General features: G+C 63.5%; 50 protein-coding genes and 3 pseudogenes (1 of these 53 running past the window's edge). 28 read left to right on the forward strand and 25 right to left on the reverse strand.

Going from position 1 to position 57,671, the window contains the following annotated elements; translation table 11 throughout:
* Window positions 1–218 (reverse strand): citrate/2-methylcitrate synthase (locus J8I87_RS27150; RefSeq protein WP_280923102.1); only part of this gene is annotated, 218 nt, incomplete at its 3' end.
* Between the two features lie 19 nt (window positions 219–237).
* Window positions 238–1,131: a methylisocitrate lyase gene (gene prpB, locus J8I87_RS27155; protein ID WP_209935156.1), complete on the reverse strand. Its 894-nt coding sequence runs from the start codon at window positions 1,129–1,131 to the stop codon at window positions 238–240.
* Between the two features lie 197 nt (window positions 1,132–1,328).
* On the opposite strand from prpB, the gene prpR reads away from it, so the two are divergent.
* A complete protein-coding gene (gene prpR, locus J8I87_RS27160) occupies window positions 1,329–3,278 on the forward strand; it encodes a propionate catabolism operon regulatory protein PrpR (protein ID WP_209935157.1) in 1,950 nt (649 codons plus the stop codon).
* Window positions 3,279–3,299: 21 nt separating this feature from the next.
* Here the strand turns inward: prpR and J8I87_RS27165 are convergent, their stop codons facing one another.
* The 9 genes from J8I87_RS27165 to J8I87_RS27205 form a co-directional block, all read right to left on the reverse strand.
* Window positions 3,300–3,878: a DUF4337 domain-containing protein gene (locus J8I87_RS27165; protein WP_209935158.1), complete on the reverse strand. Its 579-nt coding sequence runs from the start codon at window positions 3,876–3,878 to the stop codon at window positions 3,300–3,302.
* A 56-nt stretch (window positions 3,879–3,934) separates the two neighbouring features.
* A complete protein-coding gene (locus tag J8I87_RS27170; protein ID WP_209935159.1) occupies window positions 3,935–4,948 on the reverse strand; it encodes a helix-turn-helix domain-containing protein in 1,014 nt (337 codons plus the stop codon).
* Between the two features lie 383 nt (window positions 4,949–5,331).
* Window positions 5,332–6,447 carry a glycosyltransferase gene (locus J8I87_RS27175; protein WP_209935161.1) on the reverse strand — a complete coding sequence of 372 codons (1,116 nt, stop codon included), beginning with the start codon at window positions 6,445–6,447 and terminating at the stop codon, window positions 5,332–5,334.
* Between the two features lie 269 nt (window positions 6,448–6,716).
* Complete coding sequence (locus tag J8I87_RS27180) at window positions 6,717–9,104, reverse strand: PIG-L family deacetylase (RefSeq protein ID WP_209935163.1); 2,388 nt, start codon at window positions 9,102–9,104, stop codon at window positions 6,717–6,719.
* 270 nt (window positions 9,105–9,374) lie between these two features.
* Entirely contained in the window at window positions 9,375–10,304 is a 930-nt protein-coding gene (locus J8I87_RS27185; RefSeq protein ID WP_209935164.1) for a LysR family transcriptional regulator, read from the reverse strand.
* Window positions 10,305–10,326: 22 nt separating this feature from the next.
* A complete protein-coding gene (locus J8I87_RS27190) occupies window positions 10,327–11,013 on the reverse strand; it encodes an EthD family reductase (protein WP_209935165.1) in 687 nt (228 codons plus the stop codon).
* Between the two features lie 2 nt (window positions 11,014–11,015).
* Window positions 11,016–11,555 (reverse strand): 4-hydroxyphenylacetate 3-monooxygenase, reductase component, encoded by a 540-nt coding sequence (gene hpaC, locus J8I87_RS27195; RefSeq protein ID WP_209935166.1) that lies wholly within the window; start codon window positions 11,553–11,555, stop codon window positions 11,016–11,018.
* A gap of 35 nt (window positions 11,556–11,590) precedes the next feature.
* Complete coding sequence (locus J8I87_RS27200; protein ID WP_209935167.1) at window positions 11,591–12,793, reverse strand: acyl-CoA dehydrogenase family protein; 1,203 nt, start codon at window positions 12,791–12,793, stop codon at window positions 11,591–11,593.
* 33 nt (window positions 12,794–12,826) lie between these two features.
* Window positions 12,827–14,179, reverse strand: a complete 1,353-nt coding sequence (locus tag J8I87_RS27205) for an MFS transporter (RefSeq protein ID WP_209935168.1) — start codon at window positions 14,177–14,179, stop codon at window positions 12,827–12,829.
* 379 nt (window positions 14,180–14,558) lie between these two features.
* On the opposite strand from J8I87_RS27205, the gene J8I87_RS27210 reads away from it, so the two are divergent.
* Window positions 14,559–14,696: a hypothetical protein gene (locus tag J8I87_RS27210; RefSeq protein WP_209935170.1), complete on the forward strand. Its 138-nt coding sequence runs from the start codon at window positions 14,559–14,561 to the stop codon at window positions 14,694–14,696.
* Window positions 14,697–14,766: 70 nt separating this feature from the next.
* Here the strand turns inward: J8I87_RS27210 and J8I87_RS27215 are convergent, their stop codons facing one another.
* Window positions 14,767–15,696, reverse strand: a complete 930-nt coding sequence (locus tag J8I87_RS27215; RefSeq protein WP_209935171.1) for a LysR family transcriptional regulator — start codon at window positions 15,694–15,696, stop codon at window positions 14,767–14,769.
* 135 nt (window positions 15,697–15,831) lie between these two features.
* Between J8I87_RS27215 and J8I87_RS27220 the strand changes: the two genes are divergently transcribed.
* From J8I87_RS27220 to J8I87_RS27230, 3 genes are all read left to right on the forward strand, one after another.
* Entirely contained in the window at window positions 15,832–17,160 is a 1,329-nt protein-coding gene (locus J8I87_RS27220) for an MFS transporter (RefSeq protein ID WP_209935172.1), read from the forward strand.
* A gap of 51 nt (window positions 17,161–17,211) precedes the next feature.
* Entirely contained in the window at window positions 17,212–18,744 is a 1,533-nt protein-coding gene (locus tag J8I87_RS27225; protein WP_209935174.1) for a M81 family metallopeptidase, read from the forward strand.
* A gap of 61 nt (window positions 18,745–18,805) precedes the next feature.
* Window positions 18,806–19,864: an alpha/beta fold hydrolase gene (locus tag J8I87_RS27230; protein ID WP_209935175.1), complete on the forward strand. Its 1,059-nt coding sequence runs from the start codon at window positions 18,806–18,808 to the stop codon at window positions 19,862–19,864.
* Between the two features lie 37 nt (window positions 19,865–19,901).
* Here J8I87_RS27230 and J8I87_RS27235 read toward each other — a convergent pair whose 3' ends face one another.
* Window positions 19,902–21,644, reverse strand: coding sequence for an FAD-dependent oxidoreductase (locus J8I87_RS27235; RefSeq protein ID WP_209935176.1), 1,743 nt, complete (start codon window positions 21,642–21,644; stop codon window positions 19,902–19,904).
* 276 nt (window positions 21,645–21,920) lie between these two features.
* Between J8I87_RS27235 and J8I87_RS27240 the strand changes: the two genes are divergently transcribed.
* The 7 genes from J8I87_RS27240 (at window position 21,921) to J8I87_RS27270 (ending at window position 27,710) form a co-directional block, all read left to right on the forward strand.
* On the forward strand, window positions 21,921–22,223 hold the full coding sequence (locus J8I87_RS27240; RefSeq protein ID WP_209935177.1) for an acyltransferase family protein: 303 nt from the start codon (window positions 21,921–21,923) through the stop codon (window positions 22,221–22,223).
* A 653-nt stretch (window positions 22,224–22,876) separates the two neighbouring features.
* Window positions 22,877–23,347, forward strand: coding sequence for a hypothetical protein (locus J8I87_RS27245; protein ID WP_209935178.1), 471 nt, complete (start codon window positions 22,877–22,879; stop codon window positions 23,345–23,347).
* 221 nt (window positions 23,348–23,568) lie between these two features.
* A complete protein-coding gene (locus J8I87_RS27250) occupies window positions 23,569–24,018 on the forward strand; it encodes an Ohr family peroxiredoxin (RefSeq protein ID WP_209935179.1) in 450 nt (149 codons plus the stop codon).
* Between the two features lie 22 nt (window positions 24,019–24,040).
* Window positions 24,041–24,244 (forward strand): hypothetical protein, encoded by a 204-nt coding sequence (locus tag J8I87_RS27255; RefSeq protein WP_209935181.1) that lies wholly within the window; start codon window positions 24,041–24,043, stop codon window positions 24,242–24,244.
* A 38-nt stretch (window positions 24,245–24,282) separates the two neighbouring features.
* The gene (locus J8I87_RS27260; RefSeq protein ID WP_209935182.1) at window positions 24,283–24,993 is read left to right on the forward strand and encodes a hypothetical protein; all 711 of its coding nucleotides are present in this window, start codon (window positions 24,283–24,285) and stop codon (window positions 24,991–24,993) included.
* Window positions 24,994–25,842: 849 nt separating this feature from the next.
* A complete protein-coding gene (locus J8I87_RS27265) occupies window positions 25,843–26,496 on the forward strand; it encodes a peroxiredoxin (protein WP_209935183.1) in 654 nt (217 codons plus the stop codon).
* 143 nt (window positions 26,497–26,639) lie between these two features.
* Window positions 26,640–27,710, forward strand: coding sequence for an MBL fold metallo-hydrolase (locus J8I87_RS27270; protein WP_209935238.1), 1,071 nt, complete (start codon window positions 26,640–26,642; stop codon window positions 27,708–27,710).
* 47 nt (window positions 27,711–27,757) lie between these two features.
* Here the strand turns inward: J8I87_RS27270 and J8I87_RS27275 are convergent, their stop codons facing one another.
* Window positions 27,758–29,200, reverse strand: coding sequence for a PLP-dependent aminotransferase family protein (locus tag J8I87_RS27275; protein ID WP_209935184.1), 1,443 nt, complete (start codon window positions 29,198–29,200; stop codon window positions 27,758–27,760).
* 249 nt (window positions 29,201–29,449) lie between these two features.
* Between J8I87_RS27275 and J8I87_RS27280 the strand changes: the two genes are divergently transcribed.
* The 3 genes from J8I87_RS27280 to J8I87_RS27290 all read left to right on the forward strand — a co-directional run bounded on the left by J8I87_RS27280 (window position 29,450) and on the right by J8I87_RS27290 (window position 33,382).
* A complete protein-coding gene (locus J8I87_RS27280) occupies window positions 29,450–30,901 on the forward strand; it encodes an amino acid permease (RefSeq protein WP_209935186.1) in 1,452 nt (483 codons plus the stop codon).
* Window positions 30,901–32,133 (forward strand): NAD(P)/FAD-dependent oxidoreductase, encoded by a 1,233-nt coding sequence (locus tag J8I87_RS27285; RefSeq protein WP_209935187.1) that lies wholly within the window; start codon window positions 30,901–30,903, stop codon window positions 32,131–32,133. The genes J8I87_RS27280 and J8I87_RS27285 overlap by 1 nt, the downstream gene beginning before the upstream one ends.
* 100 nt (window positions 32,134–32,233) lie before the next feature.
* Entirely contained in the window at window positions 32,234–33,382 is a 1,149-nt protein-coding gene (locus J8I87_RS27290; RefSeq protein ID WP_209935188.1) for a branched-chain amino acid ABC transporter substrate-binding protein, read from the forward strand.
* An 87-nt stretch (window positions 33,383–33,469) separates the two neighbouring features.
* Here the strand turns inward: J8I87_RS27290 and J8I87_RS27295 are convergent, their stop codons facing one another.
* Both J8I87_RS27295 and J8I87_RS27300 read right to left on the reverse strand, forming a co-directional pair.
* The gene (locus J8I87_RS27295) at window positions 33,470–33,934 is read right to left on the reverse strand and encodes a GNAT family N-acetyltransferase (protein ID WP_209935189.1); all 465 of its coding nucleotides are present in this window, start codon (window positions 33,932–33,934) and stop codon (window positions 33,470–33,472) included.
* 71 nt (window positions 33,935–34,005) lie between these two features.
* Window positions 34,006–34,818 (reverse strand): DinB family protein, encoded by an 813-nt coding sequence (locus J8I87_RS27300; RefSeq protein WP_209935190.1) that lies wholly within the window; start codon window positions 34,816–34,818, stop codon window positions 34,006–34,008.
* A gap of 479 nt (window positions 34,819–35,297) precedes the next feature.
* Here J8I87_RS27300 and J8I87_RS27305 point away from each other — a divergent pair, with 479 nt between their 5' ends.
* A complete protein-coding gene (locus J8I87_RS27305; RefSeq protein WP_209935192.1) occupies window positions 35,298–35,987 on the forward strand; it encodes an HAD family hydrolase in 690 nt (229 codons plus the stop codon).
* 20 nt (window positions 35,988–36,007) lie between these two features.
* On the opposite strand, the gene J8I87_RS27310 is transcribed toward J8I87_RS27305, so the two are convergent.
* On the reverse strand, window positions 36,008–36,868 hold the full coding sequence (locus J8I87_RS27310; RefSeq protein ID WP_209935193.1) for a LysR family transcriptional regulator: 861 nt from the start codon (window positions 36,866–36,868) through the stop codon (window positions 36,008–36,010).
* Between the two features lie 103 nt (window positions 36,869–36,971).
* On the opposite strand from J8I87_RS27310, the gene mdtD reads away from it, so the two are divergent.
* Entirely contained in the window at window positions 36,972–38,516 is a 1,545-nt protein-coding gene (mdtD, locus tag J8I87_RS27315; protein ID WP_280923104.1) for a multidrug transporter subunit MdtD, read from the forward strand.
* Window positions 38,517–38,636: 120 nt separating this feature from the next.
* Here mdtD and J8I87_RS27320 read toward each other — a convergent pair whose 3' ends face one another.
* From J8I87_RS27320 to J8I87_RS27330, 3 genes are all read right to left on the reverse strand, one after another.
* Window positions 38,637–38,951 (reverse strand): hypothetical protein, encoded by a 315-nt coding sequence (locus tag J8I87_RS27320; protein ID WP_209935195.1) that lies wholly within the window; start codon window positions 38,949–38,951, stop codon window positions 38,637–38,639.
* A 230-nt stretch (window positions 38,952–39,181) separates the two neighbouring features.
* Window positions 39,182–41,359 (reverse strand): malate synthase G, encoded by a 2,178-nt coding sequence (locus J8I87_RS27325; RefSeq protein WP_209935196.1) that lies wholly within the window; start codon window positions 41,357–41,359, stop codon window positions 39,182–39,184.
* 46 nt (window positions 41,360–41,405) lie between these two features.
* Window positions 41,406–41,822: a heme-binding protein gene (locus J8I87_RS27330; RefSeq protein WP_209935197.1), complete on the reverse strand. Its 417-nt coding sequence runs from the start codon at window positions 41,820–41,822 to the stop codon at window positions 41,406–41,408.
* A gap of 331 nt (window positions 41,823–42,153) precedes the next feature.
* Here J8I87_RS27330 and J8I87_RS27335 point away from each other — a divergent pair.
* The 5 genes and pseudogenes from J8I87_RS27335 (at window position 42,154) to J8I87_RS27355 (ending at window position 45,791) form a co-directional block, all read left to right on the forward strand.
* Window positions 42,154–42,920: pseudogene (locus J8I87_RS27335) on the forward strand (fumarylacetoacetate hydrolase family protein).
* On the forward strand, window positions 42,917–43,675 hold the full coding sequence (locus J8I87_RS27340; RefSeq protein WP_209935200.1) for a fumarylacetoacetate hydrolase family protein: 759 nt from the start codon (window positions 42,917–42,919) through the stop codon (window positions 43,673–43,675). Before J8I87_RS27335 ends, J8I87_RS27340 begins: the two are co-directional and overlap by 4 nt.
* Window positions 43,676–43,691: 16 nt before the next feature.
* Window positions 43,692–44,156, forward strand: a pseudogene (locus J8I87_RS27345) (aldehyde dehydrogenase family protein); the annotation flags it as partial.
* A 34-nt stretch (window positions 44,157–44,190) separates the two neighbouring features.
* A pseudogene (gene hpaH / locus J8I87_RS27350) lies at window positions 44,191–44,995 on the forward strand (2-oxo-hept-4-ene-1,7-dioate hydratase).
* Window positions 44,996–45,125: 130 nt separating this feature from the next.
* On the forward strand, window positions 45,126–45,791 hold the full coding sequence (locus J8I87_RS27355; protein ID WP_209935239.1) for an HAD family hydrolase: 666 nt from the start codon (window positions 45,126–45,128) through the stop codon (window positions 45,789–45,791).
* Here J8I87_RS27355 and J8I87_RS27360 read toward each other — a convergent pair.
* Entirely contained in the window at window positions 45,784–46,335 is a 552-nt protein-coding gene (locus J8I87_RS27360) for a thioredoxin family protein (RefSeq protein ID WP_209935201.1), read from the reverse strand. The genes J8I87_RS27355 and J8I87_RS27360 overlap by 8 nt on opposite strands.
* Window positions 46,336–46,410: 75 nt before the next feature.
* The gene (locus J8I87_RS27365) at window positions 46,411–49,152 is read right to left on the reverse strand and encodes an MGH1-like glycoside hydrolase domain-containing protein (RefSeq protein ID WP_209935203.1); all 2,742 of its coding nucleotides are present in this window, start codon (window positions 49,150–49,152) and stop codon (window positions 46,411–46,413) included.
* Window positions 49,153–49,402: 250 nt separating this feature from the next.
* On the opposite strand from J8I87_RS27365, the gene J8I87_RS27370 reads away from it, so the two are divergent.
* The 3 genes from J8I87_RS27370 to J8I87_RS27380 all read left to right on the forward strand — a co-directional run bounded on the left by J8I87_RS27370 (window position 49,403) and on the right by J8I87_RS27380 (window position 53,579).
* Window positions 49,403–50,350, forward strand: a complete 948-nt coding sequence (locus tag J8I87_RS27370; protein WP_209935205.1) for a pseudouridine-5'-phosphate glycosidase — start codon at window positions 49,403–49,405, stop codon at window positions 50,348–50,350.
* 173 nt (window positions 50,351–50,523) lie between these two features.
* Window positions 50,524–52,185 (forward strand): FAD-dependent oxidoreductase, encoded by a 1,662-nt coding sequence (locus tag J8I87_RS27375; protein ID WP_209935207.1) that lies wholly within the window; start codon window positions 50,524–50,526, stop codon window positions 52,183–52,185.
* Window positions 52,182–53,579 (forward strand): ATP-binding protein, encoded by a 1,398-nt coding sequence (locus tag J8I87_RS27380; RefSeq protein WP_209935209.1) that lies wholly within the window; start codon window positions 52,182–52,184, stop codon window positions 53,577–53,579. The genes J8I87_RS27375 and J8I87_RS27380 overlap by 4 nt, the downstream gene beginning before the upstream one ends.
* 61 nt (window positions 53,580–53,640) lie before the next feature.
* On the opposite strand, the gene J8I87_RS27385 is transcribed toward J8I87_RS27380, so the two are convergent.
* Window positions 53,641–54,249, reverse strand: a complete 609-nt coding sequence (locus tag J8I87_RS27385) for a molybdopterin-dependent oxidoreductase (protein ID WP_209935210.1) — start codon at window positions 54,247–54,249, stop codon at window positions 53,641–53,643.
* A gap of 248 nt (window positions 54,250–54,497) precedes the next feature.
* Here J8I87_RS27385 and J8I87_RS27390 point away from each other — a divergent pair, with 248 nt between their 5' ends.
* Window positions 54,498–54,911: a cupin domain-containing protein gene (locus J8I87_RS27390; RefSeq protein ID WP_209935212.1), complete on the forward strand. Its 414-nt coding sequence runs from the start codon at window positions 54,498–54,500 to the stop codon at window positions 54,909–54,911.
* Between the two features lie 129 nt (window positions 54,912–55,040).
* The gene (locus J8I87_RS27395; protein ID WP_209935213.1) at window positions 55,041–55,892 is read left to right on the forward strand and encodes an alpha/beta fold hydrolase; all 852 of its coding nucleotides are present in this window, start codon (window positions 55,041–55,043) and stop codon (window positions 55,890–55,892) included.
* Window positions 55,893–55,902: 10 nt separating this feature from the next.
* Here the strand turns inward: J8I87_RS27395 and J8I87_RS27400 are convergent, their stop codons facing one another.
* Both J8I87_RS27400 and J8I87_RS27405 read right to left on the reverse strand, forming a co-directional pair.
* Window positions 55,903–56,415, reverse strand: a complete 513-nt coding sequence (locus J8I87_RS27400; protein ID WP_209935214.1) for a GNAT family N-acetyltransferase — start codon at window positions 56,413–56,415, stop codon at window positions 55,903–55,905.
* A 239-nt stretch (window positions 56,416–56,654) separates the two neighbouring features.
* Window positions 56,655–56,888: a hypothetical protein gene (locus J8I87_RS27405; RefSeq protein ID WP_245254190.1), complete on the reverse strand. Its 234-nt coding sequence runs from the start codon at window positions 56,886–56,888 to the stop codon at window positions 56,655–56,657.
* Between the two features lie 369 nt (window positions 56,889–57,257).
* Here J8I87_RS27405 and J8I87_RS27410 point away from each other — a divergent pair, with 369 nt between their 5' ends.
* On the forward strand, window positions 57,258–57,671 hold the 5' portion of the coding sequence (locus J8I87_RS27410) for a universal stress protein (RefSeq protein WP_209935215.1). Its footprint extends 72 nt past the window's final position; 414 of the gene's 486 nt are visible here — the first part of the coding sequence; it begins with the start codon at window positions 57,258–57,260; its stop codon lies off the right edge, out of view.

A 57,671-nucleotide genomic window follows, 5' to 3' on the forward strand; every position in this document is an offset into this window, starting at 1 on the left:
GCGTTCGGCAGCTTGCCGTGCACGAGCAGATACGCGACTTCCTCGAACTCGCACGCCCCCGCGATATCGAGGATGTCATAGCCGCGGTAGTGCAGGTCGTTACCCGTCTTGCCGACCGTGCACAGGGCGGTATTGCCCGCCGTCACGCCCGACAGGGCCACCGATTTTTTCGGCTTGAATGCACCCGTGGTCGGTGTGCCGTTGTCTGCTTCGCTCATGTGTCTTCCTCCAATTCGATTACTTCTTTGCGGCGAACAGCGCGTCGAGCTTGTCCTCGTACGCGTGATAGCCAAGGTATTTATACAGATCTTCGCGGGTCTGCATGGTCGGCACGGCGGCTTTTTGCGTGCCGTCGCGCAGCACCGTTTCGTAGAAATTCAGCGCAGCCGCGTTCATCGCGCGATACGCACCGCAGCAGTACAGCGCGATATCGACGTTCGAGTCGCGCAGTTCCGTCGTCGTGAAGAACGGCGTTGCGCCGAACTCGGTCAGGTTCGCGAGAATCGGCACCTTCACGGCGGCCTTGAAGCGCCGGTAATCGTCGAGCGTGCGCATTGCTTCCGGGAAGATCATGTCGGCGCCCGCTTCGACATAGGCGACGGCGCGCTCGATCGCGGCGTCGATGCTTTCGGAGGCGGCTGCGTCGGTGCGGGCCATGATGACGAACTGGTCGTCGGTGCGCGCATCGACGGCGGCCTTCACGCGGTCCACCATCTCTTCCTTCGCGACGACTTCCTTGTTCGGCCGATGCCCGCAGCGCTTCTGGCCGACCTGGTCTTCCAGATGGACGGCCGCGACGCCTGCCTTAATGAACGAGCGCACCGTGCGCGCGATATTGAATGCGCCGCCCCAGCCGGTGTCGATATCGACGAGCAGCGGCAGGTTGGTCGCATCGGTGATGCGGCGGGCGTCCGTCAGCACGTCGTCCATTGTGCTGATGCCCAGGTCGGGAATGCCGAGCGAGTTCGCGGCGACGCCGCCACCCGACAGGTACAGCGCCTTGAAGCCGACGGCTTCGGCCATCTTCGCGGCGTAGGCGGTGATCGCGCCGACCACCTGCAGCGGTTGTCCTTCTGCGACGGCCTGGCGGAACGCGGCGCCGGCGCTAGCGGGTTGTTTGGCTGTGTTCAATTTGAGGCTCCAGTGATTGCGGGCCGTTATCTGCAAGTGGCGTGCCAAGCTTGTCCGCCGCACTAAGTTGCTGATTTCGCGGCATGTGCGGCCAGACGGCAATTCGCGTGGATTTCAAAAGTGGAATTCACAGGTTTCTGCTCTGAAATTTGGCGCGCATAATAGCGCTGATCCGGCATCCGTACGTGGCAGCTTCCATGAGCACACCTTCCACCGTTTCGAACGCGCGCCCGCGCATCTGGGCGATGGGCATCAGCCGCTTGCGCGACCTGTTCGTCGATATCGCCAGCGAGTATGCGGGCCGCGCGGACTTGCGCGTGGTCGCGCGCGGGTTCGGGGACGCCGTGCAGGAGATCGAGGCGGCGGGCGGGGAGCGTCCCGATGTAATCGTCGCGGGCGGCTCGAACGGCGCGTATCTGAGGACGCGCGTGAACATGCCCGTGGTGGTGATCTCGCCGACGGGCTTCGACGTGATGCAGGCGCTCGCGCGCGCGCGGCGCGACGGCGGCACGGTGGCGCTCGTCACGCACGGCGAGACGCCCGACGAGGTCAAGCGCTTCACGGCCGCATACGGCATCGACGTGATCTACGCGTCGTACCGCTCCACCGAAGATGCGGAGAACTGCGTGCGCGAGCTGCGCGAACGCGGCGTGGATGCCGTAGTCGGGCCGGGGCACGTGACCGATCTCGCGGAGCGCGCCGGCATGGCGGCCGTGTTCCTGTATTCGCGCACGTCGGTGCGAGGCGCGTTCGATACCGCGCTCGAAGTCGCGCAGGCCACGCGCGCGGAAGGCGTGCGGCGGCAGCGTCTGGACAACCTGTTGCAGCACTTGCGCGATGGCGTCGTCGCGCTCGATGCGCAAGGGCGCGTCGAAGCGATCAACCAGCGTCTGGCGAGCGTGCTCGGCATCGACGCCGCGAACGCGGCGGGCGTGCCGCTGCAGCAACTTGCGCCCGATCTCGCCAACGCGCTGCCCGATACCGGCAGCGATACGCTCGTGTCCGTGCGCGGCGCGAGCTACGTCGTGCATCGCGGGCCGCTCGCGGGCGCCGGTCCCGCGGCGGGCACCGTGCTGACGTTCCAGGAATCGCGTGCCGTCGAACGGCTCGATCGCACGCTGCGTTCGCGGCAGCGCTCGCAGCAGTTCACCGCGCGTTACCGGCTCGATGATCTCGTAGGCGAATGTCCGTCGATCGAACGTGTGCGCACGCTCGTGCGGCGTTACGCGAAGTCCGACGCGACCGTGCTGATACTCGGCGAGAGCGGCACCGGCAAGGAGATGGTCGCGCAGAGCATGCATCATCTGAGCGCGCGGCGCGACTTCGCATTCGTCGCGATCAATTGCGGCGCGTTTCCGGAGGCGCTGCTGGAAAGCGAGCTGTTCGGCTACGACGAAGGCGCGTTCACGGGCGCGCGCAAGGGCGGCAAGGCCGGGCTGATCGAAGCGGCGCATCGCGGCACGCTGTTTCTCGATGAAATCGGCGAGATGCCGTTGCCGCTGCAAAGCCGCCTGTTGCGCGTGCTGCAGGAAAGGGAAGTGGTGCGGCTCGGCTCGACTGAGCCGACGCGCGTCGATATACGCGTCGTCGCGGCGACGCACCGGGCGCTGACGGAAGGCGTCGAAGCCGGGACGTTCCGCGCCGACCTCTACTATCGGTTGAACATCTTGAGCATTGCATTGCCGCCGCTGCGCGAGCGTACGGCGGACGTGATGCCGCTTGCGGCCGAACTGCTGCTGCAGGCTGCCGCGCGTGAGCCGCGACTCGCGGCGCGCGTGCCGGACCTGCAGGCGGCGACCCGCGTGCTCGCGCAGATCGGCGAACCGTTGCGCCGCTATGCATGGCCCGGCAACGTGCGTGAATTGCAGAATGTGATCGAACGGATCGCCGTCGAACTCGCCGACAGCGAAGGCAACGCGCACGACGAATTCACGCGCGACATGCTGGATGTCGTTGCGCCGGAACTATCCGCTTCATCGGAGCCGCGCAGGAAGGGCGCGCTGACGTTGCGCGAACGCAGCCGCCATGTCGAGGCGGATGAAATACGCGCGGTGCTGGCTGCTTGCGGCGGCGATCGCGATGCCGCGTGCAGGGCGCTCGGCATCAGCAAGACGACGTTATGGCGCAAGCTCAGCGCGGCGCAATGAGCGCCCGGCCGGTCGCCGCATTCACAATGCCATCAATGCGGAAAGGAAAAAGCCGACGGACACGACGGCCATGCCGATCGTCAGCTTCTGCAGCCAGCGTTTTTTCGTGAGCAGCGTGATCGCGGCGAGCGCGATCGAAATCTGGATCAGCGTCGTCGCCTGAGCCCAGCGGTGATGCTGGTGCTGCAAGGACTCGCTGACGCCGTTGTCCTTCGTCACCTGCTTTTCGAGTGACTCCGCCTGTTGGCGAATCGGTTCTTTCTCCGTCTTGTAGCGCTGCACGTCGGTGACGAACTTCGCGTGCGCGGCCGATGCGGGGTCCGTCAGCGCGGCGCCCAGTTCAGCGAGGTTCTGCTTTTCGCCCTTCGCCTGATAGTAGGCCCACTGGTTCGCGGCCTCCGTCTTGAGGATGGCTGCTTCGTTCTTGTAGAAGAGCGCGAGGTTTTCATTGGCGCCGCTCTGATAGGCGGCAATTGCGCCGACGCTCGCGAGAATGGCGGTCATGACCGCGATGCGCGACGCGCTGCTGTCGCTTCCGTGAGAACCTGCGTGTTCGATTGCGTGATCGTGTGGGCCGTGAACTTCGTATTCGTCGGACATCGTCGATTCGATGAATGGCAAAAGACGTCAGCATACCGCACTGCGCGGCGCGCAATTCAGCAATGCAGCCTGTGCTGTGCGCGATATTCGCTTGGCGAGGTCTTCATGTGCCGGCGGAAGCTTCGTGCGAGATGATCGCCGCTCGTCATGCCGGCGCGCTTGGCCACCTTGTCGACGGGCAGATCCGTTTCGGCCAGCAGGCTGCAGACGACCTGGAGCCGCGCATGCATCAGATAGTCGGAAGGCGTCATGCCGAGCTCGCTTCTGAAGTGGCGCAGCAGGCTGCGCTCACTCATCGCGGCGACCTGCGCGGCGTCTTCTATCGTCACCTGGCGGCGGCAGTTGTCCTGCAGCCAGTGCGCGGCCGCGCGCACTTTCTCCGCTGGCGTGCTGCCGACCACGTCCTCGAAGATCGCGTTCAGCATGTCGTGCGAGCAGATCGACAGACGGTCCGCGACACGGCGCGCGATGCTGTCGCCCATGTCGCGGCGGATCAGCTTCAGTGCGCCCGTCAGCGCGTCGTTGAGGCTTTGCATGCGCGTCTTGCAGTCGGCGCAAGGTCCGGCCGGATTGGTGTGCGCCGTGCAATCCGGGCCGTGCTCGCGGTCCTGGTCCGGACTGCGCTGCGTGCCGTAAGCGCGGCCTTCGGGCGCGCTCAGCGTCGCGCCCACCAGGCGGACATCGGCGGTCTTGGCGCGGGCACGGTTGATCCATGCGAGCAGCGGTATCGCATCGGAGTCGACGGTAGCGTCGCTGCCGACGACCGCGAAGATCGCGTCGAAATCATGCTGCATGTAGGTGTCGAATGCTTCCGCGCAGACGCGCAGTTCCGCGGAACTGACGATGTAGCCGTCGCGCGGCGCAAGCGTGGCGATCTGATATGACCACTGGATGGGACCTCGGGTTGACAGATCGCTCGCGATTTCCAGCGTGTTGGCGATCACGCTGGCGCTCAGCAGATCGAAGCCGTCGAACAGCACGAGGGCGACGTGCCGCAATCGACGGAGTATGTCGTCCATGCCCTCGGCGTCGTTCGGATCGGGTTTTTGAGGCGTTTGTGTGGACACCATTTTTTTCTTCCTAGCCTGAATGAACTGGACCGGAGCTCCGAATACCCGTCTCGATTCGAGAAGCATTTCCAGTCGATACCGTGATGCCATCGAGCCAAGGAATGCTTCGGTCCGCCCTCAATTTCTCATGCTGCCTTGGGCGACAAGTCCGAGAATGTGGGCGGGCGCACGCAGCACGCTACTTTCCAGACGAATCGCAGTGCGTGTGCATGACGCGGTTTGGAAGGCGATCGATCGGGGACCTGGCGCGCATCGTGCAGATCGCCCGTTGGCAGTGAGCGAGTGTGTCGTTCAGGCGGCGCGCATTGCCTAAACGAATCTGTCGACGCACATAGCGGTAAACGATTTACGCAGCGGTATTGTTCCCGCGCTCACATCGATGGCTAGTTGCTCTTCAAGCCCGCCATCGATGATCTTCTCGAGATGCGGCCCGAATCGAAGATGGTCTGCGCGATCTTCAGATAACTCTCCGCCGTGTCGTGCAACGTGTACCCATCCAGCGGACGATAGACGCGTGGCGCGCGCAGCGCATGAATCAGTGCGCGTGCATACACGGAAGGATTGTTCGTGTCGACGAGCGACACGCCCGGAAATTCGCGCGCAAATTCGAATGCTGCGATGCGGCTTGCGACGACGGGGATACCCGACGCGAGTGCTTCAAGAAAGCCGATGCTGTGCGCCTCCGTATGAGAAGGCATCGCGAACACGTGTGACGCCTGCAGGATCGCAGCGACATTCGTTGCCGGACCGCTCAACGCGACATGCTCAGCCAGATTCAGGCGATGCACGAGGTTCATCGCCTTGTCGTGATACACCTCGTCTTCGAGGACGCCGCATAGCAGCAATCGCGTATCAGGCTCGTGTTGCAGCACGATTTCAAACGCGCGAATGGTTTCGAGTTGCCCCTTGTCGGCGACATAGCGGCCCAACTGCACGATCTGTCGTGTCGCGCCACGTTCGGCGAAGCTCGATGGCGCCGCCGCATTCCGGAAGCGCGGCAGATCGACGCCATTGGGAATCACCGTCACGAGCGGGTGCGGGCCGACCTCGCGCAGATAGTCGTGCGTATTTTGCGGCGATACGCCGACGACCGCGCGGGCCCGATGCGACAACATGCGCTCGGCCCATCTCAGCTTCGGATTGGCGAAATCGTTGGAGCCCGAGTGCATCACATACACGACGGGCGCGGCATTCGGAAGCAGACGGACATAGAGCGCGGCAAGCGTTGCGTGCGCGATGATGATGTCCGGTCGAAATTGCCGTATGCAGCGACGCAGATGCATCAGGCGTCCCAACCTGCTCTGACGGGAGTCCGGAAAATCGCATAAGACATCCGCAGCCGCCAGTTCGCGGCGGCTGTCATCGAAGTCTGCCATTTGCGGTTGCATCGAGGCGATACAGACTTCGTGGCCTCCCTCCCTATGCTGGATCGCAAGACCCTTTGCCAGAATCTCCGCGCCAGACAGACGTGGCACATAGACGACTTGTAATATCCGCACTGGTCACCGTTTTGAATAGGTCTTGTACAAAGAGAGCCGGATCATCGATGTCTGACCGTTGTCTTCTCTCTCTTCTGCAGCGTACGGTTGCGTGGGTCGATCGTCAATTGTTGTGCTTCCCTTTCGTGCATATACCATAACCAATCGCACTTCCGACATTCGGTCAACCACTAGTCATTACTGGACACGCTTGCCCGTCGCTACATCATTTCCATTGCTTCTTCAATGCGGATGCGAGCGCTTTTCATTCAAAAAGATGCAATGCCTTTTTACTGGGTGAGACGCTCTCGCCACAATGTTTCCGAATACATCGCGGGAAGTTGTGAAAGTCCCATTGGAATAATTTGCATGTCATTTTCGTTAAAGGAGTACCGCGCCAGCGCGGCATTCCCTGCCGTAAAAAGCGTGTTGCTGAGTATCGCGTCGATTCGCTCGTAGAAGACGAGTGTCCTGCCGCTGCCGTCTTGCACGATCGACGGCGCCGCGTCCGCCCATCGGCGATCGCGCAGATAGCCGAGCAGAACGGGCGCCGATTCGGCATGCGCGAAGCGCCATCGCCATACGTCCACGCCGCCGGGTTCGGCAAAATGCGGCACCGTCATGACAAGCGCCGGGTCTTTGCCTGCATGGCTGTCGTCGATTGCAAAGCGCGTCGTGTCGAGTTCGAATTGCGACGGCAGGACAGACGTGGCTTCGATGGTCCAGTGCCCACTTGCTGCGCGCAGCGTCGTGACGGATATGTGCCGCCTGTCTTCGGCACGCTGAACGGCGACGAACGTCGAGGCATCGTCATGCGCGCTTTTCACTGCGAGCAACTTCACGTTGCCGTGCAGACGGTTGTCGTCGAGCACCCTGGTTTGTTCGACGATCCCCGTTTCGTTCGCGCCGACTGTCCATAGCTCGACGTGACCGGCTGATTGCTGCACCGTGACCAGTATGCTGGCGCGCGGCGTGTCAGCCGCCGAGGAGGACATGTATTGCTGAACGCGATCGGCGGGCATTCGCCCGTCGCTCTGAAACCACAGAACGGGCGCGGCGAATCCGCTGCCCGTGCTGCGCAACAGCCAGAAGGCGGAACCGCCGTTTCTCGGCGTGACGGCCATCAGATCCGCGCGACCGTCGCCATCGAAGTCGCCGACGACGAAGCGCGCGCTGTCGAAGCACAGCGTATCGGCGCCGCATGTCGGCGTCGTCGCGCGGCTATCGAAAGGCACCGCGTTTGCGTACCAGCTCGCGCCGCCGCCGGCTCTGTTCAACGGCTGTACGTAGACGTCGAAGCCGGGGCCGTCGGCGCGTCGTTGAACATAGACGGCCGAAGGCATGCCGCTGCCCGTCAGGTCGCCGTACATCGCGCCTGCGAGGCGCAGATCGGTGGCCGACGTCGGACGCGCCGTCGACCATCTGTATCGGGTGGTGAGCGACGCGCACCCGCGAACGTGAAGCCGGCCGCTTTCTTCTCCAAGGCAACGCCGCGACGGCGTAAAGATCAGACCAAAGTCCCACGGCGTCCACCGTTGCGACGGGTTCCATTCTTCGCATGGCGCTTGCGTCAACCTGCCGTCGTCTTCCGTGACGCATTGTCCCGTGGCGGCGGAGACGAGCGCCGCATTGTGCTGATTGCCCGCATACGTCGCTCTCGGTTCCCACTTCCATTGCTGGGCGATGGAATCGTCGCACCGCGCGAGTTCGGGCTCGCGATCGTTGCCTCGCGAGGTCAGGCATTCGCTCGACGCTATGTTGAACAGCACGGAAGGAAGGGCGACGAAATCCGGTGTCGGGCGGCTGGTGCTGTCGTTGCGCGCGTACCGGCGCAAGACCCAGTTGCCGTCCCATTGGTACTCGCCGAACACGTGGGCCGTATCGCCGCCGTCGATCGAGAAATAGCTCGCCGTGACGTCGCGCTTGCGCTGCGCTTCTTCGCCGAACAGGGCAGGCGGCCAGTTTCCCGTCGGATAGGTGATGTAGTACGCGATGGGAATGGACCGGCCCAGGGTTTGCCCGATGTGCCGGGTGATACGTGCGGCATAGATGTGATCGGGGTGCTCGATGAACGGCACGGTGTCCGGGTTGAGCGTGTCGATCTTCGTGGCGTCCTGCAGTATCGCGTGGAGGACGGCGGAGAGCGAATCGCGCGCGTAACGCGCGGGCGCGATGTCGCCGCGCCCCATCGGGTAGGTCGTCAGCGTGGCGCCCTGGTCCCAGAGCAACGCGAGCGGCACGCGGCCGCCGCGAACTGCGCCGCCAGGAAGACGAAGCTCGAGAAGCTGCACGCGAGGCTGCGCCTTCAGCGTCAGTTGAAACACTGGCTTGCCCGCGATCCGCACCGTCGACTCGTCCCAATCGTTGCGCACGCCCGCAAGCCGTGCATACGCCAGCCGCGATGCCTCTTCGCGCTTTTGCACATACGCGAAACTGGCGCCGTTGGCGCCGCCGATCAGATGAACTGTGGTCACGCACCATCCTGCCCGCAATTGCTCGCCGATCGACGGTTCGACGAACAGCAGGTCGTCGTCGAGATGCGCGACCACCGTGACGAGACGGCCCGCGCGGCAGTCGGCGGAAGCAGCATGGGCAGTCCCGGCAAGCGCGAAATAGCCGAAGAGAAGAAAAAGGAAAAAGCGCGACAGCCTGCCGGAATCGAATCGCGACATGTTCATATGTTTAACGTTTTCTCTGTCTTCCAGGTGTTCTTTCCGACAGCCGTCAACGGATGAAACAATAGCTTTTAAACGTCTATTATTCCCGGCTGCAAGCCGCTTACGAATCGAAAGCGATTCAACCTTTTAGGCCAGGGCCGGCGTGAAATGAGCAATTCCAATTTGAACACAAAGCTCAGTCGATATTCGTGAACCGTCTTTTAAGAGAGAGCAGTCGGCGGCTAAATACGCCTTTTAACCAGAAAGAAAAGCAAATCACGGCAGCGAATTTCATCTGGGCCTGCGATCCGAGGCCGAGAACATCTCGCAGATTGCTTCGCGCAACCACGCAATGCCGGGATCGGCGGAGAACTGGACGTGCGTATGGACCTGAATCTCGATGGGCGGCAACGAGAAAGGCAGAGGCAGGATGCGAAACGCCTTGCTGCGATTGAAGCGCTGCGCAATGCTCTTCGGGAAAATGACGGCGAGATCCGTATTCTGAACGATTTCAGGCGCGACCACGAAATGCGGCAAGCGCACTACGATGTCGCGGCGCAGATTCAATTCTTCCAGCCATTGCTCGACCATCCGGTGACCCGTGGCATTCGAGCTCGCGTACACATAGCGCAGGCGGGCAAGGTCTTCCCTGGTCGGATGCCGCCTGCGCAATGGATGGCCCGCCCTGACCACGCACACGTGTTCGTCGACGAATAGCGTCGTGCTCACGCACGCGGGGTCGAGTCCCGGCACATAGCCGAGCGCGAGATCGATCTCTCCGCTGCGCATTGCGGCGCTCACGGAATCGACGGAGAAGTTCGCGACCTCGATCCGGATGCCGGGCGCCGTGCGATCGATCATCGCCAGCAACGGCGGAAGGAAATAGAACTCCGACATGTCCGACATCGAGATGCGGAAGACGCGATGCGCTGTCGCGGGGTCGAACCTGGCCAACTGCTGAACCGCGACGTTGATGATGCCGATTGCCTGCGTGAGGGGACTCTGCAAACGGAGGGCGGCATCCGTGGGCACCATGCCCGTTGGCGTGCGGACGAAAAGCGGATCGTCGAATAGCGTGCGCAAGCGGCGCAGCGCATGACTGACGGCGGGCTGCGTGAGCCCGAGGCGCTCGCCCGCGGCCGTCAGGCTGCGTAAATCCGAAATGGCCAGGAACACGCGCAGAAGATTCAGATCGGTGATGCCGGGCGGCGTCTTTGTCATGTCGCGTCCTTGGTCGGCTCGGTCACTCCTGCGTCAGATTACTGTAAATGCTGCGCATCGGGTAATGCGGGGTGGCCCCGCTATACGGCGGAAACGAATCGAAGTCGTGCTTCATCTGCACGCGGATGGGAGAGGCGAGCGCGGCATTGAGCGAAGCGAGGTCATCGAACACGACCTTGTTTCGCTGCATGGCCGTCGCGCGCGCATGACGCAACTGGGAGCGGTTGTCGATCCGCGTGTAGATTTCCAGTTCGCGTATGCCGGGCAGCTGCGTCATCAGCGGCGGATGATTTGTCATGTAATGCGTGAGCCATGCATTGAAATCGACAGCATCGCCTTCGTAGCTGACGAGATAGGTGCAACGCTCGCCGAGTGCATCCGGTCGATGTCGGTGCGGCGCGATGAATCGGCGCACGGCCATCGCCTGCTGGCGCAATGTGACGTTGCTTGCGCAACGGGCGATGATATCGGCGGCGGCGTGTAGCGCGCCTTTTGTGTCGAGGGCTGCCTCCAGCAGATCGAGATCGTCGAAATACCATTGCGTGACGCAACACGGTGCTCGTGTGTCCTGCCCTGAAGGCAGATGCAGTACGAAGCGGCGCAGTCCTTCGACTTCGCGCGCGGCGGATTGCAAGCGGGAAATGCGCGTCCCGTCGAAAGCGGAATGGCCGCGCGCGGCATCGCCGGCAAGAAAGAAGCAGACCTCCACGGCTACCTCGCGAATTGCGTGGAAGAAGCGCCGGCGCTCGCAGCGGCGGACCGCGCAAGACGATGAAACTGCCGGGCGAAATAGATGAGGCCGTCGCCGTCCGCGCGAATCGAGACGTCGTCGATCCGCACGAACATGACGGAATGCGATCCGACCGTCTTCAGTTCGACGATCGACCCTTCGAGGTTCGCAATCGCGTGCGACAGCACGGGCGCGGCCGAACGTCCGGCTTTCCACGCATGGCGTGCGAAGCGCTCCGCCATCGTGCACGCCGTCATGCCAGCGAAATCGCGCGCGAGATCCTGATACTCGCCGGCAAGAACGTTGATGCACACGCTACGGTTTTCGCGCAGAACGTCGTGCACGTAGCTGGCCTGGTTGATACAGACGAGCATGGTCGGCGGCGAGTCGGTCACCGAGCAGACGGCGCTCGCGGTGAGTCCGCAACGCCCGCTCGGACCGTCGGTGGTGATGACGTTGACGGCTGCGGGCAGGCACGCCATCGCGTCGCGAAAGCGCCGCTTCGTCTCTTTGTTCGTCATGGCTGGCTCCTCGTGTTCAGAATGCACGCATTGAATTACGGATACGGCGTGACGGGCGCAATGCCGACGAACAGCGCGCCCGACGCGTCATAGGTGCCTTCACCGAGGAACGCATGCTGCGTCACGACCATCGAATCGCGCACCAGACGCTGCAGCCGGTTTTCGTGGTAAATCGCCACGATGCCGGCCATCTGGTATGCCTGCATCACGACCTCCGCGCAGACCTGCGCGGCATGCGTCGCGCTCAGCCGCATCAGATTGGCCTGGCCTGGCGTGACGGGGTCGCCCTCGATGATCGTGTCCCATGCGGCTTGCGCGGACTCGTAGAAGAACGCCCGCGCGCTGCGCCATTGCGCTTCCGCTTTCGCAAGCCCCGAACGGTAATAGCCGCGATCGGCGAGACGCGGCGCGCCTGTCATGGTTTTGGTCGCACCCGACATGTCCGTCACCAGGTCGAGCGCGGCGCGCGCAAGGCCGACGTTGACGGCCGCATGCACCTGGGCCTGGTACGCGACGGCGGGATAGCGGTACAGCGGCTCGTCGATCAGTGCGTTGTCGCCGCGCACGAAGGTCCATTGCGTATCGACGAATTTGTCGCGCAGGCGCAGATCGTGACTGCCTGTGCCCTGCATGCCGACGACGTTCCAGTTGTCGACGATCTCGACCTCGCTTGCCGGAAACACGGCCGTGAACGGCTTGCCGCCGCCCGCCCCCGCGGGCGTGCCGCCGATGCCGACGCCGATCCAGTCGGCGCCCTTGCAGCCGCTCGCGAAGCGCCACTGGCCGTTCACCCTGTAGCCGCCCGGCACTTCGATCGCGGGTTGCAGCGGATAGAGACCACCCGCGAAAACCTGGTCGGGTCCTTTCGCGTAGATCTGCTGCTGGGTTTCGACAGGGAGCGACGCGAGATAGGTATTCGCCGAGCCGAATGCGGCGACCCATGCCGTCGAGCCATCCGCGATCGCGATACGTTCGAGCATCTCCAGAAAGCGCGGCGGCGGCAGTGCATCGCCGCCGAAACGGCGCGGCGTGCTCGCGCGATAGATGCCCGCGCGCTTCATCTTCGCGATCATGTCGCGCGGCACGTGTGAGAGCCCGTCGAACTCGTCGCGTCTGCGCTCGATTTCTTCGATCAGAACATCGAGCGAAATGGGACCGGCATACTCGGGGTACGGTTCGCGCGGCTCGATGACGCGCGGCTCATGGGCGAACGTCGAAGTGCTGTGAAGGCTTTGCATGATCTATACGAATCGGTTGAAGTGGACGGACCATCAGGCGATGACGGGTTCTGCGCCTTGTCTTGCCTGGAGGCGCGCGGCTCGGGGAAACGTTTCAGGCGCGATGCAGGTCGCGATCACCGTCACCATGCCGAGCGCGACGAGGTAGATGGCGACGGGCGTGGCGCTGCGATAGTGGGCGAGCAGTGCGGTGGCGATCATCGGCGAGAGTCCGCCGCCGAGCACCGAAGAAATCTCGCGTCCGATGCCAAGGCCCGAGAAGCGCAGATGCACGGGCAGCAATTCGCTGATGAACGCGGGCTGCGCGCCTTCCAGAATGCCGAGCGTGATGCTGTTGGCGAGAATGAGCGCAGCGATGACTTTCCATAGCACGCCTGAACTGAGCAGCGCGAAGTACGGATAGGCGACCAGCACCATCGCAATGGCACCCGCGAGGTACACCGGCTTGCGGCCGATCTTGTCGGTGACACGTCCCATCAGCAGCGACACGGGGATCATCAGCAGCATCGACAGCGTGAGTCCGCTCAGAATCCACGTCGACTTGATGCCGAGAAACTGGCCATACGCGATCGAGAAAGCGAAGAAGAGATACGACGCGCCACCTTCGCCAAAGCGCAGGGCGAACACGGTGAGCACCTGGCGCGAACAACGGCGCAGCACTTCGACGACGGGCATGCGGCTTTCGCGCTGCGTCGCCCTGACTTCGACGAATTCGGCGCTTTCGTCGACGCTGCGGCGCATCCAGAGGCCGAGCGCGACGAGCACCACGCTGCACAGGAACGGCACGCGCCAGCCCCAGCCGAGAAAGTCCGCGGGCGACAACGTCTGGGCGAGCAGGAACGCGGCCGTCGACAGCACGAAGCCGAATGCCGCGCCGCAAGGGCTCCACGCTGCGAATGCGCCGCGTTTCGAGGCGGGCGCGCTTTCGTGGATCATCAGAATGCTGCCGCTCCATTCGCCGCCTGCAGCGAGACCTTGAAGAATGCGCAGCAGCACGAGACCGATGGGCGCCGCGATGCCGATCTGCTGATAGGTCGGCAGCAAGCCCATGCAAACGGTGGCAACGCCCATCGTGAGCAGCGTGAGCATCATCACCGTCTTGCGTCCGTAGCGGTCGCCGATATGACCGCACAGCACGCCGCCGAAAGGACGCGCAATGAAGCCGACCGTGAAGCCGCCGAACGCGGCAATCGTGCCCGTCAACGGATCGCTGCCGACGGGAAAAAACAGCTTGCCGAATACGAGCGCGGCGGCCGTTCCATAGAGAAAGAAGTCGTACCACTCGAGTATCTGGCCGAGCACGGCCGTCGTTATCGCACGGCGCACCGTGCTCGTCGTGCGTGCGCGGGGTGAAGGGGCAAGCGTGGCTGTCGCGTGAGGATTCATGGCATGGGCAGAGCAAGACGTTGAAGATCCCGCTTCCCGAGTGATTCACGGGCGGGGCGACGTGGCGAATCGGACAGGCATGGGCGAACGATATGGGTGCGTCAATTTGCCGTCAAATTCAGGCCAAAAATGCGCGACATAAATGGCGTTCATGATCATTTGCGCGGTGACGTAGCGAATAAAACCCGCTTATCGCGCGCGTTCTATTCGCTTGATTTGAGCGTGCGTAAAGGCGGAATCGGATTGCGTTTCACACGAGCCGTATTCGAGCGAGGTGGTGTGAAGTCTGTACGTCGCGCTATTGAATCGACGCACGCCGCGTTTGGAATTCGCACGGCTTCATTCTGCTGGTGCATCAATTCATTAAATAAAGTCGTTGATGCATTTAGATGAAACGGGCTCGGTGGGCGCGAGCCGTCTGTGCGCGATGCTGGCGAAGCGCGCGAACGGCGCTGACGCGCACGCGCCGCGAGAACAGCCGACGGCGTTGAGACTGTCGGCCGTCACGCGCAAGTGAAAGGCGCTGTGAGACGCGCTGTGAGACGCGCTGGCCCGCAGCGAGCATGTCTCGCGGCACCGAAAAGACGCTAGCGGCTGTCGGCTTCGTCACGCTGCGCAAACATCGGCATCTCGCGCAAGATCCAATCGAGCAATGCGTTGGCCGCGGCCGCGAGAGGCCGCCCCGACTTCACGAGCAGCCTCGCCTTCGCGCCCTTGAACAAAGGATGATCGATCGGCACGATCGCAAGCTCGCCCGCGACGAGTTCGCGGTAAGCAGCAAACTCGCCGATCAGCGTGACGCCGTCGCCATGCGCGACGAAGCGCTTGAGAGCAGTCAGTGAATTGCTGGTGAGCGTCGGGCGAATCTCGATGTTTTCGGCGAATTCCAGCATTTTTGCGGCATGGCCGATGCCGAACGTGGCGGGCATCAGCGCGAGCGGCCATGCGAGCAGATCGTTTACGCTGGCGACGCCGCGCAGGGCCAACGGATGATCGCGCCTCACCAGCAGCACGACGGGCTGCGCCGAGCTCGCGCGGTACTCGATGCGCGGGTGCGGCGGCGGATTGTACGCAAGCCCGATATGCGCGCGGCTTTCCGCGACCCGGCTCAGCAGGTCGTCGACGGCGAGAATTTCGAGGTCGATGTCGAGCTTCGGGTACTTCGCGCAGAACGGCGTGATCACTTCCTCGACGAGCGGATCGACATAACCTTCGCTGACGGCCAGTTGCACACTGCCTTGCTGAAGTCCCTTCAGCAGGTGCAACTGGTCTTCGAGCTTTTCCTGCTGCGACCGGTATCCGCGCCAGAACTCAAGCAGATGCGCGGCCGCCTCGGTCGGCTTGACACCGCGCGCCTCGCGCTCGAACAGCGTCGTATCGAGCTCCTCCTCCAGCAGCCTGATCTGGCGCGTGATGACGGACGGCGACGTGTTGAGGCTGTCCGCCGCGCCGCGAATGGTCCCGTGCGACAGGACCTCGTGGAAGTAGCGCAGCCGTTGCTGGTTGATTTCGCGCATGACGGGCGTCTCCGGAAAGGTGTGTTGCTCGCGAGGCAACGAAGTGTGAACTTAGTTGCTCTTGCTCGCACGGTTTTACCTCGACAACATGGAGGAACGCAAGCCCTCGTTCAAACGGGACATTTGGAGACGAACATGACAGCGATACAAACCCTGAAGGAGAGCGATGCCGTTCGCGCGCTCTATAACCGGCTCAACTGGCGCTTGCTGCCGTTCCTGCTTGCCTGCTACATGTTCGCGTACCTGGATCGAGTGAACGTCGGCTTCGCGAAGCTCCAGATGCAAAGCGACCTCGGTTTCTCCGATGCGGCGTACGGCGTCGGCGCGGGCATCTTCTTTATCGGCTACGTGCTGTTCGAATTGCCGAGCAACCTGATGCTGCCGAAAATCGGCGCGCGCAAGACGTTCAGCCGCATTCTCGTGCTGTGGGGGCTGACGTCGGCGAGCATGCTGTTCGTGCGCAACGTGCCGATGTTCTACGCGATGCGCTTCCTGCTCGGCATCTTTGAAGCGGGCTTCGCGCCGGGCATGATCTATTACCTGTCCCGCTGGTACGGGCCGACGCGCATGGCGCGTGCAATCGCGATCGTGTTTCTCGCGGGGCCGCTGGGCGGCGTCGTGGGCGGTCCGCTGTCTGCGTGGCTGATGTCGGCGCTCTCGGGTGTTTATGGTCTCGCCGGCTGGCAATGGATGTTTCTCGTCGAAGGGCTGCCGTGCATCGTGCTGGGCGTGCTCACGCTGTTCGTGCTGTCGAACCGTCCCGCCGACGCACGCTGGCTGAGCGCCGACGAGAAGCAGTTGCTGGAAACCGAAACGGGTGTGAGCGAGGCGCACAACCCTTCGTTCAAGGCGGTGGCCCGCGATCCGCGTGTGTACATGCTCGCGTTCGCGTACTTCTCGATCATCTTCCCGATCTACGCGATCAGCTTCTGGCTGCCGACGCTCATCAAGGAACAAGGCGTGAACGACACGTTGCGGCTCGGATGGTATGTCGCGATTCCCTATGTCGCCGCGGGCATCGGCATGTACGTGGCGGGGCGCAGGTCGGACCGGACGGGCGAGCGGCGTTATCACTGCGCGGTGCCTGCGCTGGTGGGCGCTGTCCTGCTCGTCGCCGCGATCTTCGCGCAGGGCAATCTGATTGCGACGCTCGCGCTGCTGACGGCCGCGACGGCCACGATGTGGATGGCCTACACGGTGTTCTGGGCGATTCCCGCCGAATACATCAAGGGCCCGGCGGCCGCGGGCGGCATTGCGCTGATCAACACCATCGGACTGTCGGGCGGCTTCTGGGGTCCCGCCGCGATCGGCTGGGCGCGCGCGGCGACGGGCAATTCGCATCTGGCGCTGCTCGTGATGGCCATCATGCCCGTGATCGCCTGCCTGCTGATTCTCGCCAACCGTCAGGCACGGAACCCGGCGCGCGATACGGCAGACCTCGCGCTGCGCGCCGAATCGAACTGACGTCGACGCCATCGAACCGCTCACTCGCACCGAACAGAGGACCAACGCATCATGAAGATCCTGATTGCCGGCTTCCAGCACGAGACGAACACTTTTGCGCCGACGAAGGCGTCGTATCAAAGCTTCATCCAAGGCGAAGGCTTTCCGGCGCTGACGCGCGGCGTCGACGTGCTGACGCTGCGCGACGTGAACGTGCCGATCGGCGGCTTCATCAAGGCGGCGCAGGCGTCGGGGCATGAACTCATCCCCGTGATCTGGGCGGGCGCGAGCGCGTCCGCGCACGTGACAGAAGATGCATACGAACGCATCGCGGGTGAAATCGTCGCTGCCGTGCGCGCGGGCGGGTTCGATGCGATTTATCTCGATCTGCACGGCGCGATGGTCGCCGAACACATCGACGACGGCGAAGGCGAACTGCTGGCGCGCGTGCGGGAGATCGTCGGCGATGCGATGCCGCTCGTCGTGTCGCTCGACCTTCATGCGAACGTGACGCAGAAGATGCTGAAGCTCGCGAGCGCGATCGTCGCATACAGAACGTATCCGCACGTCGACATGGCCGAAACGGGCGAGCGCGCAGCCGTGCTGCTCGACAGGCTGCACCATGACGAGCGCGCATTGAAGTGCGTGGCGCGGCGCGTTCCGTTTCTGATTCCCGTCAATGCGATGTGCACGCTCGTCGAGCCCGCGCGAGGCATGTACGACATGCTGGCTTCGCTCGAACAGGGCCCGGTCGTTTCCGTCTCGTTTGCGCCGGGATTTCCGGCCGCCGACTTCCCGGAATGCGGGCCCATGGTCTGGGCGCACGGCTATGACGAAGACGCCCTCGCGCACGCAGTCGATGCGCTCGCCGCGCGCATGCTTGCCGCCGAGTCGCAGTGGGACGTGCGCTTCCTTTCTCCCGATGAAGCCGTCGCCGAAGCCGTGCGTGCGGGTCAGCGCGCGAGCAAGCCCGTCATCATCGCCGATACGCAGGACAACCCCGGAGTCGGCGGCGATTCGAACACGATGGGCATGGTGCGCGCGTTGTTGCGCAATCATGCACAGCACGCGGCTGTCGGCGTGATATGGGATGCCGGGGCTGCCGCAGCGGCGCATCGCGCGGGCGTCGGCGCGCGCATCGAACTCGCGCTGGCGGGCGGCTCGGGCGTGCCGGGTGACGAGCCGCTAGTCGGCGTGTTCGAAGTCGAGCATCTGTCCGATGGCCGCTTCCGTTTCGACGGACCGATGATGAACGGCATGCAGGCCGATCTCGGGCCTGTTGCGTGTCTGCGCATCGGCGGCGTGCGGATCGTCGTCAGCACGGTCAAGATGCAGATCTTCGAGCGCAACTTCTTTCGCGTCGCGGGCATCGAGCCCGAGCAGATGAAGATTCTCGTCGTGAAGAGCTCGGTGCATTTCCGCGCTGATTTCCAGCCCGCCGCGCAGGCGATACTCGTCGCGAAAGCGCCCGGCCCGATGGCCGCCGATCCCGCCGATCTGCCGTGGCGGCGCCTCGATCCGCAGATCCGCGTGCGGCCCACGGGGCCATCGTTCAGCGAGTGGCGCAGGCATTCGGCGCAAGCGGCGGCCGATCAATTGCAATGAGACGCGTGCCGACGAAGGCGTGAGCGTCTCTCGATCGAAACCACATCAAAGGAGAACCATCATGTCGGACCAGATCAATTCCCGACGCCGCCGGTTTATCAGCGTGGCGGCAGCGGCGGGCCTCGGGGCGCTCGACATCGGCTTGCCCGGATTCGGCGACGCGCAAGCCGCGCAAGCGAAGCAGCCGCCGGCGGGCGCCGCCGGCACGGCGCGGGCGCATGCATCGTTCGATGCGATCAAACAGATCGACGCGGGCTTGCTGAACGTCGGTTATGCGGAGCTGGGTCCGGGCGACGGACCCGCCGTCATTTTGCTGCACGGCTGGCCATACGACATCCATAGCTTCGTCGATGTCGCGCCGCTGCTCGCGGCGCGCGGCTATCGCGTGATCGTGCCGTATCTGCGCGGCTATGGTTCGACGCGCTTTCTTTCCGCCGACACGATGCGCAACGGCCAGCCGACGGCGATTGCCTCCGACATCGTCGCGCTGATGGATGCGCTCGATATCCAGCAGGCGGTGCTGGCGGGCTTCGACTGGGGCGCGCGCACCGCCGACATCATCGCCGTGCTGTGGCCACAGCGGTGCAAGGCGCTGGTCTCCGTGAGCGGCTACCTGATCGGCAATCAGCAGGCGGGCACGATGCCGCTGCCGCCGGAAGCCGAGTCGCAGTGGTGGTATCAGTTCTACTTCGCAACGGATCGCGGGCGTGTGGGCTATCAGAAGTACACGCATGACTTCGCGAAGCTGATCTGGAAACAGGCGTCGCCCAAGTGGAAGTTCGACGACGCCACCTTCGAGCGCAGCGCGGCCGCGTTCACCAACCCCGATCACGTGGACATCACGGTCCACAACTATCGCTGGCGGCAGGGCCTTGCGCAGGGCGAGGCGAAATACGATCCGCTCGAGCAGCGGCTCGTGCCCGCGCCTGCGATCGGCGTGCCCAGCATCACGCTGGAAGGCGATGCCAACGGCGCGCCGCATCCGCCGCCGAGCGTGTACGCAGCGAAATTTACGGGCAAATATGAGCATCGGACCATCACGGGCGGCATCGGGCATAACCTGCCGCAGGAAGCGCCGCGCGCATTCGCACAGGCCGTGATCGACGTCGACAGGTTCTAGCGCAACGGGCGGCGCGGGTCGTCAGCAGCCGCGTCGATCAGCACGTTACGCGCGCGTCGGCCAGAAGACGATGGATCTGCGCGACCACGGCCGCGCCTTCGCCCACCGCCGACGCAACCCGCTTGGTCGAACCCGAGCGGACGTCGCCGATCGCAAAGACGCCCGCGACGCTGGTTTGCAACGACATCGATTGCAGGCCGGACCCGGGAATGTCCGGTCCCGTCAGCACGAACCCCTTGCTGTCGAGCGATACGCCACACGTCTTGAGCCAGCTCGTGTTCGGCTCGGCGCCGATGAAGAGGAACAGATGATGCGCCGTCATGCTTCCTTCGATGCCGCCCGCGCCACGGTAGGACACGCGTTCGAGACGCGTCTCGCCTTCGACTGCCGTCAGCTCGATTCGCGTGTGCAGCGTCACGTTCGGGAGCGCCATGATGCGTTCGATCAGATAGTGCGACATGCTGTGTTCGAGGCTCGCGCCGCGAATGAACATGTGCACATGCTCGGCGTGCGACGCGAGAAACACGGCCGCCTGTCCCGCCGAATTGCCGCCGCCGATCAGCAGCACGGGCTCCTTGCGGCACAGCCTCGCTTCGATGGGGGTTGCCCAGTAGTACACGCCTGAGCCTTCGAAGCGCTCCAGACCGGCGACGTCAGGACGCCGATATTCGGCGCCGCTCGCGATCACCACCGTGCGCGCGGTGATGCGCCGGTTATCGGCGAGTTCGACGACAGGCGGCCGCTTGTCGCAATACAACGCTTTGACCTCGCACGGAATGCCGATATGCGCACCGAACTTCTGCGCCTGGACGAACGCGCGGCCTGCCAGCGCATGGCCTGTGATTCCCGTCGGAAAGCCCAGATAGTTTTCGATGCGCGAACTCGTGCCGGCCTGGCCGCCTGGCGCGCGGCAGTCGAGCGCCGCAACGGACAGTCCTTCGGATGCCGCATAGACGGCCGTTGCGAGCCCCGCTGGGCCCGCGCCGACAATCGCCACATCGTAGACATGCGTCGGATCGAATTCGGGTATCAGTCCCAGACAGGACGCGAGTTGCCCTTCGTCGGGATTGCGCAGCACCGTGCCATTCGGACAGACGACGAGCGGGAAGTCGTCGGGTTGCGGCGTCAGACGTTCGAGCAGCGCGATGGCTTCGGGGTCCTGTTCCGCATCGAGCGTCATGTTGGGAAACACGTTGCGGCGCAGGAAATTCTGCAGCGCAAGGAGCCGCGCGCTGCCCGATGCGCCGACGAGAACGACGCCGTGCCCGCGTTCGATCACGAGCACGCGCCGAAGAATCAGCGCCCGCATGATCTTCTCGCCGAGATCGGCTTCGCTGATCATCATCGCGCTCAGTTCTTCCGGACGCAGCAGCATCGCTTCGACGTCTTCCATCACGTGCGCGTCGACCACGGCGGGCTTGTTCGAGAGCTGTGTGACATCCGAGGTGAACTCGCCGCGCTTCGTGTAGGTGTGAATCACGCGCTCGTGCCCGAGACCGTCGCGGCCGACGATCCGCACCTTGCCCGAAAGCAGCACGAACACGCCGGGGCAGAGGCTTCCCGCGCGATACAGCATGGCGCCCGCCGGGTAGCGCGACAGATTGCCGAAGCGGCGAATCCTCTCGATCTCCGCATCCGTGAGGACGGGAAACATCTGCTGATGACGCGGATGGTCGCGCACGCTCGGGTCTTCGAGTAGAGCGCCTTCGTCGAGGGGACTCGCGTCCGCTGCCGGCTGGCGGGCGGACGGCGCATCTTTTGGCGTTGACTCGTTGCTCATCGCGAGTTCTCCTGCGGCGACTGACGGGCGCCGCCAGCGGTCGATCGGCTGTCACCGCTGGCGGCAACGTGAAGCTATACAACGTCGAACAAAATCGGCACGGCTGCTGAATGTTTGCGCGCACGTTCTTTAAAAGCTGCCCGGCAGATTCGGCTCAGATTTTCAAATCAGTTTCTCGTGAACACTTAAATCAGATTTGGGTAAGGTATAGCACTGTGGAACGATTTTTGGCGCGCTAATTTTCGACATTCTTAGCAATGATGCTGCGGAACAGAGATGTCGGGGAAATTAAACGGAATTCAGGCGCTGCGAGCGCTTGCTGCAATCGCGGTTGTCGCGCTGCACTTCAATGAACAAATTGGGTTCTATGATCGCGGTGGTGCGCCGCGCCTACTGACATCAGGCGTCGCGTACGTTGGCGCGAGCGGTGTCGATATCTTCTTTGTGATCAGTGGTTTCATTATGTATTGCACAAGAGCCGAGAGCGTCGCAGGCGCTGCGGCGGCCGCGAATTTCCTGTGGCGCAGCGCAGTACGAATTTTGCCCCTTACTGGTTCTGGAGAACCATCGGCCTGCTAACGTGGGCATTGCATCTGCTCGGCTATGCGTCGTATTTGATCTATCTGACCCATCAGCTTCCGATGATGGTTTTTGCTCGCTACCTAAAAAAAGGATGGTTCGCATCAATAGTGAAATAGCTCGCAATGCCGAATGCGATTGCGATGCAAATTGCCGCCCACGGGAGCATGTCTGGTTGTATTGAGCGGCCGATAATCGGCATGTTTTCACGCAAGCCTTTCCGGCAGCCACAGCTTCGTTGTGCCGAGCGAATGAGATTCCAGTCTCAGTGGAGCTAAATGGTCCGGTGGGACTTCGATCTTGAAGCAGTGCGTAACAGCCTGTTTGTGACGCGCGGAAGAAGGGTCGTTTTTCGTTTTTCTGGCGGTCGCGGTTGATGGCACGAGCGCATCAATTCGTCCAGACGCGCGCTTAGGCGATTGCAACGCGTACGGCGACGCCCGCACAAATGCGAAAGACAGAGCAATCGACTTGTCGGAACGCGCCAAGAACGCCTGTATCCCGTCAAATCATGCAATGAACGCGCACCCGTGCAGCGCATCCGGACGGCTGGGGGCATTCGTCTGAACGGGTATACCCCATTTCATTCCATCGGGCTGCGCGGTGATCGTCTAAACATCGATGGCGCTGGAAAAAGGCAGTTGGAGGTCGGCATGAACCGTTTCGATTCGAGTACCGCATTATTCGTCTTTCACTGGAGTCTAGCCGCGACGTTCGGCGCAGTGAGTCCGATGTGCTTCGCAGCGGCGGGCGAAGAGGCCGTGCCGAATGCAGCCATCGAGGCTGTCGTCCGCAATGTCCCCGCGCCTTGCGACCGATCGACGACGGCGGCGGTGAAAGAGCCGTTGACGTTGATGATTCAATCCCCTTCGGGCGAAGCAGTACGGCTGACGTACGCCGCCGACGAAGGATGGCAGACAGACCCCGGTTCAGCCGTCGTGAAGCAAAGCTCGGGGCGCGTCGAGCCCGTCAGCGCGCCGCAATCTGGTGCTGAATCCGCGCTTGACGACGCAGCCGGCAAGCCGATGACGGTGTTCATCGACGGTCCGACTGGCTATACCTACTACTGGAGCCGCGAGCAGGGCTGGAAGTTCGTCGGCCGCCTGACGGGCCGCGTTCAGTAGGTCTCCAACCGCCGTCGTCTTCTGTCGATCCGACGGCTCTTCCACATCCAACTGGCCGCTGGCGCCTGCGCGCCGCACGTTTCTTTTTTCCTATTGAAATTTGCACGCAATTAAATCGCGTGCGATTGACAAAGGCGAGCTTCTCGATCAATATGCGTCGCATGCGATTGAATCGCATGAGTTAAATAAATCGGCACCTCATATCTATCAAGGAGTTCACCATGACCAAAATCGAAAAAGTGCTGTTCACGGGCAAGACGCACACGACGGCAAGCAGCCGGCCCGGCGCCTCGCGTGGCCACGAAGGGCGCCTCGATATCAGGCTGTCGGCGTCCGGCAACGGCGCGCATCCGGAACACGTGTTCGAGGCGGCACAGCCGCATCCGACCGCAGAGCAACTGTTTGCAGGCGCGTGGTCGGCCTGCCTGATTACGGCAATCGGACTGGCGGCCAGCGCACAGAAAGTCGCGCTTCCAGCCGATCTGGCCGTCGATATCGAAGTGGACCTGGGCCAGACGGGTAGCGCGTGGTTTCTCGCGGCGCGGATCAGCGTGAGCATGCCGGGCGTGCCGCGCGATGTCGCCGAAGCGGTAGTGCACGCCGCCGACGAAATGTGCCCGTACTCGAAGGCGACACGCGGCAATATCGAGGTCGCCGTCAACGTGATCTAGGCAACGGGTGCTGGAGGCGCGGGTGCGCTTCCGGCTCGGCCGGCAACGCGAGATCGGCTGCATCGGCTTCGCTGCGATATGGGCCAAAACATCGGGCCAGAACATCAGGCCAGAACATCAAGGCCAGAACATCAGGCCAAAACATCAGGCCAAAACATCAGGCCAGAACATCAGGCCAGAACATCGGGCTGAAAATATCGGCCCGAAAATATCGGGCCTAGAATAAAGCCGGCAACATTGCCTTCCTCCAATAGACGCCGGCCCATGAATCATCACGTTGCCCGTTTCGTTCGTCCAATGTCATCCGCTCTGTGCATGGCTGCCTTTGCCGCGCTCGCTTCGTGCGGCGGCAGCGTCTGCATCGGCTTTGACGGCTGCACGGGCGCAAACGGAACGCCGAGCATCGGGCTGTCCGGCACGGCCGCGACGGGCAAGGCGCTTGCCAGTGCGACGGTCAACGTGAATTGCGCACAGGGCTCGGCGGCCACGCTGTCGGATGGCGGCGGACGCTATAGCTTGACGTTCAACGCCGCGCCGCCGTGCATTCTCGCTGTCACGTCAGGCGGCACGACGCTTCATTCGCTGGCATTTGCGGGCGGCACGTTCAACACGACACCGGAAACGGAGCTCATGCTCGTCTATCTCGCCGCGCAACTCGGCACGAGCGAGGCCAATCTGATCGCGAGCTTTCCCAATAACGCGCAGTTCCAGCAGGCGCTGGCAAACCCGAACAATGCGCAGAATGCGCAAGCGGCCGTCGTCGCGAATCTGCAGCAGCATTATGCGGTGACGCTTGCCGTGCCCGCTTTTCTAAGCACGCCGTTTGTCGTCGGGCAAGCAGGCGTCGACAGCGATCTCGAGGCGCTTGCGAAAGCAGGCGCCATCGACGCCAACGGCATGCCTGATCCCGCCGCTGTCGCGCTGATGTCGTCGGCGGGAAGTGCTCAGCCGCTCGCGAAGAAAGCCACGCGCTGATCGCGCGACAGCGATACGGGCAGCGCATGTGACGCCACGTTGAGCCGCGCATCGCGCGCGTGCCATCAGTGCGCGCGATGGGCCAGATGCGTCGGACGTATGCGTGAGCGCAATGAGTCATATGCGCGCCGGCCGTCTACGGGCGGATAAACGGCTTCAACGATGTGCAGATTCTCGACATCCGCAGTGGCCGCGCCAGTTTCGACGCGAAGCTCGATGCGCTCGCGCGGCTCGTGAAGACATCGCGGCCAACCGTGGTCATGCCGACAACGCGCTCGCCGAAGCCTTTTTCGCGGCGGGACGAAGGCGAATCTCGTCGATGCGATCGTTACGATCGGCGACAAGACGGTCACGAACTATCTGCATGCGACGACCCGCGTACCCGTCGATTTCCCGGCCGCGCCGAATCTACCCGAATAAGCGCAGCGCCGCACGAGAGACGTTCCAGTAGAAACTTCGTAATAAATGGAGGCACCCGTGCGATATCGCGGGTGCCGCTTTCTTCATTCATCCGTCGATTCATGCGCGATGCGTCCGTCTGTGCCGCGGCGAACATATCACCCGGAAAAAGAAGTGCTCACTTACGGTCGGCGCACGAAAGCTGTAATTTGTTCTACCCTATAAAGGCTATCTGCAGCGCGCTTTACGTTGTCTCGCATCGCCGCCGTTCGGGAGTTCTGCCGGGTTCGCTCGCGGTCGCACTCCCTCAAAATGTGGCACCACGGCCGGAGATTTATCGTCGGAACATCCTTATGCCGATTCCGGCTTACCTGGTCGGTCCGTGCCGCGCCGGCAGCGGCGGTAGCACCACGACGCATTTGTTCGCACCTATTTCCAAGGAGGATGAAGATGTCGATTCGATTAGGAGAAGAAGCTCCCGATTTCACCGCGGAGACCACGGAAGGCACGATCCGCTTTCATGAATGGATCGGGGACAGCTGGGCGATCCTGTTCTCGCATCCGAAGGACTTCACGCCCGTCTGCACGACGGAACTGGGCTATATGGCGGGACTCAAACCCGAATTCGACAAGCGCAACACGAAGATCATCGGGCTCAGCATCGATCCTGTCAGTGACCACCAGAAGTGGGCGAAGGACATCGAAGAGACGCAGGGCCACGCGGTCAACTATCCGATGATCGGCGATCCCGATCTGAAGGTCGCGAAGCTCTACGACATGATTCACCCGAACGCGAGCGGCGGCCCGCGCACGGCCGTCGACAACGCGACGGTGCGCGCTGTGTTCGTCATCGGGCCGGACAAGAAGGTCAAGGCGACGTTCGTCTATCCGATGAGTTCGGGTCGCAATTTCGACGAAGTGCTGCGTTTGCTGGACTCGCTGCAATTGAATGCGAAGCACACCGTCGCGACGCCCGTGAACTGGAAGCCGGGTGAAGACGTCATCATCCCGACGTCCGTTTCCGACGACGCCGCGAAAGAGAAATATCCGCAGGGCTTCAAGACGCTCAAGCCGTATCTGCGCTACGTGCAGCAACCGAAGTAAGCGCCTTGCCGTCGGGCCGGCGCGCGGGGGCTGAACGCGCGCCGGCGTATCACCGCACGGGCTGGCTTTTCGCATGAATGGGGCGCGGCGCCGCAGTCCGCGCCCCGACGCTTCCTGACACAAGTTGAGAGAACGTGAGCGCGTTGATCTTTCGACAGCTGTTCGACCAGCAATCGTCTACTTATACCTATCTGCTCGCCGATGCGCACACGCGCGAGGCCGTGCTCATCGATCCCGTGTTCGAACAGGCGCGCCGCGATGCGGCGCTGCTGGAGGAACTGGGCCTGCGTCTGCTTTATACGATCGATACGCATGTTCATGCCGATCACGTCACGGGCGCATGGATGCTGAAAAAACGCACGGGCAGCCAGATCGCGATCTCGGCGGCGAGCGCGGCGCAAGGCGCGGACCGCTATCTCAACCACGGCGACTCGATTGCATTCGGCGCACATCGCCTGCAAGTGCGCGCGACGCCAGGTCATACGAATGGGTGCATCAGTCTCGTGCTCGATGACGAATCGATCGCGTTCACGGGCGATTGCCTGCTGATTCGCGGAACAGGGCGCACGGACTTTCAGAACGGCAGTCCGCACGCGCTGTATCGTGCGGTGCACGAGCAGCTTTTCTCGCTGCCCGAAAACTGTCTGCTGTATCCGGCCCACGACTATCGCGGCCTCACGGTGACGAGCGTCGCCGAGGAACGGCGCTTCAATCCGCGCCTAGGCGGTGAGTTGTGCGAAGAGGATTTCACGGGCTACATGACGAACCTGGGACTCGCGCATCCGCGGCAGATCGACGTGGCGGTTCCGGCGAACATGAAGTGCGGCGTCGCGGCAAGCGATCCGTCGAAAAAGCCCGAGCCCGACTGGGCGCCGCTCACGTACACGTTTGCCGGGATCTGGGAAATCCACCCGCAGTGGCTCGAAGAACATCTGCAGTCGGTGCAGATCGTCGATGTGCGCGAGCCCGACGAATACAACGGACCGCTCGGGCGCATTCCGCAAGCAAAGCTGATTTCGCTCGGCCACCTCGCTGCGCGCGCGGCGGAGCTCGGCAAGGACCGTCCTGTCGTCACCGTCTGCCGCGCGGGCGGCAGGTCGGCGCAAGCGACCGTGATTCTTCGTCAGGCGGGATTCGACGACGTTGCGAATCTCGCGGGCGGCATGTTGCGCTGGCGCGCCGAAGGCCGCGTCGTCGAAAACGGCGGCCTGTAGCGCGCGTTTTACGCCTGGCGCGTCAGGACATCACGCGCGCTGCGCGATCAGATCGTGCCGAACAACGCGCGCGGCCGGTCGCGCAATGCATTCGCGAGCGTCTGCAATGCGCTCACCAGTTGCTCGCGCGAAGACGCGCACGCGAGATTGATTCGCACGCCATGCTCGACTTCGGCGCGATCGACGGCAAATGCCGACGAAGGCATCACGACCACGCCGCGCGCCTTGGCATTCGCGGCGAAATCGTCGGCGCGCCACGGCGGCGGCAACTTGAGCCACACGAACATGCACGCCGGGTCGGAATCCAGCCATTCCTGCGGCAGAATCTGCCGCGCGAGATCGTGCCGCACGCGGATCTCGGCGAGCTGCGCATCCATGATGCGGCGCGCGGTGCCGTCCTCGATCCACATCGTCGCAATCAGCATCGACATCGGCGCTGGCATCCACGCCGTCGTGCGCACGGCCTCCGCGCAAAGCGCGGAGCGCTCGGGCGGACTGGCCAGAAAGCCCAGCCGCAGCCCGGGCGCGAGAATCTTCGATGTCGCCGCGATGTGGAACGTCAGTTCCGGGCAAAGGCTCGCGAGCGTCGGCAGGCGCTGCGAGACGAGGGGACCGTAGACGTCGTCCTCGATGATCGCCACGCTGTAGCGTCGCGCGATATCGACGAGCGCGACGCGCCGTTCGAGACTCATTGTCGTGACGGTCGGGTTTTGCAGATTCGGCACCGTGAAAATGGCCTTGACGGGCACGCGGCTGCAAATGCGCTCGACCTCATCCGTCATCAGCCCTTCGTGGTCGCTCGGCACGCTGACGATCTCGAACTGGAACACGGGCGCGAGCGCTTTCAGGCCGTAATAGGTGAGCCGGTCGGCGATGATCACGCCGTCCGTGCCGATCAGGCTGTTGAGCACGGCATACAGGCCGTGCTGCGCGCCGCTCGTCACGACGACATGCTCGGGCGAAGGCGTGAAGCCGGGCGCGGCCATCCACTTCGCGCCGGCGGCGCGCGCCCATGCGGGTCCTTGCGGCGGCTGATATTCCTGTAGCGACGCATAGCGCGGATCGCGCGGCAGATCGGCGAGCGTCGTTGCGAGGCAGGACAGAAACTCGCCCGTCGCCGGCCGGTTGACGGTCAGATCGATTGCGCCGCTCGGGGCGGCGTTCGGCGCGCTGGCCGTTTCGACGCGCGGCATCGCGCCGCCCGTCACGAGCGAGCCGCGCCGCTTGCTGCCGATCACCAGCCCGCGCAACTGCAACTCCTTGTAGGCGCGCGAAACCGTCGACACGTTGATGCCGAGTTCCGTCGCCAGCTGGCGCTGCGGAGGCAGCCGGCTGCCGGGCGGATAGATGCCGCCGCGAATCTCGTCTTCGATCGACGCCGACACCTCGATATAGGTCGCGCGTTTTGTCTGGACCTGATCGCCGTTTGTCTGGGCGGCTTCGGCGCTGGCGCCGTTGCTGTGTGCTGCTTTGTGTCTGCTGGAAGCCATCGTCTTGCCCTGTCTCCATACAAAACAGGTTTTGTCTGCCTGTTTGTGCCAGTTCGCCGGATTTTATACCAGATACGCGTCCTTGCCACGTCTTTCAAGGCTCCGCAAGGAATGCGCCCAGCCAGGCCAGGGAAAGTCCTGGACCACACAATGAGCTTTTTAATTGCACACAAAAATCGGTTGTGTGATCCTTTGAATCAGGTTTTGTGTGGTTTCAAATTGCAGGATCGAGCCGGAAGGAGATTTCGCATGGCAGACAGCAGTACACACGTTCGCGCGCCGCGCGACACGCACGAAAGCGGGACGCCGCGGCTTGGCGTCGCGTTGCGCCAGCGTCACGTCACGATGATTTCGCTCGGCGGCATCATCGGCGCTGGGCTGTTCGTGGGCAGCAGCGCGACGCTGAGCACGGTCGGGCCGGCTGCGGCGCTGTCGTATCTGGTGGCGGGCATCGTCGTGCTGATGGTGATGCGCATGCTCGGCGAGATGGCGCTCGCCGTGCCGGGCGTGGGCTCGTTCACCGAATACGCGCGCATTGGCCTCGGCGACTGGGCGGGTTTCACGAGCGGGTGGCTGTACTGGTACTTCTGGGTGATCGTCGTCGCGGTGGAGGCGGTGGCGGGGGCGGCGATCCTGCAACGCTGGATACCCGCGCCCGTATGGATGATCGGACTCGTGCTGCTGTCGGTGATGACGTTCGTCAATCTGATGTCGGTGAAGTCATATGGCGAATTCGAATTCTGGTTCGCGTCGATCAAGGTCGCGGCCATCATCGTGTTCATCGCGATCGGCGCCGCATGGGTTTTCGGTCTCGGTCATACGCACAGCGCGTGGAGCAATCTGACGGCCTCGAAAGGCTTCTTGCCGTTCGGCATGATGTCGGTGTTCGCGGCCGTGCCGACCGTGATCTTTGCCGTCGGCGGCGCGGAAATCGCGACGATCGCGGCAGCGGAATCGGACAATCCCGCGAAGAGCGTCGCCGCGATGACGCGCTCGGTGATCCTGCGCGTGATCACGTTCTACGTGGGCTCGATGTTCCTGATCGCGTGCATCGTGCCGTGGACCAGCATCGTCACGGGACATTCGCCGTTCGTCGCCGCGCTCGAGACAATGCGCGTGCCGGGCTCGGCGGACATCATGAACGCGATCGTGCTCGTCGCCGTGCTGTCGGCGCTGAACTCGGGGCTGTACGTGTCGTCGCGGATCCTGTTCCGCCTCGCCGGCCGGGGCGCCGCGCCGCGCGCGCTGTTGCGCCTGACGCCGTCGCGCGTGCCACGCCTTGCCGTGCTGTTGAGCAGCGTGGTGGGCTACGTGGCGATCATCGCGGCAATCGTGTCGCCGCAGGGCGTGTTCCTGTTCCTCGTGAACGCATCGGGCGCAGTGATGCTGTTCGTCTATCTCGCGACAGCGCTTGCGCAGATCCGCATTCGCCGTCGACTCGAACGCAATGGCGAACAACCCGAACTGCCGATGTGGCTTTTCCCGTGGTTGTCGTATGCCGTCGTCGCCGCGATCGTTGGAGTGCTGATCGCGATGGGCATGGATGCCGAACTGCGGCCGCAGTTGATGGCGAGCATCGCGAGTCTCGCGGTTGCGTCGGCGGCATGGCTGCTCGGCGCGAGGCGGCGCAATGCGGATGAGGGCACGCGCACGGGCTATCTGTCAGCGGTCGATGGACGCGCGTTGTCGGGAGAGCGGTAATGGCAGAGGTTGGCATTGTCGGCGCGGGTTTCATCGGGCTTGCGAGCGCCGGCTGGCTGATGCGTGACGGGCATCGCGTGACGCTGTTCGATCCGTCCGGCGTCGCGCAGGGCGCGTCGTTCGGCAACGCGGGCACGTTCGCGCCGTACGGCTGCATTCCCGTGAACAACCCTTCCGTGTTTCGCGACCTGCCGCGCTTTCTGTTGTCGAGCGAGAGCCCGTTCCGGCTGCGCTGGAGCTATCTGCCGCATATGTTGCCTTGGCTCGCGCGCTTCATGATCAGTTCGACGCAGCGCCGCTATGAAGCGAGCGCCAGCGCGCTCGCCGCGCTGCTTGCGCAAGCGCAGGCCGGTTATGAGCCGCTGCTCGAAGAAGCCGCGCTTTCGAGGTATGTCCGGCCGCGCGAGTGCCTTTATCTGTATTCAAGCGGCGCGTCGTTCGATGCGTCGCGCGCTTCGCTGAACTTGCGCGAACAGCTTGGCGTGTCGTTCGACGTGCTGTCCGGCGACGACGTGAGGAAGCTGGAGCCATCCCTCGCGCCGATTTTCGAGCGCGGCGTGCTCTTTAGCGATAGCTGGCATTTCTCAGATCCGCAGGGCTATCTGCTGACGCTGTACGAGATGCTCGCGGCGCGCGGCCTCAAGCTCCAACGCAAGAACGTGAGCGAGGTCGCGCCTGCACCGGAAGGCGTCACGTTGACGACGGACGACGGCACGCCGCGCCGCTTCGATCATGTCGTGATCGCGACGGGCGCGCGCTCGGCGAAATTCGCCGCGCAATGCGGCGACCGTGTGCCGCTCGACACGGAGCGCGGCTATCACGTGCGCTATCGCGGCGCGTCGCAACTAATTTCGCGGCCGGTCGGCTGGGCCGAGCGCGGCTTTTACATGACGCCGATGGAAGACGGCGTGCGCGTCGCGGGCACCGTCGAGCTGGGCGGCTTCAGCGACGTGCGCAACCGTTCGCTGATCGACCTGCTGACGTTTTCGTCGAAGCGGGCGTTGCCGGGGTTGCAGCAGCCCGACAGCACGTGGCTGGGTTTCCGGCCCACGCTGCCCGACGGAGTGCCCGTGCTGGGGCGCGCAAGCGCCAGCGAACGGGTGATCTATGCATTCGGCCACCAGCATCTGGGGCTGACGCTCGCGGGCGTCAGCGGTCGCATCGTGGCGGATCTCGTTGCGCGGCGCGCGCCGCCGCTCGACCTGGCGCGCTACGCGGCGACACGATTTTGATTGATTGAATGGTTGACGTATTGGGACGACATCGACGCGTCGCGCATCGGGTCGCTCGACAGGCAAAGAGCGCGACATGGCTCATCGACAGGAGCGCATTATGAATCGACGTACATGGCTGATCAGGTTGGCAGTTTGCGCTCTTGCAGCGCAAGCATCGTTTGCATTTGCCGCCGATCCGGAGGTGGTCAAGATTGGTTTTGTCGGTCCGCTGACGGGCCCCGTCGCACGGGTCGGCAAGGACCTTCAATATGGCGCGCAACTGGCGCTCGACGAAGAAAACGCGAAGCATCCGACCATCGCGGGCAAACCCGTGAAATTCGTGCTCGACGTGCAGGACGATCAGGCCGATCCGCGCGTCGCGATTCAGGTCGCGCAAAAGCTGGTCGACGACGGCGTGGTCGGCGTGATCGGCCACTACAACTCGGGGTGCAGCATTCCCGCGTCGGCGGTCTATCATTCGGCCAATGTCGCGATGATCACGCCGGGCTCGACCAACCCGCAACTGACCAAGCAGGGCTTCAAGAACGTGTTCCGCACGATGGGGCATGACGGCGTCGGCGGCGTGGTGGCGGGGCATTTCGTCGTCGAGCAGATGAAGGCCAAACGCATCGGCATCATCGACGACCGCACGGCGTTCGGTCAGGGCCTCGCCGATGCGTTCGAGAAGGGCGTGAAGGAGGCGAACGGCAACATCGTCGATCGCGAATTCACGAATGACAAGGCCGTCGACTTCCGCGCGATTCTGACTTCGCTGAAGAGCAAGAATGTCGATGTGATTTTCTTCGGCGGGCTGGACGAACAGGGCGCAATGCTCGTCAAGCAGATGCGCTCGCTCGGCATGCAGACGCAGCTGTTCGGCGCGGGCGCGCTCAAGAGCAACGCATTCCTGCAGATCGCCGGACCTTCCGGCGAGCGTACGCAAGATCTCGAACCGGGACCCGCGCTCGACAAGCTGCCGGCCGCGCAGGACTTCGGCAAGCGCTACAAGGCGCGCTTCAACCAGGATGTCGAACTGTACGCGCCGTTTGCGTACGACGCCGCGCTCGCGATGCTCAAGGCAATTCACGACGCCAACTCGCTCGACCGGCAGAAGATCGTCGAGAGTCTCGCGAAGGTCTCGCTGACGGGCGTGACGGGCAAGATCACGTTCGATCCGTACGGCGATCTGATCAAGCCGCCCTACACGCTGTTCGAAGTGCAGCAGGGTCAGTGGAAGAGCATCAAGACGGTTGGCGGCGGTGCTTGATCGCAAGCGTGTTGTAACGGCGCGCGATTTGCGCGCCGTTACGCGCGTTTGGACGTCGTTGAAAACCTCGCGCAGCAGTGGCGCTAGTCACAGGTCGAGTTCCAGAAACCGCGTGCCTTCTATCGGATTGAACACATAGGCGGAGATCGGCCTGAATCCCAGCGACGCATAGAGCCGTTGCGCAGCCTGCATGGTCGGCAGCGTATCGAGGCGCATCTTGCGGTAGCCCGCTTCTCTTGCCGCGTGCAAGATGGCTTGCGCGAGGCGTCTGCCGAGTTGCTGGCCACGGCCTGCGGGGCGCACATACAGGCGCTTCATTTCGCAGATGTCGTGCTCGAACGGCCGTAAGGCGGCGCAGCCGACGAGTTCTTCTTCGCGCCACGCGAGCAGAATGATGCCGCCCGGCGGCGCGTATTTGCCGGGCAGCGCAGCCAGTTCCGCGTCGAATGACTGGAAGCCCAGATCGACGCCGAGGCTTTCGGCGTATTCGCGGAAGATCGTGCGCACCGCGTCGATGTCTTCCGGAAAGCGAGCGGGCTGGATCTGGGCCATCGAAGCGCTTTGACGATGCGTGGATGCTTGTAGTGTAGTCGCCGTTCGCGTTTTGTTCCCGGCGAACGCGCTCATGCCTCGCGCCGTTGCCCGCTTCGAGCCGATGCTTCGTTCAACTCGCCTTCGAGTTCTTCCAGTTCGAGGCAATGCGTACGATCGTGGTCGAGAAGTTCACGCACGATTTCTTCGAGGGTCATGCGGCGCACGCCGTCGCGAAGTCCGCAGCGGGCTAATTGGTCGGGTCGAAGCTTTGCGAGCGTGCCGCAAAGACGCCGCCGGGACTGCGTGAATGCCCGCACGGCATCGGCCATCTCCTGATGCAGGTAGTCGCGCTGCTCTGCGAGCAACGTGCCGTCGACGGAATCGATCACGGGCAGTTGCTTCGTTCTGATGGCCGCGATCCGGTCAGCGAAAACGGCGTCGAGATCGCGCAAATGGCACGCATGCTCGACGAGCGCAAAGCCCGTCCCGTTGGGCCGTTGCCGCCATTGGGAGGCGGGCACGCGCGCGACCAGGTCGGAGAACTTTTGCGGCATGAGCGCAAGCATTTCGATGACCTCGGCAAGGGCCAGACGCACGGGCCGCGGGCTGAACACGGTGCCATAGCTGAACAGCGCGCCGCCGACCCGGCCTCGTGCCTGCGCGACTTCATGGCCGTTTCTGCGCATGATTTCCGCGACCATCGCGCCACAAAATTGCCTGGCTGTCGCGTCGTGTTCGACTTCGGGAAACTTCTGGCCGATCTCGTCGGTTGCCGCGGCTATGGCTGCAACGCCGGCGCGCGATAGTGCAGCGAACTCGATATAGCGGTCGGGCCGGTCGAGCAGTGCTTCGAGCTGCTGTCCAAGTGGTGTGGTCCTGAATCTGTCGAAACGGGAATGCATGTGCGTGCCTTCGTCCATTTAGAATAGTAACGTAGCAAAACGATACGTTACGACGGCGCGCGCGGTCAAGTGCTGTGGCGGCGTGTCTCTTTCGGGGATGCAATGGAGTACCGGACGATCGCAACTAACGGTCTTCGCCGACAACCCACTCGCAAACGCGGACGCGCAAACCGCGTCTATACGCGGGACCCGATACACCTGTCTCGCTTGTTGCGCAACGACCGAGGCGGCGACGCGCGCGCCCCAATCCGCCCGTCCCATCGACGGCGCGCATTCGACGAGAGTGCTAGGCTTTGCCCTGATCGCGCTTGGGCCGGTTTCCGCGAACTTTCGCGCTGTTTTCCGGCTCTCAGCGCAACATGGCCGCACGCCGCAGGCCGATGCCGGACGTCGGCTTGCATTGCGCTTTCGCAGATCGGGCCCTGGCCGCGCCGGCCAATGCGCTCGATCAAGTAGACGACCGAGGCGAGGTAACGTGAATGAACACCCCATCAAGCAACGACGTTGTCTTTCTGTTCGATGTCGATAACACGCTGCTCGACAACGATCACGTACTGGCCGATTTGCGTGCGCACATGACGCGTCAGTTCGGCGAGGAGAACAGCGCGCGGTATTGGCAGATCTTCGAAGACCTGCGCGGCGAACTGGGCTACGCGGACTATCTCGGCGCATTGCAGCGCTATCGCAACGAGCATCAGGACGACACGCAACTGCTGCTGATGTCGTGCTATCTGATCGACTATCCGTTTGCGAACCGCATTTTTCCGGGCGCGCTCGATGCGCTTCGCTACGCGGGCCAGTTCGGCAAGACGGCCATTCTTTCGGATGGCGATGTCGTGTTCCAGCCGCGCAAGGTGTCCCGCTCAGGCCTATGGGACGAAGTCGAGGGACGGGTGCTGATCTACATCCACAAGGAGCAGATGCTCGAAGACGTGATCGCGCACTATCCCGCGCGGCATTACGTGATGATCGACGACAAGCTGCGCATCCTCACGGCGATGAAGGAGCAGTGGGGCAGCCGCCTGACGACGATCTTTCCGCGCCAGGGCCACTATGCGCTCGATGCCGCCGAGATCGCGAAGTACCCTGATCCCGACATCACGATCGAAAGAATTGGCGAACTGACGTCGATCGACCTCGAGGTGTTGACGGCGAAAGGGCCCAATTAAAGTACGCCCGCAGCGCGCCGCTATTCGCTGATCCACTCGCCGCGCAGATCGCTGCCCTGCAACAGTTCGAGCAGGGTGCCCGCCGGTTGACTGAGTCGCTTCGCGGCAAGCGCGATGAATTCGACATCGGGCAGCACGGGCAGGCTCGCGCTATTCACGGGTGAAGCAAGGCCGCGCGCGGACACGTACTGCGACTTCGCGGTGAGCCCGAGCCCGCCGCGCACTGCGGCGATGCTGCCGGCATGGCTGCTGCTCGTGCATACCACTTCCCAGCCAAAGCCTTTCTCGGCAAGCGCGTTCAACACGACCGCACGCGTGACGCTCGGCTCCGCGACGAGCACGAGCGGCAACGGCTGCTCCACGTCGACCACGGTGCCTGGCCGCGCGATCCACTCGAGCCGCGAGCGCAGCAACGGCGTGCCGCGCCGTTCGCCGAGGCGCCGCTTGCCGACGAGCAGATCGATCGAACCGGCGTCCAGCAACTCGTACAGGCGGCTCGTCATGCCGATGGTGATTTCCAGCTCGACATCGGGATGCGCGAGGCGAAACGCGGCGAGCACGTTCGGCAACGCGCCGAGCGCAATGTCGTCCGACGTGCCGAGGCGCACGCGCCCTTTTAGCCGTGGCTTGCGAAACTGCGATTCCGCGCGATTGATGGCTTGCAGGATCACATTCGCATGCACGAGCAGCGCTTCGCCGTCGGCCGTCATCGCGAGCGAATGCGTGTCGCGCACGAACAGCCGCCTGCCGACGCTTTCTTCGAGACGGCGAATATGTTCGCTGACGCTCGACTGATTCAGACCGAGCCGTTTGCCGGCTTCCGTGAAGCTGCGGCAGTTGGTGACGGTCGCGAACGTCCTGAGCCAGAGGGGATTGAGCATGCGCGCATTGTCATCGGCATTTGCGATGACAGTCAATGCCTTGAGGTGGCTTCCCGATTGCCGATGAAATCGATACCATGACCGCTGCATCTGGACGAATCGGCTGAATCGATCCGATCGGGCTGCGTCGGCGGGCCCGCGATTCGTTTCACGGGCGCAGCCGCCGCGCCGCCAAAAACGAAGACGCGCTGGCGTTTTCGCCGCTTCAGTTGCGCCGCTTCAGTCAAGCCGCTTTAGTCGCGCCTCCCCGTACTTCGTCATGACCCGCGATTCCTCACATACCGCGCTACTCTGGATCGTCGCCGCTGCGTTTTTCATGCAGGCGCTAGACACGACGATCGTCAATACCGCGCTGCCTTCCATTGCGCAAAGCCTTCACGCGTCGCCGCTCGAAATGCAGCCCGTCGTGGTGGCCTACACGCTGACGATGGCGCTGCTGACGCCCGCGTCCGGCTGGTTCGCTGACCGCTTCGGCACGCGCCGCGTGTATTTCGCCGCGATTCTCGTGTTCGTGCTCGGCTCGCTGTGCTGCGCCGGCGCGCACACGCTCGATCAACTGGTGGTCGCGCGCGTGCTTCAAGGCGTGGGCGGCTCGATGCTGCTGCCGATCGGGCGGCTTGCCGTGTTGCGCAGCGTGCCGGGCGAACAGTATGTGTCGGCGCTGGCGTTCGTTTCGATCGCGGGGCAGGTGGGTCCCATCGTCGGCCCGACACTCGGCGGCTGGCTCACGCAAGCCATTTCGTGGCACTGGATTTTCCTCGTCAACGTGCCCGTCGGCGCGATCGGGATGGTCGTCGTGCAGCGCTTCTTGCCACACGACAACGCGACTCATCCGCCGCCGTTCGATTACATCGGATGCGGCCTGCTTTCGCTTGCGATGATCCTGCTCTCGCTCGCGATCGACCCACCCATGAGCGGGCATCGCGTCGAGTGGTCGGCGGCTCTCGCGGCGGCCGGGCTCGTCACCGCGCTGATGTATATACCGCACGCGCGCTCGCACAAGCGCCCGCTGTTCAGGCTCGCGCTGTTCAGCGAACCGAATTTCAGCGTCGGTCTGGTTGGCAATCTGCTGTGCCGGATCGGATCGAGTGCGGTGCCGTTCATGCTGCCGCTTCTGATGCAGGTGCAGCTCGGGTATTCGCCGTTGCGCTCCGGACTGATGATGCTGCCCGCCGCAATCGCAGGCACTGTGTCGAAGCGATGGATTGCGCCGCTGATCGGGCGCTTCGGCTATTCGGCGTTTCTGCTCGTCAACACGATGATCGTCGGCTCGACCATCGTGGCGTTCGCGCTCGTGTCGAGCCAATCCGCGCCGCTGCTGGAAATCGTGCTGCTCGCCCTATTCGGCGCGGCGAACTCGATGCAGTTCGCTGCGATGAACAGCGTGACGCTCAAGAACCTGTCGCACGCGGACGCAGGCAGCGGCAACAGCCTCTTCTCGATGGTGCAGATGCTCGCGATCGCGCTGGGCGTGTCGATCGGCGGTGGACTCGTCAATGTGTTCTCCGCGCGATGGGGATCGGCGTCGGCGGGATTCATGCTGAGCTTTGTTTGCGTCGGTGCGATCACGCTGCTGTCGGCGCTCGTGTTCAGGCGGCTCGATGTCTCGCCGGCGCGGCCCGCCGTTGCGGCGCGGACAGCGCGCTGACGGGCAGCGCTGACGTCGCGCTGGTTGCGCGTTTCGGCGCCCGCTGTACGTGTGCCGCGCACGCCGGTATGCGAGGAAACGGGCTGCCGATCATCCGCGCAATCGCCCGAGGTTCGTTTTTCAGCTGCCGAAATAGGTGTTGCAGTAACTCACGGGACCGACGCATCCGCGGCCTTTGTCGCTCGTGCCCGGCCTCGGCAAGCGTGCGCCGTTTTGTGTCGTGACCTGATTTACGCCACCGTATTCAGATGGTTCCGTGCTGCCCGCACCCTTCTGCTCCTGGGCCAGCGTTTTCGCATTCAGTCCCTGTTGCGATGCAGGGGCGCCCGTCTCGGGGCGGTAGTACGGCGCGGGGCCGTATCCACTGGCAAAAGCAGGCGCGGCGACACACGCTGATACGGCCACGACAAGCGTAGCGATGAGTTTGCTGCTCATGGTTGACTCCATCGAACGAATTGACTGATGGGCGAGGCACATGCCTGCACCACGTCTAGCTAGATGAAGCGAGTGTATCGAGACGGCCGCTTCAGACTAAGCCGTCGCCAAGGAAGGGATACTTCCAAGTAGCGAAACATTGAAAGGTCAGCGCCATTGAAAAACGCCGGCCGGGTCCCGCAAGACCCGGCCGGCGTTCGACCTGCGCAGCAGCAGTCAGGCGACGGAAGTCATGCGTTGCCTGCCTTCAACGCCAGACGGAACTTGTGCAGCAGCGGTTCCGTATAACCGCTCGGCTGCGCGCAGCCTTCGAACACGAGTGCGCAGGCTGCCTTGAACGCAATCGAGCGATCGAAGTCCACTGCCATCGGCTTGTAGTTCGGATCGCTTGCATTTTGCTGATCGACGACTTTTGCCATGCGCTCCAGCGTCTGCTTCACGAACTCTGGCTTGATGACGCCGTGGCGCAGCCAGTTCGCGATGTGCTGGCTCGAAATGCGCAGCGTCGCGCGGTCTTCCATCAGTCCGATGTTGTTGATGTCCGGCACCTTCGAGCAACCGACGCCCTGATCGATCCAGCGCACCACATAGCCGAGAATGCCTTGCGAGTTGTTCTCGACTTCGTGGCGGATTTCTTGTTCGTTCCATTGTGCGCGCTCGACGACGGGAATCGTCAGCAGCCCGTCGAGCAGTTCATCGCGCACGCTGGCGAAGTCAGTGCGCTCCAGTTCCTTCTGCACTGCCTGCACGTCCACCTGATGATAATGCAGCGCATGCAGCGTCGCGGCAGTGGGCGAGGGCACCCATGCCGTGTTCGCGCCCGCTTTCGGATGGCCGATCTTCTGCTCAAGCATCGCCTTCATCATGTCGGGCATCGCCCACATGCCCTTGCCGATCTGCGCGCGGCCGCGCAAGCCCGCAGCGAGACCGACCAGCACGTTGCTGCGTTCGTATGCGGCGATCCATCTGCTCGACTTCATGTCGCCCTTGCGCATCATCGGGCCTGCTTCCATCGAGCTGTGCATTTCGTCGCCCGTGCGATCGAGGAAGCCCGTGTTGATGAACGCAACGCGCGCCGATGCCTCGCCGATACATGCAGCGAGGTTCACGCTCGTGCGGCGCTCTTCGTCCATGATGCCCATCTTGATCGTATTGCGCGCGAGCCCGAGCAGATCTTCGACACGCGAGAACAGCTCGCTTGCGAACGCGACTTCGGCGGGGCCGTGCATCTTCGGCTTGACGATGTAGATCGAGCCCGTGCGCGAATTGAGTTTGTGCGTGCGGTCGTGCAGCGCGCACAGCGTCGTGACCACGCCGTCAAGAATGCCTTCCGGAATCTCGTTGCCGTCGCGGTCGAGCACGGCGGGGTTCGTCATCAGATGGCCGACGTTGCGGATGAACAGCAGCGAGCGGCCATGCAGCCTCACCTGCTGGCCATTCGCGCCGTGATATTCACGGTCCGCGTTCAGACGGCGCGTGAACGTCTTGCCGTTCTTCGTGACTTCTTCGGTCAGGTTGCCCACCATCAGGCCGAGCCAGTTCCGATAGAGCAGAACCTTGTCGTCGGCATCGACGGCGGCGACCGAGTCTTCGCAATCGATGATCGTGCTCACGGCCGCTTCCATCAGCACGTCCTTGATGTGCGCGGGGTCGGTCTTGCCGATCGGATCGTTCGGGTCGATCTGGATTTCGAAGTGCAGGCCGTTGTGCCGGATCAGAATGGCGGACGGCGCATTCGCGTCGCCCTGATAACCGATGAACTGAGCAGCGTCTTTCAGTTCAGTCGCGCCGCTCTTCAGCGCGACGCTGAGCTTGCCGTTCTCGACGCGGTAGACGGTTGCGTCCTTGTGCGAGCCGTTTGCAAGCGGCGCTGCGTCGTCGAGAAACTTGCGCGCGAACGCGATCACGCGCGCGCCGCGCACCGGGTTGAACTTCGCGGTGCGTTCCGCGCCGTCGGTTTCGTCGATGGCGTCCGTGCCGTACAGCGCGTCGTACAGGCTGCCCCAGCGCGCATTCGCCGCGTTCAGCGCATAACGCTGGTTCGACAGCGGCACGACGAGCTGCGGTCCCGCCTGTTCGGCGATTTCGCGGTCGACGTTTTCGGTCGTCGCCTTGACGCCTGCGGGCACGGGCACGATATAACCGATGCTTTCGAGGAAGCTTCGGTATGCGCGCAAGTCGCGCACAGGGCCGGGATTGGCGCGATGCCATTTGTCCAGCTCGACCTGCAGGCGGTCGCGCTCAGCGAGCAACGCGCGGTTCTTCGGCGCGAGGTCGTGCACGATGGCATCGAAACCGGACCAGAACGCGGCGCTATCGATACCCGTTCCAGGCAAGGCTTCCTTTTCGATGAACTGTTCGAGGTTCGCGGCGACCTGCAATCCGCCGCGTTGAGTCATTTGAGTCATGGGCTGTTCCAGAGGGGCGTTATTTCGATTAGATTCGGGGCGGCATTCAACCATTCACACTGCCGGCAACGGCCGCGGCACCGGCCTTTGCCACTTGCGCATCCTGATCGGCCTTCACGCCGGAAACGCCGACGGCGCCGATCACCTGACCATTTACCACAACCGGCACGCCGCCTTCCAGCGTGCCCGATAGCGGCGCGCTGAGAAACGCGGTGCGGCCGCCGTTGATCATGTCTTCATACTGCTTCGATTCGCGGCGGCCGAGCGCGGCCGTGCGCGCCTTTTCCGTCGCGATGTAGGCGCTGATCGGCGCGCAGTTGTCGAGGCGCAACAGCGCCAGTTGGTGACCGCCGTCGTCCACCACGGCAATCGCCACGGCCCACTGGTTGCGCTCGGCCTCGGCGCGCGCGGCTTCGAGGATGCTCGTCGACTCGGCGACCGTCAGAACGGATTTTGTCTGCATGTTGCGGTTCCTGAAACGATTGAAGTGATTCCACTCGACAAACCGGCCGTGCGCCGCGAAGACACATGACAGGCAACACGCGCGCATACGGCTGGCGTGCATGCGAGGTTCAGTCTTATATATGACCTGATACCCATTGTTCCGCGTTCCGCGCGGCTTGTCGACCCGGTCGAACACTGTTCATACCAGTTTTTTCTTCCGCAATTACGCCTGGTCGGCACGCAAGCGCCGCGCCAGGGAAAACCCGCGCTCGCGTCCTATGCGCTTGACCGTCAGTGACGTCACGCGAATACATACTAATTTGTTAGTGAACAACGGATGCGGCCGGATCATGTTCCCACTTGATGATCACGGGATTCACCTCGAAGCCGAGCAGATTGCGCGCGATGTCGCCGCGCGCGAAGTGATCGCGCTGCTCGCCGATGGCGCTGCGTGCCGTCCGCCCGTCAGCGGCACGGTCTACGGAACGTTGCTGAACGATCGCGCGGCGCTCGATGCGCTCGGTGATGCCGTCAATGCCGCGCCTTACAGGTCGCCTCCGAAAGCGCCCGTCCTCTACATCAAGCCGCGCAACACGTGGGCAGGATACGGCGCGAAAATCGCCGTTCCCGACGACGGGCTGGGCGTGCAGACGGGCGGCTCGCTCGGCATCGTGATCGGGCGCACCGCCTGCCGCGTGAATGTCGAACACGCGCTCGACTATGTTGCGGGCTACACGATCGTCGCGGACCTTTGCATACCTCACGAAAGCGTCTATCGTCCGTCAGTGCGATTGCGCGCGCGCGCGATGGCTTTTGCGTGATCGGTCCCGCCGTCGTTGCGCGCCGGCATGTGTCCGACCCGGATGCGTTGGACATCGCGATCAGCATCGAAGGAAAAGACACGTTCCGTGCCAGTACGGCCACGTCGATTCGAAACGTGGCGCAGCTGCTCGCCGATGTCACCGCTTTCATGACGCTCGTGCCCGGCGACGTGCTGACGCTTGGCGTCCCATACGGCGCACCCGTCGCGCATGCAGGCGAGCGGATCAGCATTGCGATCGGCGATTGGCCGCCGCTGTGTTTTTCGATGACGGCACCAAACGGAGGCATGCGATGATGCGCGGCCGCGTTGCCTACGCAGGCGCAATCCATCAGGCGTATCCGCACGCGCGCGGCGTACGGCTCGCCGACGGACGTGTCTGCCGCGAAGACGAAGTCATATGGCTCGCGCCCATCGAGCCCGGCACGATCTTCGCGCTAGGGATGAACTGCGCGGAGCACGCAAAAGAGCTGCAATTCTCCAATCAGGAAGAGCCTCTCGTGTTTCTCAAGGGACCGGGCAGCGTCATCGGGCATCGCGGCGTGACGCGGCGTCCCGCTGGCGTCGAGTTCATGCATTACGAGTGCGAACTGGCCGTCGTGATCGGGCGGCCTGCAAAAGAAGTGAAGCGCGACGACGCGCTGCGCTACGTGGCCGGCTATACGATCGCGAACGACTATGCGATCCGCGACTATCTGGAGAACTACTACCGGCCCAATCTGCGCGTGAAGAACCGCGACGGCGGCACGGTGCTCGGGCCATGGTTCGTCGATGCATCCGATATCGACGATGTCGCGCAACTCGGATTGCGCACCTACGTGAACGGCGTGCTGCATCAGCAAGGCAACACGCGCGACATGGTGACGGACGTTCCCGCGCTGATCGAATACCTCAGCGGCTTCATGACGCTTGCGCCCGGCGATGTCATTCTGACGGGCACGCCGGAGGGCGTCGTCAATGTGAATGTGGGCGACGAAGTCGTCTGCGAGATCGACGGGTTGGGGCGCCTTGTCAACGTGATTGTTTCCGACGCCGACTTCAACCGCGACTGAACGTTTTGGACCTGCGATGCGAATCGACCATTTGATCAACGGCAAACCGAAGGCCGCGCGCGACTACTTCGAAACGAAGAACCCGGCGACCCAGGAAGTGCTCGCCGAAGTCGCGAGCGCGACGCCGCAAGACGTGGACGCGGCGGTGCGTGCCGCGAAGGACGCGTTTTCCGCGTGGGCCGCGAAGCCCGCAACCGAGCGCGCGCAGCTCGTGCACAGGCTCGGCGACCTGATCGCGAAGAATGTCCCCGAACTCTCCGACGCCGAAACGCGCGACACGGGGCGGACCATTTCGCAAACGCGCAAGCAACTGGTGCCGCGCGCCGCCGACAACTTCACGTACTTCGCGCAGATGTGCACGCGCGTGGACGGCCATACGTATCCGACCGACTCGCATCTGAGCTACACGCTGTTTCATCCCGTCGGCGTGTGCGCGCTGATCAGCGAAGCTGGCACATGGAAACACAAACCTGCATGCGCGCCTGAAGGGTTGATCGCGCGACGGAGAGTTCATCATGCTGGACGAGACGACCATCCGCGAACTGGCCGCGAAACTGGATCACGCCGAAAAGACACGCGCACAGTTGCGTCATTTTTCGGCCGCCTATCCCGAGATGACCATCGAGGACGGCTATGCGATCCAGCGGGAATGGGTGAGGCTGAAACTGGCGCAGGGTTATGTCATCAAGGGGCCGCAAGATCGGCTTGACGTCGCGGGCGATGCAGCGCTCGTCCCAGATCGACGAGCCGGACTATGCGCCGCTCCTCGACAGCATGTTCATCGAAAGCGGACAGGACATTCGCGCCGACCGTTTCATCGCGCCGCGCGTCGAGGTGGAACGGGCGTTCGTTCTTGCAAAGCCGCTCAAGGGACCGGGCGTGACGCTGTTCGATGTGCTCGACGCGACGGCGTACGTGACGCGCGCCGTTGAAACCATCGATGCGCGCATCGAGCAGTTCGATCGCGAGACGAGGGCGCCGCGCAAGGTCTTCGATACCATTGCCGATTTCGCTGCGAACGCGGGCGTCGTCACGGGAGGGCGTCCCGTGCGTCCGATGGACGTGGACCTGCGCTGGGTCGGCGCGCTGTTGTACAAGAACGGCGCTGTCGAGGAAAGCGGTCTTGCCGCCGCTGTGCTCAATCATCCGGCAACGGGCGTCGCGTGGCTCGCGAACAAGATTGCGCGTTATGACGAGAGCCTGAGTGCTGACGACGTGATACTCAGCGGCTCCTTTACGAGTCCCATCGCCGCGCGCGCGGGTGATACGTTTCATGTCGATTACGGGCCGCTCGGGGGGATCGGGTTGAACTTCACATAGCAGCGCCTGTGCATTTTTGAAATTTGCCAGGCGACCCGCGCATCGCGGCACAATGAGGGCTTCCGTCATCCGGCGCCACATGGCCGGATGCGCTTATCGCGTGAACGCGCTCGATGCGGAGCCCGACATCATGACGTCATCGATCAAGCTCGTGCTGTTCGACATGGAAGGCGTGTTGTCGCATTACGACCGCTCGGCGCGCACGGAGCGCCTGTCGCAGATCACGGGGAAGCCGCCAGAGGCCGTGCGGCATGCGATCTGGGGCTCGGGCCTCGAAGCGCGGTCCGACGCGGGCGAGATCACGGATGCCGAATATCTGCGCGAGCTTGGCGGCCTTCTTGGCTGCGTCGTCAGCCGCGACGAATGGCTGGCGGCGCGGCACGCATCGATCACGCCGAACACGCAGACGCTTGCCGTCGCGGCGCAGCTTGCCGCTCGCCACCGGATCGCCGTGCTGACCAACAACAGCCACCTCGTCACGGATCACATCGGCTATCTGAACCCGCCCGTCGCGAGGCTGTTCGGGCCGCATGTGTATGCGGCGGCTGACTTCGGCGCCGCCAAGCCCGCTGCGAAAGCGTACCTGGGCTGTGTCGGACGGCTCGGCGTCGATGCAGGCGAAACCCTCTTCATCGACGATTCGGACGCCAACGTTCAGGGCGCGATCGACGCGGGTCTGCACGCGTACAAGTTCGTCGATGCGCACGCGCTCTCGCAAGCGTTGTCGCGCTTCGACCTGACCTGGCGCGAGTCCGGGTCGCCGCTCAAGAACGCGACGGCCCGGCGCGTCACGTGATCTTCCACTTGATCGAGCATCCGAACGCCGGATGCTGCGTGCGCGGGCCGGCGCCCGTTTGCGCGATCTGCTGCATGGCCTCGAACAGATCCCGGCGCGCATCGGGAACGGGGTCTTTGCGCGACACATCGAGCCGGCCGCGATAGCGCAGCCGCAAACCGGCGTCGAAGCCGTAAAACTCCGGCGTGCACACCGCTTCGTACGCGCGCGCGACCTGCTGCGTCTCGTCGTGCAGATACGGAAAGGGCAGCTGCTGTTCGGCGGCGAGCGTCACCATGCGTTCGAACGAATCTTCCGGATACGCAGCGCCGTCATTCGAATTGATGCCCACCGTGCCGATACCCAGCGCCGCCAGCTCGCGCGCATCGCGCACGATTCGCGGCAACGCTGCCTGCACGTACGGACAGTGGTTGCACATGAAGATCACGACGAGTCCCTTCGGCCCGCGCACGTCGTCGAGCGTATACGTCCGCCCATCCGTTGCGGGCAGCGAGAACGGGGGGGCTGCAAGACCGGGTTCGCCAGCGGGAGATTCCGTGCCCATTCGTTTACTCCTTGAGTCGCGAGGTCGAAGGTTCTCCATGCATTGTGCAGCCGTCGCGTTGCCGCAGCGCGAACGCTATCGCGCCATTGCGGACAATGTGTCTTCAGCCACGGAAGAGTCCACGGGCGCTTCGGCGGGTCCCGTGTGCGACAGCTTCATCAGGCGCGGCTGTATCAGCAACGCGACGAGCCCGCTCCAGCCCGTCTGATGCGAAGCGCCGACACCGCGTCCGTTATCGCCGTGAAAGTACTCATGAAACAGGATCAGGTCCCGCGAACGCGGGTCCGCTTGCAGCATCGGATAAGCCGCCATCACGGGCCGCACGCCCTGCTCGTCCTTGAGAAAGAGCGTGGTGACGCGCCGCGCGAGATCGTCGGCGATCTCGCTGAGGGAAGCCAGGCTGCCCGACCCAGTCGGATATTCGATGCGAAACTCGTCGCCGTAGTAGCGATGGAACTCGTACATCGATTCGATCAGCAGGTAGTTGACCGGCATCCACACCGGCCCGCGCCAGTTCGAATTGCCGCCGAACACGCGCGAATCCGATTCGCCGGGCAGATAGCGGACGCAGACGTTCACGCCGTCATGATCGAATATGTACGGCGCGTCGAGATGCACGCGGGACAGCGCCCGCACGCCATGCTGCGAAAGGAACTCGTCTTCGTCGAGCGCGCGGCGCAGCAGCGACTTCATCCGGTGTCCGCGCAACAGTGAAAGCAGCGTCGTGTTGCCCTTGCCGGGCTCCGTCCAGCGCGACACGAGCTTCGCCAGATTCGGCCGGTGATCGAGGAACCACGCGAGCCGTTCGCGCAAGCCGGGCAGATGCCCATACACGCGTTCCTCCAGCACATGGACGGCGAACAGCGGAATCAACCCGACGATCGAACGGATGCGCATCGGCACGCGCGTTCCATCCGGAAGATGCAGCACGTCGTAGAAGAACTCATCGCGTCCGTCCCATAGGCCCGTATTGCAGCCTTCGCCGCAACTGACGGCCTCCGAGATATACAGGAAGTGCTCGAAGAACTTCACCGCGATCTCGACATACGAGTCGTTCGTGATCGCCAGTTCCAGTCCGATCTGCATCAGGTCGAGCGCATACGACGCCATCCATGCAGTGCCGTCGGCCTGATCGATGCGGCCGCCCGTCGGCAGCGGCGAAGAGCGGTCGAAGATGCCGACGTTGTCGAGCCCGAGAAAGCCGCCCTGAAAGATGTTGCGGTCATCGGCGTCCTTGCGGTTGACCCACCACGAGAAATTGAGCAGCAGCTTGTGGAACATCACCTCGAGAAACGCGTGATCGCCGACGCCCGTCACTTCGCGATCGAGTTCGTAAACGCGCCATGTGGCCCATGCATGAACGGGCGGATTCGCATCGCCGAACGCCCATTCGTAGGCGGGCAATTGCCCGTTCGGATGCATGTAGCGCTCTTTCACGAGCAGCAGCAATTGCTTCTTTGCGAAGTCCGGGTCGATCATCGCGAACGCGGCGGCATGAAACGCGAGGTCCCACGATGCGTACCACGGGTACTCCCACTTGTCGGGCATCGACACGATGTCGCCGTTGCACATGTGCCGCCAGTCCGCGTTGCGGCGATGCCGGCGCGCTGCCGGCGGCGCCGGCTGGCCCGGGTCGCCGTCGTGCCAGCGCGTCACGTCGAACTGGTAGTACTGCTTGGTCCATAGCATGCCCGCGAGCGCCTGACGCTGCACGAGCCGCGCATCGGCGTCGTCGATGTCGTGCTGAAGCGTCGCGTAGAACTCGTCGGCTTCCGCGATCCGGCGCGTGAAGAGCGCCTCCATGTCGAGGGGCGCGGCATCGTCCGCCGATTCGGGACGCCAGCGCAGATACATCACAGCCTGCTCATGTGGTGCGATCTGCAGATGCACGTGCGCGGCGGCGCGCGTGCCCTTGTCGCGGCGGATCGCCTGCTTGTCGCCTTCGACGAGGTAGTCGTTGAAGCCGTCCTTGAATGGCCCCGCGCCCTCGATGCCGAAGATGCGCCGCACATTGGTTTCGTTCTCGCAGAAGAGCCATTCGACGGGCTCCTGCGCCGACGCGGTCACGACCATCGTGCCGAGCGTGGGATTTTGCGCGATCACGCGCGCGCCTTCGCCCGTTTGGGGTTGCAGCGTGAGCGACGGCCGGCCCGGCTTGCCGGACCACGCCCAGCGGTTGCGCGCCCAGAACTGCGGCAGCACGTGCAGCGCCGCGCGCCTGTCCGCGCGGTTTTCGACGGTGACGCGCATCACGATGTCGTCGGGTGTGTGCTTCGCGTACTCTACGTGCACGTCGAAGTAGCGGTTATCGTCGAACACGCCCGTATCGAGGATTTCGTATTCGGGCTGATCCGCGCCTCGCCGCGCGTTTTCGTCGACGAGATCCTGGTACGGATAGGCGTCGTGAGGATACTTGTACAGCATCTTCATGTACGAATGCGTCGGCGTGCCGTCGAGATAGAAGTAAAGCTCTTTCACGTCCTCGCCGTGATTGCCTTGCGCATTGGTCAGCCCGAACAGGCGTTCCTTGATGATGGGGTCGTGTCCGTTCCACAGCGCGAGCGACACGCACCAGTCGAGCGGGTCGTTGCCGAACCCCGCGATGCCGTCCTCGCCCCAGCGGTACATGCGGCTGCGCGCATGATCGTGCGGAAAGTACTCCCATGCGGTGCCGTATTCGCTGTAGTCTTCGCGCACCGTCCCCCATTGCCGCTCGCTCAGATAGGGGCCCCAGCGGCGCCATTCGTCGAGTTCCGGGCCATGAAGCCGGCAGCCTTCCTTGGTGTGGAGCAGATTGATCGCACGTAGCGGCGGCATGATACCTCCCGGCCCAAAATCGGCCATTCAGCACATTCGATGCATGAACGAGTGTCCTTTTCCTCGTGAGACGAGCGTGGCGAGCGCCAGCCGGTCGCTTCACGGTACGTTGATGATAGGCGTCATCGCGGCACAGCGCTGGGTTGCGCCGCGGTCCGCATGTTGCGGCGCGAACGGCGCGCTCGCACGGCGTGCCGTGAAGGCGTGTTGTGTTGCATACTCGGGCGGACCAACCACACATGACATCGACATGGACGCGAACTCCGCTCACGCCTGGCTCACCTTCAGCGCGCCCGTGGCCGCCGCGCGCGCCGCGCGCCGCCCGGTCGTGGCGCTGGAATCGACGATCATCGCGCACGGCATGCCCTATCCGGAGAACGTTCGCACCGCGCGCGAAGTGGAGTCCTCGATCCGCGCGCTGGGCGCGGAGCCCGCGACGGTTGCGCTGATGGGCGGGCGAATCCATATCGGTCTGACGGACGACGAGCTGGAACTGATCGGCCGCTCGGACGGCGTGCAGAAGGTCAGCCGCCGCGACATGCCGGCCGTGCTGGCAGGCGGCGGGCTCGGTGCGACGACGGTGGCGGGCACGATGATATGCGCGGCGCTCGCGGGCATCGAAGTCTTCGTCACGGGCGGCATAGGCGGCGTGCATCGCGGCGCGCCCGAAACCTTCGATATTTCGGCCGACCTGCAGGAACTGGCGAAGACCTCGGTGGCCGTGGTCTGTGCGGGCGCGAAGTCGATCCTCGACATCGGGCTGACGCTGGAGTATCTGGAGACGCATGGCGTTCCCGTGCTCAGTTGCGAGCAGGACAATTTCGCCGCGTTTTACACGCCCGACAGCGGCTTTCGCGCGGACTTCCGGCTCGACGATCCAGCGGACCAGGCGCGCTTCATCCGCACGAAGTGGGACCTGGGTCTCGCGGGCGGCGTGGTGTTGAGCACGCCGGTGCCGGAAGCGGCCGCGATGCCGTCCGCGGAGATCGACGCGCTGACCCGGCAGGCGCTTGCCGAGGCCGCATCGCAAGGCATTGCCGGCAAGGCCGTGACGCCTTTTTTGCTGGCGCGCATCAAGGCGCTGACGGGCGGACGCAGCCTCGCGACCAACATCGCGCTCGTCAAACACAATGCCGAAGTGGGCGCGAGGCTGGCGCTGGCTTTGGCGCATGCGGGGCGAGGCGCGCACGCGGCCTAGAGATGCCCCGCGTGGGGTTCCCCAAGGGATTGCCCGCATGACATGGGCGAAGCAGCGCCTAAAATGGTGGGAGCAGTGGCCGGATGCATCGATGTAGCCGCCGCGCGAACCTGTGCGCGGTCTCGCTGCGGCGCGTGCTCGTGCGAACAGTTGGCTGGCAGGCCTGACAAGTCATGGACAAGCCCGTTATCCTCGCCGTCGACGACGACCCGATCGTGGCCGGTGCAGTGGCGCGCGACCTCCAGGCTGCGTATGGCGAGCACTTCCAGATCGTGCGGATGGAGTCGGGCCAGGCGGCGCTCGAAGCGGCGCAGCAATTGCGCCGGCAGAACCGCGCGATCGCACTGTTCATCGCGGACCAGCGCATGCCGCAGATGAGCGGCATCCAGTTCCTCGAGCAGGCGATCGAACTGTTTCCCGAGGCCAAGCGCGTGCTGCTGACGGCGTATGCCGACACGGACGCGGCGATCCGCGCGATCAATACCGTGCATCTCGACCAGTATCTGCTCAAGCCTTGGCACCCGCCCGAGCAGAACTTCTATCCGGCGCTCGACGATCTGCTGGCGGACTGGCACGCGTCGTTCCGGCCTGCGTTTCAGGGTGTCCGCCTGCTCGACCACCGCTGGTCGCCGCAAGGGCATCAGCTGCGCGACTTCATGGCGCGCAATCATATTCCGTATCGCTGGCTCGACGTGGAACGGCACGACGAGGCCGATCCATTGTTGAACGCGCTGAGTCCGGGGCAGCGCCAATTGCCTGTCGTGGTGTTCGAGGATGGCACCGTGCTGAGCCGCCCGACGACGGGGCAGATCGCCGAGCAAGTGGGGCTGCGCACGCGCTCGACCACGCCGTTCTACGACCTCGTGATCGTCGGCGGCGGACCGGCGGGGCTGGCTGCCGCCGTGTATGGCGCATCGGAAGGGCTGCACGTCGCGATCATCGAATGCGACGCGCCCGGCGGGCAGGCGGGCACCAGCTCGCATATCGACAACTATCTTGGCTTTCCGGCGGGCGTCAGCGGCGCGGACCTGTCGCGGCGCGCGCTGATGCAGGCAAGGCGTTTCGGCGCCGAAATGATCCTGACGCAGCACGCGGTCGGCTTGCGTATCGAAGCGCCGTACAAGTTCGTCAAGCTGTCCGACGGTTCCGAAGTGAGCTGTCTCGCGCTGATGGTCGCGAGCGGCGTCTCGTACCGCAAGCTGGAGGCGCGCGGCGTCCCCGAGCTGACGGGCGCGGGGGTGTACTACGGCGCGGCGCTGGTGGAAGCCGTCGCCTGCGCGAATCAGGACATTTACATCGTGGGCGGCGCCAATTCGGCCGGACAGGGGGCGATGTTCCTGTCCAAGTACGCGCGATCGGTGACGCTGCTATGCCGCGGCCCTTCGCTGAGCATGGGCATGTCGCACTATCTGATCGAGCAGATACACGAAACGGAAAACATTCACGTGCGCCCCAATACCGAGGTCGACAGCGTGAGCGGCCAGGGGCATCTCGCGGAAATTACCTTGCGCGACATGGAGACGGGACGCCTGAGCAATGTTGCGGCGGGTGGCCTGTTCGTCTTCATCGGCGCTGCGCCGTGCACGGAGTGGCTGCGCGGCGTCGTCGAGCGCGACGAGCACGGCTTCCTGCTGACAGGCCGCACGTTTCTCAAGGCGGGCAGAACCCGCGGAGGGTGGCAGCTGGGACGCGATCCGTTCCTTCTTGAAACCAGCGTGCCCGGCGTCTTCGCGGCGGGCGACGTGCGCGCGGATTCCGTCAAGCGGGTCGCGGCCGCTGTCGGCGAGGGGTCGATTGCCGTGCATTTCATCCACCAGTACCTGGCGAATCTATGAGCGACCCGTCCGCGCTGTTCGAGATGCCGCTCTTCGAAGGATTGTCCGACGAGGGCAAGCAATGGGTGCGCGCGAACCTGAGCGAACACCGCCTCGCAAAGGGTGAAATCCTGATGCGAGAAGGGCAGCGCGTCACGCATCAGTACGTTCTGCTCGAAGGCGAAATCGTGACGGAAAAGCTGGTGGGCGGCCGGCAAATGTTCGACGACCGGCGCGCCGCGCCGACTTCGATCGCCGAGACCTCGCTGCTTGCCGCGATGCCGCTGCCGCTGACGTTCACGGCCGCGACGGATTGCTATCTGGTTGCGCTGGAAGAGGAGACGGTACGGACGCTGCTCAACGAATGCGAGTCCTTCCGCAGGCAGATTTTCCGTTCGATCTATGCGCGCATCAGCGCCTACGACACGTTCATCCTCAACGGAGAAAAACTGGCCGCATTGGGCCGGTTGTCGGCCGGGCTCGCGCATGAGCTGAACAATCCCGCTGCCGCGGTGGCGCGCGCGGCGGACGGCCTGCGCGGATCGCTCGACGGCTTGCGTCAGGCGACGCGCGAACTGGTCCAGAACGCGATGCCCGCCGACGTCGTCGACACGCTCGAAGCGTGGGCAAGCCGTGCGCCGCCTGCCGTGGACACCACGCCGCCAGGTGCGCTGCGGCGAAGCGAAGCCGAGAGCGAGCTTGCCGACTGGCTCGCGGCACATGGCCTTGCAAAGTCATGGCTGATTGCGCCGCAGCTGGTATCGAACGGATTCTCGCGCGACGATCTGGCGCCCGTTGCCGCGAACGTGACGCCCGCGCAACTCGGCGCGGGCATACGCTGGCTGGCCGCGACGCTCGAACTGCGCGCGCTGGCGGATCAGGCGTGGATCGGCGCGGGCCGTATCTCCGAGATCGTCGCGGCGATGAAGGACTATTCGTATATGGACCAGGCGCCGTTGCAGGAGGTCGATATCCACAACGGCATCGAGAATACGCTGACCATCATGCATCACAGACTCAAGCACGGCGTCACCGTCAAGCGCGACTACGATTGCACGCTGCCGCATGTGCCCGTCTATGGAAGCGAGCTCAATCAGGTCTGGACCAATCTGATCGATAACGCGGTCGATGCGATGGATGGCAACGGCGTGCTCACGATACGCTCGCGTCAGGACGGCGGCTTCGCGCGCGTCGAGATCGTGGATACGGGCCCGGGCATTCCCGCCGACATCGTCCCCCGGTTGTTCGAGCCTTTCTTCACGACCAAGCCGCCGGGCAAGGGCAATGGCCTCGGGCTTCACATCGCGTACCGGACCGTCGTGCAGCGTCACGACGGGACAATCAGCGTCGTTTCGAATCCGGGCGAAACGATATTCCAGGTGTGCCTGCCTCTCGCCGCGCGCCGCAACGCATGATCGCGCGCTTCCTGTTTTGCTTTGATGCTGCGCTCTTACGCTGCGCTTCTAACGCATATTGCTACGCTTCACTCACCTGTATCTGATAAAGCCCCCAGGGGCTCAGCACGAAGCGGTCTTTTAGCGGCCTCGATGCGAGTTCGGGGATGTTGTCCGCATCGTAGATCGCCCATAGCGGACCGAGGCCGCCGAGCGGCATCGGCTTGCCATCCATATGTGTCGCGACGATGAAGCGCCATGCGCGCAGGTTGTCGAGCGTCGTCAGCACCGCGTAGCCATCGACGGCGCGCAATGAAATCTTAGTGTCGCCCGCGGCGGGCATGCCCGCCTGGTCGAGCACGTTCGCAAGCAATGGGCCGCTTAGCGTGTGCTGCTTCGCGTCGTATTCGATGGTCGGCCTGATCGTCACGGCGGGCATGCTGGTGAGCGACGGGTAATCGAATGTATAGGCGGCCGGGAATTTGACCAGTTGCTTCGCCATCAGTTGATCGAATGCGGGATCGAGCGCGCCGCGATTGGTGTGCTTGATGGCCCCGGAGATGGTGAGGAGTGCGGGCGCCGCCGCTGCCGCGCATGCCGGATGTTTCGCACCCGCGCCCGTCGCGCCGAACACAGGAGTCGCGGTCACGCCCAATGCAACGGCGCGGGTCAGGAACTGACGTTTGTTCATGCTCGGTTGCTCCGCTGTGTGGGAAGTTCATCGTGCGCGAGTCTCTTTTGCGTTTGCTGAAGTAAAGCGCAGAAGGCTTCGACGTTATACACCAATGCCGCTCGCGAAGACGTGCAAAGTGCTTTAAATAACGGGCCTGTATGTTCAGTTAATGCTTCAGGAGAAGCCGGTTCCTGTCGACGCCGGTTTGACAACTGCGCGGCGTAGAATCGAAACGACGCCTGTTGCGCCGGAATGGAGGATCGCGAATGGAAGACGCTTCACAAAGCGAATGCATGCCGCTCGTCGTGGTTCATCCTGACAGGGAGATCGCCACGAGCCAGCGCTTGCCATACTTCGTCGGCATTTCGGCCACGACAACGGGAGCACAGGCGTTGTCGATGTATCTCGTCGTCGTGCCGCCTGGAGGACACGCGGAACCACATAGCCATTGCGGTTACGAAACGGGCATTTACGTGCTGGAAGGGCGCGTGCAAACGCGTTACGGACCGGGTCTGAAGCAGTCGGTCGTCACGGAAGCGGGCGACTTTCTCTTCATCCCGCCGGGCGTGCCGCATCAGCCGTTCAACCTCAGTTCCACGACGCCAGCGCGCGCGATCGTCGCGCGCAATCGGCCACAGGAGAACGAGGAGGTCGTGCCGTACGATCCATCCAGCGCGTGACAGGCGGTGCGCGAGGCTTCATTGCGGTATCAGAAAAGCTGAACGATTCGATGCGAATTACGCGTTTTTCTTACGCCATCTAATCCGGCATAGTAGTCGCACGCCGACCCACGTGAGACCGCGACTGCCATGAACATGCGAACCGACCACTCTTTGCTGGTCGACCCTCAACTGAGTTTCGCGACTGCCGCTTCCGGCATCTCCATTCCGTATGTCGAGCAGGGCGCGGGCGAGCCCGTCGTGTTCGTCCACGGCTCGCTGTGCGACTACCGGTACTGGGACGCGCAAATCGCGCCCCTTTCCGCGCATTTCCGCTGCATCGCGCCGAGTCTCAGTCACTATTGGCCCGCTGTCGAGGCGTGCATCCAGAACGATTTCGGTTGGCAGGCGCATGTCGGCGAACTGGCGGAATTCATCGCTGCGCTGGATCTCGCGCCCGTTCACCTCGTCGGTCATTCGCGCGGCGGATGCGTTGCGTTTCAACTGGCGCGCGAGTACCCGAGGCTCGTCAAGACGCTGACACTGGCCGATCCCGGCGGCCCGTTGCAAAAGGATGGAATGCAGGAAGCGTCGTTGCCTGCCGCCACCAATGCACTGCGCGCCAAGGTGGCGAGCATGATCGAGGAAGGTGTGATCGAGCCCGGGCTCGAACTGTTCGTCGATTCAGTCAGTGCGCCCGGTGCGTGGCGAAAGAGCACGGCGGCCTTTCGCCGGATGGCCATCGACAACGCAAGCACGCTGCCCAAGCAGTTTCGCGACACGCTGCCGGCTTATTCGCGCGATACGGCCGCACAGGTGAAATGCCGGACGCTGCTCGTCGACGGGCAAAAGAGTCCGCGCATGTTCCGCAACAATGTGGATAGCCTCGAAACGTGGATCTATCTCGCGCAAAGAGCAACGGTGGCGGGCGCGTCGCACGGGATGAACGTCGCGAGCCCGTCGGCGTTCAACAGAATGCTTGTTTCGTTCATCGACGCCTGACGCGGCGCGCTCAACGCAGCTGAAGCACCATCTCCACTTCACGATCCACATCGTCGTCGATCTCTTCGGCCCATGGCTCGTCCACTGCCTCAAAGCCGGCTGACCGGTAGAGTGCAATGGCGCCTGCATTCGCGGCGTCGGTGTTCAGCGCGATCCGTGTGAGGCCCATTGCGCGCGCCTGCTCGATCGCAGCCGCGACCAGCCGCCGCGCGATGCCGCTTCTGCGATGATCCCGCGCGACGAACAAGCCCCACAGAAAGCCTTTCTGCTGCACGGGGCGCGCCGGATAGCGCCTGAGTCCCGCGACGGCGACGAGCGTGGGGCCGGCGAACGCGCCGAACACGACCTGATTCGCAGTCGAGCAGATGCGCGCCTCGATTTCACCGATCGATCGTTTCTCTTCTTCCTCTCGCGTCGACAGAAACGACGCGGGGTCTTCGTCGATCGCGCTCAGGCGTAGCAACGCATAGGCCGCCGCGTCGCCTGCACATAGTGGACGAATGGTGGGACGATCGGTTTCCATCGCGCGATTTTAAGGCACGCGCGACGGCTTCAGATGTGTATCCGGCACGTCGGGGAAAGCAAGCGCGTACAGTTGAAGTGAACAAAGAGCAAGCGGGTTTGCGCGATGACGCCGGGCGCGATTTCGTGGAAAGCGACGCAAGCCGAGCCGGCGTGACGACGCATAACGCCGCGTGTATGCGCGTGCGGCGCGCGTCGTCAATGCGGGCGCAAGCTAGCCGACGTTCACTCCCGTCTGCCTCATCGCGTCCCGCAACCCCAGCTTGGATACTTCTTCTCGACGATCCGCATGTCGTTGCGTGCCTGCTCGAACAGCCAGTCGCGCACATCGGCCACGATCGGCCGCAACGGCTTGCGGGCCGGCGTCACGAGGCAGCAGCGCCAGTTCGTGACGATTACGCGTTGCCCGTCCTGTTTGCGCGCTGCGGCAAAACATACACGCTTGCGGCCCTTTGCAGCTACGGGCAGCCGCAATGCGGTCTATCATGGTAAGCACAGCATTCGTCAGCGCAGGAGCACACCATGCCTTCGGATCCGTCCGCTGAGCCGACTGACAAGCCTCTCGACCCCGCGAAAATTTCGTCCGGCAAGCCGCCGGCAAAACCCGCCAAACGCGACCCACTCGACGCCGACGCGGCAGAGCCCGTTCCGCACGAGCATCTTCCGAGCCGAAGCGACGATAACTGACGCGCTGCCACAGACGTCGGCGTTTTCGCGCGTGCGCGTGTACTCACGGCGAGCCGTGAAGACGCGTGCGCCGTTTCGCCGGCGCCGCGCAAGCAAGCGGGAGCGTCCGCAGTTCTCTCCACGCCCATACCGGTTCGAACCGGAAGGGAGCAAATCATGCAGAACATCCTGGTAGGTTATGACGGGTCGCCGTCGGCGCGGCATGCCGTCATGTTCGCGGTCGACCTGGCGAAGCGCTTCGACGCGCGCCTGCATGTGCTCGTCGTGGCGCGCGCGCCGGATTGGGGCGCGATAGAGCTGGAGCGAAAGGAAATGGTCGATTACGAGCTGCGCCATGCAAACGAGGTGCTCGACGAAGTCAAGGCGAAGCTCACCGCGTCAGGCGAGCATCCCGATTTCGATCTCGTGATCGGGCAGCCCGCAAAGGAGATCGTGCTCTACGCGGAGCAGCATGATATCGATCATCTCGTCGTCGGGCATCGCGGGCATACGCCGTTCGACCGCTGGCTGATCGGCTCCGTCGCGCGTCAGGTGCTGGCCTATGCGCCGTGCGCCGTCACGATCGTGCGC

It is taken from the genome of Paraburkholderia sp. LEh10, assembly GCF_017814945.1.
Taxonomy (GTDB): domain Bacteria; phylum Pseudomonadota; class Gammaproteobacteria; order Burkholderiales; family Burkholderiaceae; genus Paraburkholderia.

Coding starts and splice junctions, on each gene's coding strand:
- J8I87_RS27180 (WP_209935163.1), bottom strand. CDS start 9,104: ATGAACATGTCGCGATTCGATTCCGGCAGGCTGTCGCGCTTTTTCCTT.
- J8I87_RS27320 (WP_209935195.1), bottom strand. CDS start 38,951: ATGAGCAGCAAACTCATCGCTACGCTTGTCGTGGCCGTATCAGCGTGT.
- J8I87_RS27215 (WP_209935171.1), bottom strand. CDS start 15,696: ATGCGCGAAATCAACCAGCAACGGCTGCGCTACTTCCACGAGGTCCTG.
- J8I87_RS27230 (WP_209935175.1), top strand. CDS start 18,806: ATGTCGGACCAGATCAATTCCCGACGCCGCCGGTTTATCAGCGTGGCG.
- J8I87_RS27310 (WP_209935193.1), bottom strand. CDS start 36,868: ATGCTCAATCCCCTCTGGCTCAGGACGTTCGCGACCGTCACCAACTGC.
- J8I87_RS27380 (WP_209935209.1), top strand. CDS start 52,182: ATGAGCGACCCGTCCGCGCTGTTCGAGATGCCGCTCTTCGAAGGATTG.
- J8I87_RS27200 (WP_209935167.1), bottom strand. CDS start 12,793: ATGCAAAGCCTTCACAGCACTTCGACGTTCGCCCATGAGCCGCGCGTC.
- J8I87_RS27375 (WP_209935207.1), top strand. CDS start 50,524: ATGGACAAGCCCGTTATCCTCGCCGTCGACGACGACCCGATCGTGGCC.
- J8I87_RS27265 (WP_209935183.1), top strand. CDS start 25,843: ATGTCGATTCGATTAGGAGAAGAAGCTCCCGATTTCACCGCGGAGACC.
- J8I87_RS27170 (WP_209935159.1), bottom strand. CDS start 4,948: ATGGTGTCCACACAAACGCCTCAAAAACCCGATCCGAACGACGCCGAG.
- J8I87_RS27280 (WP_209935186.1), top strand. CDS start 29,450: ATGGCAGACAGCAGTACACACGTTCGCGCGCCGCGCGACACGCACGAA.
- J8I87_RS27275 (WP_209935184.1), bottom strand. CDS start 29,200: ATGGCTTCCAGCAGACACAAAGCAGCACACAGCAACGGCGCCAGCGCC.
- J8I87_RS27210 (WP_209935170.1), top strand. CDS start 14,559: ATGCATTTAGATGAAACGGGCTCGGTGGGCGCGAGCCGTCTGTGCGCG.
- J8I87_RS27330 (WP_209935197.1), bottom strand. CDS start 41,822: ATGCAGACAAAATCCGTTCTGACGGTCGCCGAGTCGACGAGCATCCTC.
- J8I87_RS27325 (WP_209935196.1), bottom strand. CDS start 41,359: ATGACTCAAATGACTCAACGCGGCGGATTGCAGGTCGCCGCGAACCTC.
- J8I87_RS27220 (WP_209935172.1), top strand. CDS start 15,832: ATGACAGCGATACAAACCCTGAAGGAGAGCGATGCCGTTCGCGCGCTC.
- J8I87_RS27165 (WP_209935158.1), bottom strand. CDS start 3,878: ATGTCCGACGAATACGAAGTTCACGGCCCACACGATCACGCAATCGAA.
- J8I87_RS27250 (WP_209935179.1), top strand. CDS start 23,569: ATGACCAAAATCGAAAAAGTGCTGTTCACGGGCAAGACGCACACGACG.
- J8I87_RS27400 (WP_209935214.1), bottom strand. CDS start 56,415: ATGGAAACCGATCGTCCCACCATTCGTCCACTATGTGCAGGCGACGCG.
- J8I87_RS27360 (WP_209935201.1), bottom strand. CDS start 46,335: ATGGGCACGGAATCTCCCGCTGGCGAACCCGGTCTTGCAGCCCCCCCG.
- J8I87_RS27370 (WP_209935205.1), top strand. CDS start 49,403: ATGGACGCGAACTCCGCTCACGCCTGGCTCACCTTCAGCGCGCCCGTG.
- J8I87_RS27290 (WP_209935188.1), top strand. CDS start 32,234: ATGAATCGACGTACATGGCTGATCAGGTTGGCAGTTTGCGCTCTTGCA.
- J8I87_RS27305 (WP_209935192.1), top strand. CDS start 35,298: ATGAACACCCCATCAAGCAACGACGTTGTCTTTCTGTTCGATGTCGAT.
- J8I87_RS27235 (WP_209935176.1), bottom strand. CDS start 21,644: ATGAGCAACGAGTCAACGCCAAAAGATGCGCCGTCCGCCCGCCAGCCG.
- J8I87_RS27285 (WP_209935187.1), top strand. CDS start 30,901: ATGGCAGAGGTTGGCATTGTCGGCGCGGGTTTCATCGGGCTTGCGAGC.
- J8I87_RS27205 (WP_209935168.1), bottom strand. CDS start 14,179: ATGAATCCTCACGCGACAGCCACGCTTGCCCCTTCACCCCGCGCACGC.
- J8I87_RS27395 (WP_209935213.1), top strand. CDS start 55,041: ATGAACATGCGAACCGACCACTCTTTGCTGGTCGACCCTCAACTGAGT.
- J8I87_RS27300 (WP_209935190.1), bottom strand. CDS start 34,818: ATGCATTCCCGTTTCGACAGATTCAGGACCACACCACTTGGACAGCAG.
- J8I87_RS27385 (WP_209935210.1), bottom strand. CDS start 54,249: ATGAACAAACGTCAGTTCCTGACCCGCGCCGTTGCATTGGGCGTGACC.
- J8I87_RS27295 (WP_209935189.1), bottom strand. CDS start 33,934: ATGGCCCAGATCCAGCCCGCTCGCTTTCCGGAAGACATCGACGCGGTG.
- J8I87_RS27245 (WP_209935178.1), top strand. CDS start 22,877: ATGAACCGTTTCGATTCGAGTACCGCATTATTCGTCTTTCACTGGAGT.
- J8I87_RS27390 (WP_209935212.1), top strand. CDS start 54,498: ATGGAAGACGCTTCACAAAGCGAATGCATGCCGCTCGTCGTGGTTCAT.
- hpaC (WP_209935166.1), bottom strand. CDS start 11,555: ATGACGAACAAAGAGACGAAGCGGCGCTTTCGCGACGCGATGGCGTGC.
- J8I87_RS27340 (WP_209935200.1), top strand. CDS start 42,917: ATGATGCGCGGCCGCGTTGCCTACGCAGGCGCAATCCATCAGGCGTAT.
- J8I87_RS27260 (WP_209935182.1), top strand. CDS start 24,283: ATGAATCATCACGTTGCCCGTTTCGTTCGTCCAATGTCATCCGCTCTG.
- J8I87_RS27240 (WP_209935177.1), top strand. CDS start 21,921: ATGTCGGGGAAATTAAACGGAATTCAGGCGCTGCGAGCGCTTGCTGCA.
- J8I87_RS27365 (WP_209935203.1), bottom strand. CDS start 49,152: ATGCCGCCGCTACGTGCGATCAATCTGCTCCACACCAAGGAAGGCTGC.
- prpR (WP_209935157.1), top strand. CDS start 1,329: ATGAGCACACCTTCCACCGTTTCGAACGCGCGCCCGCGCATCTGGGCG.
- J8I87_RS27185 (WP_209935164.1), bottom strand. CDS start 10,304: ATGACAAAGACGCCGCCCGGCATCACCGATCTGAATCTTCTGCGCGTG.
- J8I87_RS27225 (WP_209935174.1), top strand. CDS start 17,212: ATGAAGATCCTGATTGCCGGCTTCCAGCACGAGACGAACACTTTTGCG.
- J8I87_RS27355 (WP_209935239.1), top strand. CDS start 45,126: ATGACGTCATCGATCAAGCTCGTGCTGTTCGACATGGAAGGCGTGTTG.